At 71.8% G+C, this 44,928-nt stretch carries 44 protein-coding genes; 17 read left to right on the top strand and 27 right to left on the bottom strand.

Annotated features, from left to right (window positions below; genetic code table 11):
- Positions 1-38: 38 nt before the first annotated feature.
- On the bottom strand, positions 39-272 hold the full coding sequence (locus Q0R63_RS11500; protein ID WP_295697336.1) for a ribbon-helix-helix domain-containing protein: 234 nt from the start codon (positions 270-272) through the stop codon (positions 39-41).
- 448 nt (positions 273-720) lie between these two features.
- Here Q0R63_RS11500 and Q0R63_RS11495 point away from each other — a divergent pair, with 448 nt between their 5' ends.
- A complete protein-coding gene (locus tag Q0R63_RS11495) occupies positions 721-906 on the top strand; it encodes a hypothetical protein (RefSeq protein ID WP_295697335.1) in 186 nt (61 codons plus the stop codon).
- Between the two features lie 102 nt (positions 907-1,008).
- Here Q0R63_RS11495 and Q0R63_RS11490 read toward each other — a convergent pair whose 3' ends face one another.
- Genes Q0R63_RS11490 through Q0R63_RS11480 form a run of 3 tightly spaced genes read right to left on the bottom strand, consistent with a single transcriptional unit; the run spans position 1,009 to position 2,748 of the window.
- Positions 1,009-1,266, bottom strand: coding sequence for a Txe/YoeB family addiction module toxin (locus Q0R63_RS11490; RefSeq protein ID WP_295697332.1), 258 nt, complete (start codon positions 1,264-1,266; stop codon positions 1,009-1,011).
- Position 1,267: 1 nt separating this feature from the next.
- Complete coding sequence (locus Q0R63_RS11485) at positions 1,268-1,525, bottom strand: type II toxin-antitoxin system prevent-host-death family antitoxin (protein ID WP_295697330.1); 258 nt, start codon at positions 1,523-1,525, stop codon at positions 1,268-1,270.
- Positions 1,526-1,572: 47 nt separating this feature from the next.
- Positions 1,573-2,748 carry an MFS transporter gene (locus tag Q0R63_RS11480; protein ID WP_295697328.1) on the bottom strand — a complete coding sequence of 392 codons (1,176 nt, stop codon included), beginning with the start codon at positions 2,746-2,748 and terminating at the stop codon, positions 1,573-1,575.
- 341 nt (positions 2,749-3,089) lie between these two features.
- Between Q0R63_RS11480 and Q0R63_RS11475 the strand changes: the two genes are divergently transcribed.
- Together Q0R63_RS11475 and Q0R63_RS11470 are read left to right on the top strand one after the other, a co-directional pair.
- Entirely contained in the window at positions 3,090-4,817 is a 1,728-nt protein-coding gene (locus Q0R63_RS11475) for an ABC transporter ATP-binding protein (protein WP_295697326.1), read from the top strand.
- Between the two features lies 1 nt (position 4,818).
- Complete coding sequence (locus tag Q0R63_RS11470) at positions 4,819-6,603, top strand: ABC transporter ATP-binding protein (RefSeq protein WP_295697324.1); 1,785 nt, start codon at positions 4,819-4,821, stop codon at positions 6,601-6,603.
- Between the two features lie 423 nt (positions 6,604-7,026).
- Here Q0R63_RS11470 and Q0R63_RS11465 read toward each other — a convergent pair whose 3' ends face one another.
- From Q0R63_RS11465 to Q0R63_RS11435, 7 genes are all read right to left on the bottom strand, one after another.
- The gene (locus Q0R63_RS11465; protein ID WP_295697322.1) at positions 7,027-8,787 is read right to left on the bottom strand and encodes a GMC family oxidoreductase; all 1,761 of its coding nucleotides are present in this window, start codon (positions 8,785-8,787) and stop codon (positions 7,027-7,029) included.
- Positions 8,784-10,376 (bottom strand): succinic semialdehyde dehydrogenase, encoded by a 1,593-nt coding sequence (locus tag Q0R63_RS11460; RefSeq protein WP_295697321.1) that lies wholly within the window; start codon positions 10,374-10,376, stop codon positions 8,784-8,786. The genes Q0R63_RS11465 and Q0R63_RS11460 overlap by 4 nt, the downstream gene beginning before the upstream one ends.
- 101 nt (positions 10,377-10,477) lie before the next feature.
- Complete coding sequence (locus tag Q0R63_RS11455) at positions 10,478-11,599, bottom strand: GuaB3 family IMP dehydrogenase-related protein (protein WP_295697319.1); 1,122 nt, start codon at positions 11,597-11,599, stop codon at positions 10,478-10,480.
- A 93-nt stretch (positions 11,600-11,692) separates the two neighbouring features.
- Positions 11,693-12,166, bottom strand: a complete 474-nt coding sequence (locus tag Q0R63_RS11450; RefSeq protein ID WP_295697317.1) for a hypothetical protein — start codon at positions 12,164-12,166, stop codon at positions 11,693-11,695.
- A 154-nt stretch (positions 12,167-12,320) separates the two neighbouring features.
- Complete coding sequence (locus Q0R63_RS11445; RefSeq protein ID WP_295697342.1) at positions 12,321-13,265, bottom strand: acyltransferase domain-containing protein; 945 nt, start codon at positions 13,263-13,265, stop codon at positions 12,321-12,323.
- Positions 13,262-14,779: an IMP dehydrogenase gene (gene guaB, locus Q0R63_RS11440; protein WP_295697315.1), complete on the bottom strand. Its 1,518-nt coding sequence runs from the start codon at positions 14,777-14,779 to the stop codon at positions 13,262-13,264. The genes Q0R63_RS11445 and guaB overlap by 4 nt, the downstream gene beginning before the upstream one ends.
- 49 nt (positions 14,780-14,828) lie before the next feature.
- Positions 14,829-15,452, bottom strand: a complete 624-nt coding sequence (locus tag Q0R63_RS11435; protein ID WP_295697313.1) for a sigma-70 family RNA polymerase sigma factor — start codon at positions 15,450-15,452, stop codon at positions 14,829-14,831.
- Between the two features lie 451 nt (positions 15,453-15,903).
- Between Q0R63_RS11435 and Q0R63_RS11430 the strand changes: the two genes are divergently transcribed.
- Positions 15,904-16,200 carry a WhiB family transcriptional regulator gene (locus Q0R63_RS11430; protein WP_295697311.1) on the top strand — a complete coding sequence of 99 codons (297 nt, stop codon included), beginning with the start codon at positions 15,904-15,906 and terminating at the stop codon, positions 16,198-16,200.
- Between the two features lie 243 nt (positions 16,201-16,443).
- On the opposite strand, the gene groL is transcribed toward Q0R63_RS11430, so the two are convergent.
- Both groL and groES read right to left on the bottom strand, forming a co-directional pair.
- Positions 16,444-18,060 (bottom strand): chaperonin GroEL, encoded by a 1,617-nt coding sequence (gene groL, locus Q0R63_RS11425; protein WP_295697309.1) that lies wholly within the window; start codon positions 18,058-18,060, stop codon positions 16,444-16,446.
- A gap of 128 nt (positions 18,061-18,188) precedes the next feature.
- Positions 18,189-18,482 carry a co-chaperone GroES gene (gene groES / locus Q0R63_RS11420; RefSeq protein ID WP_295697307.1) on the bottom strand — a complete coding sequence of 98 codons (294 nt, stop codon included), beginning with the start codon at positions 18,480-18,482 and terminating at the stop codon, positions 18,189-18,191.
- Between the two features lie 262 nt (positions 18,483-18,744).
- On the opposite strand from groES, the gene Q0R63_RS11415 reads away from it, so the two are divergent.
- The 6 genes from Q0R63_RS11415 (at position 18,745) to yidC (ending at position 24,894) form a co-directional block, all read left to right on the top strand.
- Positions 18,745-19,602, top strand: a complete 858-nt coding sequence (locus Q0R63_RS11415) for an aldo/keto reductase (RefSeq protein WP_295697305.1) — start codon at positions 18,745-18,747, stop codon at positions 19,600-19,602.
- Positions 19,602-20,573, top strand: coding sequence for an aldo/keto reductase (locus Q0R63_RS11410; protein WP_295697303.1), 972 nt, complete (start codon positions 19,602-19,604; stop codon positions 20,571-20,573). The genes Q0R63_RS11415 and Q0R63_RS11410 overlap by 1 nt, the downstream gene beginning before the upstream one ends.
- A 128-nt stretch (positions 20,574-20,701) precedes the next feature.
- Complete coding sequence (locus Q0R63_RS11405; protein WP_295697301.1) at positions 20,702-21,928, top strand: class I SAM-dependent methyltransferase; 1,227 nt, start codon at positions 20,702-20,704, stop codon at positions 21,926-21,928.
- 201 nt (positions 21,929-22,129) lie between these two features.
- The gene (locus tag Q0R63_RS11400) at positions 22,130-23,566 is read left to right on the top strand and encodes a DUF1906 domain-containing protein (protein WP_295697300.1); all 1,437 of its coding nucleotides are present in this window, start codon (positions 22,130-22,132) and stop codon (positions 23,564-23,566) included.
- A gap of 103 nt (positions 23,567-23,669) precedes the next feature.
- Entirely contained in the window at positions 23,670-23,975 is a 306-nt protein-coding gene (locus Q0R63_RS11395) for a hypothetical protein (protein ID WP_295697298.1), read from the top strand.
- A 91-nt stretch (positions 23,976-24,066) separates the two neighbouring features.
- Positions 24,067-24,894: a membrane protein insertase YidC gene (gene yidC, locus Q0R63_RS11390; protein ID WP_295697296.1), complete on the top strand. Its 828-nt coding sequence runs from the start codon at positions 24,067-24,069 to the stop codon at positions 24,892-24,894.
- Positions 24,895-24,897: 3 nt separating this feature from the next.
- Here yidC and Q0R63_RS11385 read toward each other — a convergent pair whose 3' ends face one another.
- Both Q0R63_RS11385 and Q0R63_RS11380 read right to left on the bottom strand, forming a co-directional pair.
- Complete coding sequence (locus tag Q0R63_RS11385) at positions 24,898-25,722, bottom strand: PfkB family carbohydrate kinase (RefSeq protein WP_295697295.1); 825 nt, start codon at positions 25,720-25,722, stop codon at positions 24,898-24,900.
- Positions 25,722-26,831 carry a nucleoside hydrolase gene (locus Q0R63_RS11380; RefSeq protein ID WP_295697294.1) on the bottom strand — a complete coding sequence of 370 codons (1,110 nt, stop codon included), beginning with the start codon at positions 26,829-26,831 and terminating at the stop codon, positions 25,722-25,724. Before Q0R63_RS11380 ends, Q0R63_RS11385 begins: the two co-directional genes overlap by 1 nt.
- A gap of 260 nt (positions 26,832-27,091) precedes the next feature.
- Here Q0R63_RS11380 and Q0R63_RS11375 point away from each other — a divergent pair, with 260 nt between their 5' ends.
- A complete protein-coding gene (locus Q0R63_RS11375) occupies positions 27,092-28,387 on the top strand; it encodes a glycoside hydrolase family 3 N-terminal domain-containing protein (RefSeq protein WP_295697292.1) in 1,296 nt (431 codons plus the stop codon).
- Between the two features lie 272 nt (positions 28,388-28,659).
- Complete coding sequence (locus tag Q0R63_RS11370; RefSeq protein ID WP_366521113.1) at positions 28,660-29,541, top strand: MOSC domain-containing protein; 882 nt, start codon at positions 28,660-28,662, stop codon at positions 29,539-29,541.
- 105 nt (positions 29,542-29,646) lie between these two features.
- Here the strand turns inward: Q0R63_RS11370 and tsaD are convergent, their stop codons facing one another.
- The 9 genes from tsaD to glmS are packed head-to-tail and all read right to left on the bottom strand — an operon-like array spanning position 29,647 to position 38,566.
- Complete coding sequence (tsaD, locus tag Q0R63_RS11365; protein ID WP_295697290.1) at positions 29,647-30,693, bottom strand: tRNA (adenosine(37)-N6)-threonylcarbamoyltransferase complex transferase subunit TsaD; 1,047 nt, start codon at positions 30,691-30,693, stop codon at positions 29,647-29,649.
- The gene (gene rimI, locus Q0R63_RS11360; RefSeq protein WP_295697288.1) at positions 30,690-31,136 is read right to left on the bottom strand and encodes a ribosomal protein S18-alanine N-acetyltransferase; all 447 of its coding nucleotides are present in this window, start codon (positions 31,134-31,136) and stop codon (positions 30,690-30,692) included. The genes tsaD and rimI overlap by 4 nt, the downstream gene beginning before the upstream one ends.
- 11 nt (positions 31,137-31,147) lie before the next feature.
- Positions 31,148-31,906, bottom strand: coding sequence for a tRNA (adenosine(37)-N6)-threonylcarbamoyltransferase complex dimerization subunit type 1 TsaB (tsaB, locus tag Q0R63_RS11355; RefSeq protein WP_366521112.1), 759 nt, complete (start codon positions 31,904-31,906; stop codon positions 31,148-31,150).
- 1 nt (position 31,907) lies between these two features.
- Positions 31,908-32,465 (bottom strand): tRNA (adenosine(37)-N6)-threonylcarbamoyltransferase complex ATPase subunit type 1 TsaE, encoded by a 558-nt coding sequence (tsaE, locus tag Q0R63_RS11350; protein ID WP_295697338.1) that lies wholly within the window; start codon positions 32,463-32,465, stop codon positions 31,908-31,910.
- The gene (locus Q0R63_RS11345; RefSeq protein WP_295697287.1) at positions 32,458-33,672 is read right to left on the bottom strand and encodes an alpha/beta hydrolase; all 1,215 of its coding nucleotides are present in this window, start codon (positions 33,670-33,672) and stop codon (positions 32,458-32,460) included. The genes tsaE and Q0R63_RS11345 overlap by 8 nt, the downstream gene beginning before the upstream one ends.
- On the bottom strand, positions 33,669-34,832 hold the full coding sequence (alr, locus tag Q0R63_RS11340) for an alanine racemase (RefSeq protein WP_295697286.1): 1,164 nt from the start codon (positions 34,830-34,832) through the stop codon (positions 33,669-33,671). Before alr ends, Q0R63_RS11345 begins: the two co-directional genes overlap by 4 nt.
- A gap of 25 nt (positions 34,833-34,857) precedes the next feature.
- Positions 34,858-36,360 carry a bifunctional ADP-dependent NAD(P)H-hydrate dehydratase/NAD(P)H-hydrate epimerase gene (locus Q0R63_RS11335; protein ID WP_295697284.1) on the bottom strand — a complete coding sequence of 501 codons (1,503 nt, stop codon included), beginning with the start codon at positions 36,358-36,360 and terminating at the stop codon, positions 34,858-34,860.
- Positions 36,357-36,710, bottom strand: coding sequence for a holo-ACP synthase (locus Q0R63_RS11330; RefSeq protein ID WP_295697282.1), 354 nt, complete (start codon positions 36,708-36,710; stop codon positions 36,357-36,359). The genes Q0R63_RS11335 and Q0R63_RS11330 overlap by 4 nt, the downstream gene beginning before the upstream one ends.
- The gene (glmS, locus tag Q0R63_RS11325) at positions 36,707-38,566 is read right to left on the bottom strand and encodes a glutamine--fructose-6-phosphate transaminase (isomerizing) (protein WP_295697281.1); all 1,860 of its coding nucleotides are present in this window, start codon (positions 38,564-38,566) and stop codon (positions 36,707-36,709) included. Before glmS ends, Q0R63_RS11330 begins: the two co-directional genes overlap by 4 nt.
- Positions 38,567-38,597: 31 nt before the next feature.
- Here glmS and coaA point away from each other — a divergent pair, with 31 nt between their 5' ends.
- Complete coding sequence (coaA, locus tag Q0R63_RS11320; protein ID WP_295697280.1) at positions 38,598-39,563, top strand: type I pantothenate kinase; 966 nt, start codon at positions 38,598-38,600, stop codon at positions 39,561-39,563.
- Positions 39,564-39,613: 50 nt separating this feature from the next.
- On the opposite strand, the gene Q0R63_RS11315 is transcribed toward coaA, so the two are convergent.
- Complete coding sequence (locus tag Q0R63_RS11315; RefSeq protein WP_295697279.1) at positions 39,614-39,958, bottom strand: hypothetical protein; 345 nt, start codon at positions 39,956-39,958, stop codon at positions 39,614-39,616.
- On the opposite strand from Q0R63_RS11315, the gene Q0R63_RS24585 reads away from it, so the two are divergent.
- Complete coding sequence (locus tag Q0R63_RS24585) at positions 39,918-40,457, top strand: class I SAM-dependent methyltransferase (protein WP_366521110.1); 540 nt, start codon at positions 39,918-39,920, stop codon at positions 40,455-40,457. The two genes, Q0R63_RS11315 and Q0R63_RS24585, sit on opposite strands and share 41 nt — an antisense overlap.
- 384 nt (positions 40,458-40,841) lie before the next feature.
- A complete protein-coding gene (locus Q0R63_RS11310) occupies positions 40,842-41,255 on the top strand; it encodes a type II toxin-antitoxin system VapC family toxin (protein ID WP_295697278.1) in 414 nt (137 codons plus the stop codon).
- A gap of 44 nt (positions 41,256-41,299) precedes the next feature.
- On the opposite strand, the gene Q0R63_RS11305 is transcribed toward Q0R63_RS11310, so the two are convergent.
- Positions 41,300-41,872 carry an XRE family transcriptional regulator gene (locus tag Q0R63_RS11305; protein WP_295697277.1) on the bottom strand — a complete coding sequence of 191 codons (573 nt, stop codon included), beginning with the start codon at positions 41,870-41,872 and terminating at the stop codon, positions 41,300-41,302.
- A gap of 48 nt (positions 41,873-41,920) precedes the next feature.
- On the opposite strand from Q0R63_RS11305, the gene Q0R63_RS11300 reads away from it, so the two are divergent.
- Positions 41,921-42,898: a class I SAM-dependent methyltransferase gene (locus tag Q0R63_RS11300; protein ID WP_295697275.1), complete on the top strand. Its 978-nt coding sequence runs from the start codon at positions 41,921-41,923 to the stop codon at positions 42,896-42,898.
- Positions 42,895-43,845 carry an NAD(P)/FAD-dependent oxidoreductase gene (locus tag Q0R63_RS11295; RefSeq protein WP_295697274.1) on the top strand — a complete coding sequence of 317 codons (951 nt, stop codon included), beginning with the start codon at positions 42,895-42,897 and terminating at the stop codon, positions 43,843-43,845. Before Q0R63_RS11300 ends, Q0R63_RS11295 begins: the two co-directional genes overlap by 4 nt.
- 26 nt (positions 43,846-43,871) lie before the next feature.
- Here Q0R63_RS11295 and Q0R63_RS11290 read toward each other — a convergent pair whose 3' ends face one another.
- On the bottom strand, positions 43,872-44,648 hold the full coding sequence (locus Q0R63_RS11290) for a transglycosylase SLT domain-containing protein (RefSeq protein ID WP_295697273.1): 777 nt from the start codon (positions 44,646-44,648) through the stop codon (positions 43,872-43,874).
- Positions 44,649-44,928: the final 280 nt, after the last annotated feature.

The following is a 44,928-nucleotide window of genomic DNA, read 5'->3' as shown; positions in this document are numbered from 1 at the left end:
TCTTGTCGAGACGGACCAGGCAGATCTCACGCACGAGATCAGTCCTCGACCTGAACGTGGGTGCTGGTCCACTCGACGAGTGCGTCGAGGTCGTCCGCCGTGCCGTGATCGCGAAGGATCTGAGCGTCCTGCTCGCCGAGCAGACGACGCATCTCCCGCTCCAGCGCGGACGCCACGACGGCAGCTCGACTCGTCGCCTTTCCCGTCGCGACGGCGTGGTCGAGGAAGGCGACCATCTCGTCGGGCAGACGGACGGCGATCTGGGTACTCATGTGCCAAGGGTAACGCAGTGAATCCCATAATGGGATGCCTCCCAGGAGCGCAGGCCCTCTCTTGCCGGGCGAGTCAGCTCGGGCGGCGACGCTCGGTGCGATGGCCATCCGGATCAATGCAGAGTCGTCGTCCACCATGCCGACGGCCAGGATCTCGTCGCCCGACGCCACACCCGAACGGACCCGGCCAGCTCTGGCGCGCCCAGGCTCCAGTTCCAGCCGAGGTCACCCGGATGCAGCTGGACCGGCATACGGTCCTGCTGACAGGCCACCACCGCCTCGACGACCTTGTCCAACGAGTCCGTCGTCCCCTGCTCCAGCGTGATCAACTCCCACCGATCCAACCCCAGACCACAGCGGCGTGGCACTGCGAGCCACGGCCCAGGGACAGATGAGGTTCTCGTTTGCTGAGCTGGAGTCCCCACGCTCGTAAGGTTGGAGTCCTCACATGGCGCCGGAGGAGTTCGGAGCTCAGCTCGACGAACGGACAACCGTTTTTACCCTGGGGCGCATCATCTGGCACTTCGCGACACGGCTGACCGAGCAGCGAGCGATGTTCTGCGGCCCGATGGCGCGGCTGAGGCGGTCGAACGAGCATGTCAGCCACTACCGGCCGACCGACCTGCCAGCGTGACCGATTTCGCCAGCGCGTGGTTCGCCGCGAGGCCCGCGTAACTCCGGTACGTCAACCCGGCCACGACGAGTCAGGTGCAAGACTTCCGGCTCTGGTGCCTCACTAGCCGTAGTGGTAGCGGCAGGCGGCGACGCGGACCTCGTCGCCGACCACCTTGTAGACGAGGCGGTGCTCATCGGTAACGCGCCTCGACCAGTAGCCGGCGAAGTCGTGCTTGAGGGCCTCCGGCTTGCCGATACCTTCGTTGCCGTGCCGCTGGATATCGGCCAGCAGCAGGTTGATCCGCTTGAGGACCCTGCGGTCCTGCGCCTGCCACCAGAGGTAGTCCTGCCAGGCGTTCTCGTCCCAGACGAGCAGCACCTCAGACGGGGTCGATGACGTCGTGCGGGGCGCCGCGACCGGCCTCGAGGCGTTCCATGGCGTCGAGGAGGCGGCGCGCGTTGGCGGGCGAGCGCATCAGGTAGGCCGTCTCGCGCAGCGACTGGTAGTCCTCGAGGGAGACGATGACCACCGGTTCGTGCCCTGCGCGGGTGATCACGATTTCCTCGCGATCGTTGGCGACGCTGTCGAGCACCTCGGCGTAGCGAGCCCGGGACTCCGTATAGCTCATCGTCTTCATGGTGGCCTCCTGTACGGAAAAGTGTACGTCATACGAGCAGCGGGCGGTCACCTCCGGACCGAAGGCACCCACCGACTGACGCCGACGAGCACGCCGGACAGCACCAGCGGCAGGACCATCGCGTGCTGTACACCGACGGTGTGGACGAGCCAGCCGACGATCGCCGGACCGGCCAGGAACGCGGCATACCCGAAGGTCACGACGACCGCGAGCATCCGGCCCCCGCCGAGGTGACCGGCGGCGGCATAGATCTGGGGGGCGATCAACGCCACCCCGGCGCCGACGAGGGCCCAACCGGTGAGGATGACCGGCAGCGCGGTCGCGACGACCGTCACGGCGAAACCGACTGCGGCAACGACCGATCCGCCGCCGACGACCGCCTCGTGGCCGAAGCGGGTGACCGCCGCGTCACCCACCAGCCGCATTCCGACCATGAAGACGGTCACGGTCACCAGGCCGGAGGCTCCCAGACCGGGATCGACCCCGGCGACGTCGGTGACGTGGATCGACGACCAGTCGAAGGCCGTTCCCTCCATCAGGCCGAAGCAGATCGCCATCCCCCCGAGCAGCCAGGCGATCCGCGGGATCGTCCGCTTCTCGCCCGACACGGCCTCCGGCACCGGCTCGGTCACAGGGACCCACCGGGTCGTGACGGCCAGGGTCACCGCCGCGAGGACCGCGACGGTGGCGAGTGCCGGCGCGACGATGGCGCCCTTCTCGTGGGTGACGACACGTGAGGTGAGCAGGACGACGCCCGCGCCGAGGAACGACCCGATGCTCCAGAAGGCATGGAACCGGCTCATCACCGGTGCGCGTCGGGCCTGCTCGACGACGACCCCGATCGCGTTCATCGATACGTCGTTGGCGCCGTTGCCCAGCCCGACCACGGCTGCGCCGAGGACGGCGAGCGGGAAGGTCGGCGCCCAGGCCATCGCGAGCGCGCCGACGATCATGAGCGGGAGCGCGGCCAACGTGACCCGGCGGGCGCCGATGCGGTCGGCGAGCCGGCCGCCGACCTGCATCGAGACGACCGCGACGGCGCCGGATGTCACGAGGAGTACGGCCACGGCGCCCGCCTCGACGTCGTAGCGGTCGCGCAGGGCGGGGAGCACCGCGGCATACGCGCCGACGACGAGGCCGTTGGTCGCGAAGAGCGACCCGACCGCGACCGCCGCCGCGCGGGAGGCGAGGTCGACTGCCGGCTGGACGCGCAGCAGCGTCACCCACGGACCTCCGCGCGGCTCGGGGCCTTCCGCTCGTCCGTCATGCCCGCAGCCTATTCGGGGCCCACCGACAGCTCGACAGCCTGTATGCCGCGGGTTCGGGGTCGCCGGGGAGTGGTAGACCCCTCCGGAGGGGTTCATCGCTCCCAGCCGACACCGAGCACCGGCCGGTCGCACCCTAGGTCGATCTGGCGTGCAATCCGTTGCGCACCACATGAATTCGGACGAGACGACCGCCCGGCGCTCGCGGCATCCCGACGACCGGGCAGACCTCCCGCTCGCACCAGGCCGGTGCGAAAACGGTTTGGGCCTGTCGGTGCGGCGGCGTACCGTCAGTCATCGTGCGCTCCCTCCCCTACGACGACCCAGGGACCCCGGACCTGCGAAGCCCGATGCACTTCCTGGGCTGGATCGGGCGGGGACAGTGGCGCACCCTCTGCGTCGCGATCTTCTTCGGGGTCGTCTGGATGGTCGGCCAGGCGCTGCTGCCCGCTGCGATGAGCCGGGCCATCGACGAGGGCATCGTCGGCAAGGACTCCGCCGCCCTCGTCCGCTGGTGCCTCGTCCTGCTCGGCCTCGGAGTCGTCAGCGCCCTCTCCGGCGTCATGCGCCACCGGATGGCCGTCACCAACTGGCTGCGCGCCGCCTTCCGCTCGGTGCAGCTCATCGGCTGGCACAGCGCCGACGCCGGCGAGGCGCTCCCCCGGCACAGCCCCACCGGTGACGTCGTGGCGGTCGTGGCCTCCGACGCGATGCGCATCGGCGGGCTCTACGACATCTTCGCGCGCTTCATCGGCGCCATCGTCAGCTACGTCGTGGTCGCCGTCATCCTGATCAATGCCTCGCTCCCCCTCGGCCTCGTCGTGCTGATCGGCGTCCCCGTGCTCCTCGGCCTGCTCTCCTTCGTCGTCCGACCGCTGCAGAGGCGGCAGGCCGCCCAGCGCGAGGAGTCGGGTCGGCTCATCGGGCTCGGCGCCGACACGGTCGCCGGGCTGCGGGTGCTGCGGGGCATCGGCGGCGAGAGCACCTACCTCGAGCGGTATGCCGCGCAGTCGCAGCAGGTCCGCGCCAGCGGCTACCGCGTGGCCGGGGTGCAGTCCGTCCTCGACGCCTCCCAGGTCTTCCTGCCCGGCCTCTTCGTCCTCGTCGTGACCTGGCTCGGGGCGCGGTTCGCACTGCAGGGTCAGATCAGCGTGGGGCAGCTCGTCGCGTTCTACGGCTACTCCGCCTTCCTCGTCATGCCGTTGCGGACGGCCACCGAGTTCGTCGACCGCTTCACCCGGGCCCACATCGGGGCGCGCAAGGCCATCACGATCCTGCGCGTGCGGGCCGACCACGTCGACCACCCCGAGCACGAGCCGACGGGCGAGCCACCCCGCGACGTCGACCTCGTCGACGAGCGCAGCGGGGTGACGGTCACGCCCGGCAGGCTGACGGTCGTCGTCTCGGCGCGGCCGGAGGACACCGTCTCGCTCGCCGACCGGCTCGGCCGCTTCGGCACCGAGGCCGCGGGGGTGCGGCTCGGCGGCACGCTGCTGACCGACCTCCCGGTGGAGGTCGTGCGCCGCCGCGTCGTCGTCAGCGAGACCGACCCCCGCCTGTTCACCGGCACCCTGCGCTCCGAGCTCGACCCGTGGGGACGCCACGACGACGAGCGGATCCTCGCGGCCCTGTCGGTCGCGAGCGGCGAGGACGTGCTCGAGGCCCTGCCCGACGGGCTCGACAGCGACGTCGAGGAGCGCGGGCGGTCGTTCTCCGGCGGCCAGCGGCAGCGGCTCGCGCTCACCCGCGCCCTGCTCACCGACGCCGACACCCTCGTGCTCGTCGAGCCCACGAGCGCGGTCGACGCGCACACCGAGGCCCGGGTGGCGGGACGTCTCGCTGCGGCCCGCTCGGGGCGCACCACGGTCATCATGAGCGCGAGCCCGCTCGTGCTCGACCACGCCGACCACGTCGCGTTCCTGCGCGGTGGGGTGCTCGAGGCCAGCGGCACGCACCGGGCGCTGATGCGGGACCACCCGGCATACCGCGCGGTCGTCGTGCGCGGGGAGTACGAGGAGGGCGACTGAGATGCCCCTGACCGTCGAACCCACCACCCGGTCGCTGCCGGTCGCCGAGATGTCCTCGGTGCGGGCGCACGCGGCCGGCATCCTGCGCCGCCACCGGCGCGACCTCGGCCTCGTCGTCGGCCTGCACGCCCTCGCGGCCGTCGCCGCGCTCGCCGCACCGCGCATCGTCGGCCTGCTCGTCGACGACCTCACCGGCGGCGGCATCACCACCACGATCATCGACCGGCTGGCCGTGGTCCTCGCCGCCGCGATGGTGCTCCAGACCGGGCTGACCTTCTTCGCCCGACGGGCCGCCTTCCGGATGGGCGAGGACATCTTCGCGGAGCTGCGCGAGCAGTTCATGGACCGCGTCGTCTCGCTGCCGCTGTCGACGGTCGAGCGCGCGGGCACCGGCGACCTCGTCTCGCGGACGACGAACGACGTGGAGGCGCTCAGCCAGGTGGTGCGCTACGGCATCCCCTCGATCTTCGTCGCGGTCGTCACCCTCGTCATCACCGTCGTCGCCGCGCTGCTCACCGGCTGGCTCGTCGCGCTGCCCGTCTTCATCGGGGTGCCGATCATCTGGCTGTCGACCCGGTGGTACCTCCGCTACGCCCCCGCCGGCTACCTGCGCGAGCGCGCGACGTATGCCGTGATGAACGGCGTCGTCACCGAGACCGTCGACGGCGCGCGCACCGTCGACGCGCTCGGGCTGTCCTCCCGGCGCAAGCGCCGCATCGACGCCTCGCTGCGCGACTGCTACGACGCCGAGATGTATACCCTGCGGCTGCGGACCATCTGGTTCCCGCAGGTCGAGATCGCCTACCTCCTGCCGGTGGCCGCGACCCTGGCCTGGGGCGGCTTCCTCGTCGCGCGCGGGGACACCACGGTCGGCACCGTGACGGCGGTCGCGCTCTACGTCCAGGCCCTGACCGAGCCGCTCGACAACCTGCTCATGTGGCTCGACGAGATCCAGGTCGGCGCGACCTCGCTGGCGCGCGTCATCGGCATCGCCGACGTGCCTCCGGATCGGTCCGCCACGGGCGAGCAACCGCGCGACGCGCAGCTCGACGTCACGGACGTGCGCTACTCCTACCGCGAGGGACGCGACGTCCTCAAGGGCGTCAGCCTCGACCTCGCACCGGGCGAGCGGCTGGCCATCGTCGGGCCGTCGGGGGCGGGCAAGTCGACGCTCGGGCGGCTGATGGCCGGCATCGACGGGCCGCGCGCGGGTCGGATCGACGTCGGCGGCGTGCGGCTGGTCGACCTCGACCTGCCGACCCTGCGGGGCGAGGTCGCCCTCGTCACCCAGGAGCACCACGTCTTCGTCGGCAGCCTCGAGGACAACCTTCAGCTGGCCCGGCCGGGCTCGACGCACGAGACCCTGCTCGAGGCGCTGGCCGCCGTCGACGCCCGGGGCTGGGCCGAGGGGCTGCCGGACGGCCTCGCCACCCGGGTCGGCAGCGGCGGCCACGCGCTCACCGAAGCGCAGTCGCAGCAGCTCGCGCTCGCTCGGCTGGTCCTCGCCGACCCGCACACGCTCGTCCTCGACGAGGCGACGTCGCTGCTCGACCCCCGGGCCGCACGCCACCTCGAGCGGTCGCTGGCCGCGGTCGTCGAGGGACGCACCGTCGTGGCGATCGCGCACCGGCTGCACACGGCGCACGACGCCGACCGGGTGGCGGTCGTCGACGGCGGGCTGATCACCGAGATCGGCACCCACGACGAGCTGATTGCCGCCGATGGCGCGTATGCCGCGCTGTGGCGGTCGTGGCGCGACGAGCCGAGCGACGCCCCGGCTCGGTAGGAGCTGGTCGGACGGTCGGGCGGTCGGACCCCGTTCAGAACCGGTCAGCTGACCACGTCTGAACGCGCCGCCATGCCCGCACCGCGTTCAGAACCGGTCAGCTGACCACGTCTGAACGTGGCGCCCACACGGCATACCGGGCACCGCCGATCGACCGGAGAACGCGACCTCGTCGGAATTCGGACAAAGAATCCACAGAGCCCGTAACCCGCCGCCGACCCCGTCGTTGAACCGATCGACAGCAACCTTCCGCCCGGTCCATCTCGGCTCCATCCGGATCACCGGCGGAAACGAACACGTGGTGTCGGCCGCGACCTTGGAGGGGGTGGCCTGCACCTCGACGTCCGCCCAGCACAGGGGCCTGGGGGGACGCGACGAGGCGCCGGGCGGTATCCGCCCGGCGCCTCGCTCGTCGCAAGCCTCTCAGCCGGCGACCGCGACCACCGTCGGCGCAGCCGCGGGGTCGAGCCGCACGTAGGCCTCCCCCTGCTCGGGCCGCCGGTCGGGCTCACCCTTGGCCGGCCAGAGGGACATCGCCCGCTCGGCCTGGGCCGTGATCGTCAGCGCCGGGTTGACGCCGAGATTCGCCGAGACGGCCGACCCGTCGACGATGTGCAGACCGGGATATCCCCAGACCCGGTGGTAGGGGTCGACGACGCCGCCCTCCGGGGTGTCGGAGATGACTGCCCCACCGAGGAAGTGCGCGGTCAGCGGGATGTCGGCGATCTCCCCGAGCGACGAGCCGGGGAAGGCCCGCAGTCCGGTCGTCTTCGCGAGCTGGATCGCGATCGCCCGGATCGCCCTGGCCCCCTCCGGGATCCAGGTCGGGTTGGGCTCGCCGTGCCCCTGCCTCGAGGTCAGCGACGGGCCACCGAAGAGACCGCGGCGGCCGGAGACGGTGATCGAGTTGTCGCGCGTCTGCATGATCAGCGCGATAACCGTGCGCTCCGACCAGTGCCGGTTCGACGCGGAGCGGGCCGCGACGACCGGGTGCCGGACGACCTCGCCGACCCAGCGCAGCGGGCGGGGCACCCGGCCCCCACCGTCGACCATCATCGTCGCCAGCAGGCCCATCGCGTTGCTGCCCTTGCCGTAGCGGCAGTTCTCCACGTGCGTCGTGTCGTCGATGTTGAACGACGTCGTGATCGCGACGCCCTTCGTCAGGTCGACGTCCTTCGGGACCCGCTCGACCAGCGTCCCGCCGAGCGCCTCCGAGTTGGTCCGGGTCAGCTCCCCGAGCCGCGTCGAGATCCCCGGTAGCCCGGCCGGCCGACCGCGGGCACCGGTGCGCATCGCGTGGAGCAGCTTCTGCGTCCCCCACGCCCCGGCCGCGAGCACAACCTGCCCGCTCGTCACGGTCCGGCGGTCCTTGCGGACCCAGGCGCCGGTGCGCTCGGTCGTCACGGCATACCCGGCGGTGGGGTCCTGCTCGTCGCGTGGGCGCACGTCGACGACGGTGCGCATCGCCTCGATGCCGACCCCGAGCCGCTCGGCGAACCACAGGTAGTTCTTGCGCAGCGTGTTCTTCGCGCCGTCGCGGCAGCCGACCATGCAGTTGCCACAGAGGGTGCAGCCGGTGCGCTCGGGGCCGTCGCCCCCGAAGTAGGGGTCCGCGACGCGCTCGCCGGGCGGTCCGAAGAAGACGCCGACCGGCGTCTTGCGGAAGGTGTGCCCGACCCCGAGGTCGTCGGCGGTCCGCCGCATCAGCTGCTCGACGGGTCCGTCGACCGGGTTGACCACCACCCCGAGCATCCGGCTCGCCTCGACGTAGTGCGGCGCGAGCTCGGCCTGCCAGTCGGTGATGTGGCCCCACTGCGGGTCGCGGAAGAAGGGCTCCGGGGGCACGTAGAGCGTGTTGGCGTAGTTGAGCGACCCGCCGCCGACGCCCGCCCCCGCGAGGATCATCACGTCGGGCAGCTTGTGGACGCGCTGCACGCCGAAGCACCCGAGGCGCGGGGCCCAGAGGTAGCGGCGCAGGTCCCACGAGGTCGCTGCGAAGTCGGCGTCCTCGAACCGGCGACCCGACTCGATCATGTGCACGCGGTAGCCCTTCTCGGCCAGCCGCAGGGCGCTCACCGACCCGCCGAAGCCGGTCCCGATCACGATGACGTCGTGGTCGAGTCGCTCCGGGGACCCGGTATGCCGCGTGCCCCCCACCGTGGTCGCCGTGGTCGCCGTGGTCATCGCCGCCCCAGCGACTTCATCGCCCCCATCGCCAGGGTGAGCCCCTTGGCCCACCGTTCGTCGTCCATGCCGAAGGGTGGCGCGAAGCCGAGGAGATGCTGCGCCGTGACGTTCTGCGACTCGGTGTACTTCCGGATCCCCTCGGCGCCGTGTCGCCGGCCGAGGCCCGAGCTCTTCATGCCGCCCATCGGCGCGGCGACCGAGCCCCAGGCCGCGGCATACCCCTCGTTGATGTTGACCGTGCCGCAGGCGATCCGGCGGGCGAGGGCGCGGCCGGCCCGCACGTCGCGGGTGAAGATGCTCGCGTTGAGGCCGTAGTCGGTGTCGTTGGCGAGCCGGACGGCGTCGTCGTCGCTGGCCACGCGGTAGACCGAGACGACCGGTCCGAAGGTCTCCTCGTCGCGGCACACCATCTCGGCGCTGACACCCTCGAGGACGGTCGGCTCGTAGAAGAACGGACCGACGTCGGGGCGCCACCGTCCGCCGGTGAGGACGACCGCGCCCTTGCCGCGGGCGTCCTCGACGTGCGCGACCGTGCGGTCGAGCTGCTGCTGCGAGAGCAGGCTGCCCATGTCGGCGCCGTAGGCGAGGTCGGCTCCGAGCTTCATGGCGCGGACGGCCGGCACGAACCGGCGGAGGAACTCGGCGTAGACCTTCTCGTGCACGACGAGGCGCTCGGTGTGCATGCAGAGCTGGCCGGCCGAGGCGAAGGCCGAGCGGACGGCGCCGGCGACCGCGCGGTCGAGGTCTGCGTCGGCGCGCACGTAGAGGGTGTTCTTGCCGCCGAGCTCGAGCGAGGCGCCGACGAGCCGGGCGGCCGCGGACTGCGCGACGCGGCGGCCGGTCGCGGTGGAGCCGGTGTAGCAGACGTAGTCGACCTGGTCGACGACCGCCTGCCCGACCGTGGGTCCCTCGCCGACGACGACCTGCAGGACCCCCTCCGGCAGCCCGGCGCGGGCGAGCAGCTCGACGCCCTTCAGCGCCGTGAGCGTCGTCTGCAGGTCGGGGCGCAGCACGACGGCGTTGCCGGCCATCAGGGCCGGGATGAGGTCGGTGATCGCGAGGGTGAAGGGGAAGTTCCACGGGGACACGACACCGACGACGCCCTTCGGGATCGCGCTCTCGACGCTCTGGCTGAGCAGAGGGAACGCCCCGGCGTGCCGCCGCGCCCGCAGGTAGCCGCCGGCCGATCGCGCGTAGTGGCGGGCGACGGCCGCGACGTCGATGATCTCCTCGAACGCGTGGGCGCGCGTCTTGCCGGACTCGAGCTGGATGTAGTCGAGAATCTCGACCTGGCGCTCGAGGACGAGGTCGTGGAAGCGCAGCATGATGCCCGAGCGCACCTCCATCGGCGTGCGCGCCCATCCGCGCTGGGCCGCCCGCGCAGCGGCGACGGCCATCGTCACGTCCGCCGGGGTGGACAGCGGCAGCGCCGCGATCGGGCCGCCCGTCAGGGGCGTCCGCGTCGTCGCCCACTCGGGGCGGGGGGCGCAGACGACGCGGGCGGTGAGGGCACGAACGGAGGACGGGGACACGGCATACGTCGCCGTGGCGTCCGTCTCCGGATCGACGATGATCTCGGGAGTCATGCGGCACAGCGTATGCCGCGTGGCCCGGCTTTGCTACCGCGAGTAACTTTTGTCTCCCGGGTCCCCCCGCGGGCGGTCGGGGGGTCTGGCGGGTGGTCGGGTCAGGCGCGCTCGTAGGGCGCCACGACGACCTCGACCCTCTGGAACTCCTTGACGTCGGAGTAGCCCGTCGTCGCCATCGCGCGCCGGAGCGCCCCGACGATGTTGGTCGTGCCGTCGGCGAAGCGGCCCGGGCCGAAGAGGATCTCCTGGAGGCTGCCGACACCGCCGACCTCGACGCGCTCGCCGCGCGGCAGCTCGCCGTGGTGCGCCTCAGGCCCCCAGTGGAACCCGGCGCCCGGCGCCTCGGTGGAGCGGGCGAGCGCGGCGCCGAGCATGACGGCATCCGCGCCGCACGCGATGGCCTTGACGATGTCGCCGGACGTGCCGACCCCGCCGTCCGCGATGACGTGGACGTAGCGGCCGCCGGACTCGTCGAGGTAGTCGCGCCGCGCCGCTGCGACGTCGGCGATCGCCGAGGCCATCGGGGCGTGGATGCCGAGGGTGCGCCGCGTCGTGTGCGCCGCTCCTCCGCCGAAGCCGACGAGGACGCCGGCCGCGCCGGTGCGCATCAGGTGGAGCGCCGCGGTGTAGCCCGCTGCGCCGCCGACGATGACCGGGACGTCCAGCTCGTAGATGAACCGCTTGAGGTTGAGCGGCTCGGACCGCCCCGAGACGTGCTCGGCGCTGACCGTGGTGCCGCGGATGACGAAGAGGTCGCAGCCGGCGTCGACGACCGTCTTCCAGTGCTGCTGGGTGCGCTGCGGGCTGAGCGCGCCGGCGACGGTGATACCCGCCTGGCGCAGCTCGCGCAGGCGCTCGGTGATGAGGTCGGGCTGGATCTCCTGGGCGTAGATCTGCTGCATCCGCGCCGTCGCCTTGGCCGGGTCGAGCGCGGCGATCTCCTCGAGCAGCGGCTCCGGGTCCTCGTAGCGCGTCCAGAGCCCTTCGAGGTCGAGGACCGCGAGACCGCCGAGGCGACCGAGCGCGATCGCGGTGGTCGGCGACATCACCGAGTCCATCGGCGCGGCGATGACCGGGATGTCGAAGTGGTAGGCGTCGATCTGCCAGGAGACCGACACCTCCTCGGGGTCGCGGGTGCGCCGGCTCGGGACGACCGCGATGTCGTCGAAGGAGTAGGCCCGGCGACCGCGTTTGCCACGGCCGATCTCGATCTCGTTCACCGCAACAGGCTATCGGTGCGCAGCGCAACGTCCGCGGGAACGGCATACCGGTGTCGCGTCGGCGCGGACGCAAGGGTGATGCGGTGGCCGCGCTCAGGTGCGCGGCGTCGGGAGCGGAGTCGGCAGGGGCTGACCGACCTTCAGGCCGAGCTCGACGACGAACTGGTTGTTGCCGCCGACCGCGACGTCCACGAGGTCGGCGGGGAAGCGGGCGTTCACGTCGGCCAGGTATGCCGCGTCGCTCGGCATCCACAGCCGGTCGCCGTCGACCCGGACCGGGCCGGCGAAGGCTTCCCCCACGGTCGACGCCGTGACCTCGCAGATCGTCCAGGCCCAGGAGGTCGTCCCCTCCTGGCGCAGCAGGCGCACGCGGCACCCGGACGGCAGGATCTGCGCGCTGGGGTCGCCCGCCGCCAGCAGCGCCTCGATGCGGGTCTCTTCCGTCCGGACCGCGGGCAGTGACCGGTCCGCCAGCGGCCGGCCGGATGAGCAGTCGGCGAGAGCGCCCAGGAAGGGGAGGAGGAGGGCGGCGACGATGAGGCGGGCCCGTGCGGCGGAGGTGCTCATGACGAGAGGACGCGCGGGTCGGCCAGCGGTTGCGTCCGCGGGAACGGCATACCGGTGTCGCGTCGGTGCGGACGCAAGGGTGAGCCCACGGGCAACGTCCGCGGCAACGGCATACCGGTGTCGCGTCGATACGGACGCAAGGCTTGAGGCGGGCTCAGCGCCAGGCGAGCCAGCCGCTGTGGTCCTGCCAGTGACCACCGCGCCGGAGCAGGCCGACGACGGCGCGGCGCAGGCTGGTGTCCTGCGGGAGGTCGGTGAGCGGGGTGTCGACGTCGCCGAAGACGAACTTGCGCACCGACGTGTCGCCGTCGTGGTCGCTGACCCCGCCCACCGTGAACCGCCGCTGGAAGGCCGCGAGGTTGGCTCCCGCCGGCAGCACCTCGGGCAGCTGCGGGTCGAGCAGCCAGGAGTGGCAGGTCAGCACGGCATACCGCTCGTCGGGGAAGCGCTTGCGGAAGAACGCCCTCGCACCGGCGAGCGACGCGTCCACGACCTCCGGGGTGAGCGAGCCACCCTCCCCCGGGATGTGCAGGTTGAGCGTGAGATCGCCCGGCCCACAAGGAAACCCAGCCATCTGGAGCTCGAGTCCCGCGCCCTCGCCGAGGCGGACCCGCTCGTACTGCAGCCGCCCGATCTCGAAGAGGGCCCCGTGCAGGTGCCGCGTCAGCCACCCGGCGAGCTCGTCGCCGAGGCCGGCCTCGCCGAACCACTCGCGATTGCGGGCGAGCATCCGCCCGACGTCGGCGAGCGTCGCCGCGGTCACGTCGCGCGGGACCTCACGCAGCGCGTGGTCCGCCAGCAGGTCGGGCAGCACGTCGACACAGGCGAGGACCGGCAGGTATGCAGCGACGTCCGGTTCGCCGTCCGGCCGCGGCGGGAGCACCGGCCCGGGCGAGGGCGTGTCCATCGCCGCGCGCAGCAGGCCACCCGTGGCGGTGACCCAGGACGCGAGACCGGGGTCGTCGAGGACCGCCCGTCGGGCCGCCCGCACCGGCTGCACGTCGGCAGCCGGGACGGCGAAGAGCCGGAGCGCCTCGTCGAGGCGGTCGAGATCATCGGGGCCCGCGTGATCGCCCGCGGGAGGGAGCGGCGAGCTCAGCGCGAACCGTAGTTGGGGGCCGGGGCGGTCATCTGGATGTCGTGCGGGTGGCTCTCCTTGAGCCCGGCCGAGGTGATCCGGATGAACTGTCCGCGCTCCTGCAGCTCGGGGATGGTCCGGGCGCCGACGTAGAACATCGACTGGTGCAGGCCGCCGATGAGCTGGTGCGAGACGGCCGAGACCGGTCCGCGGAAGGCGACCTGACCCTCGATGCCCTCGGGCACGATCTTGTCGTCACTCTCGACGTCGGCCTGGAAGTAGCGGTCTTTCGAGAACGACTTCTTGCCGCGCGAGGCCATGGCGCCCAGCGAGCCCATCCCGCGGTAGGTCTTGAACTGCTTGCCGCCGACGAAGACGAGGTCGCCGGGGCTCTCCTCGCAGCCGGCGAGCAACGAGCCGAGCATCACCGTGTCGGCGCCGGCGACCAGCGCCTTGGCGATGTCGCCGGAGAACTGCAGGCCGCCGTCGCCGACCAGCGGCACCCCGGCCGGCTTGCAGGCCTGCGCCGCCTCCCAGATCGCGGTGATCTGCGGGACCCCGACCCCGGCGACGATCCGCGTCGTGCAGATCGACCCTGGTCCGACGCCGACCTTGACGCCGTCGGCGCCGGCGTCGACGAGCGCCTGGGCGCCGGCACGCGTCGCGACGTTGCCGCCGAGCACCTGGACGTGCCGCGTCGCCGGGTCGGACTTCAGTCGCCGGATCATGTCGAGCATGAGCCGCGCGTGGCCGTTGGCGACGTCGGGGACGAGGACGTCGACGCCGGCCTCGACGAGGGTCGTCGCCCGCTCCCAGGCGTCACCGAAGTAGCCGATCGCGGCAGCCACGAGGAGTCGGCCGTGGTCGTCCTTGCTGGCCAGCGGGAACTGCTCGCTCCTGACGAAGTCCTTGACCGTGATCAGCCCGGCGAGCCGGCCGTCGCCGTCGACGATGGGCAGCCGCTCGCGCTTGTGCTGGCGCAGCAGCGTGGTGGCGTCCTCCCGGCTGATCCCGACCGGAGCCGTGATCAGCGGCATGGGCGTCATCACCTCGTCGACCTTCGTCGTCGCCCACTCGGCGAGCGGCGTGAAGCGCAGGTCGCGGTTGGTGATGATGCCGAGGAGCCGGTTGTCGGTGTCGACGACCGGGAGGCCGGACACGCGGTACTGCCCGCACCGGGCGTCGAGGTCCTCCAGCGTCGCGTCGGCGCCGATCGTCACGGGGTTGGTGATCATCCCCGTCTGGGTGCGCTTGACGAGGTCGACCTGGTAAGCCTGGTCGTCGATGGAGAGGTTGCGGTGCAGCACCCCGATGCCGCCCTGGCGGGCCATCGCGATGGCCATCCGCGACTCGGTCACGGTGTCCATGGCCGAGGACACCAGCGGCACGCGGAGCGAGATCTCGCGGGTGAGCCGGGTGGTGGTGTCGACCTCGCTCGGGATGACGTCGGTCTCGCCGGGCAGCAGCAGCACGTCGTCGAAGGTCAGGCCGAGAGCGGCGAACGGAGCGGGGACCTCGGGCGAACCGGTGCTCATCCCCTGATTCTAGTTGACCCCGGCCACACCTTCAGGCCACGGCCACGCGTCAGGACGCCCGCTCGCTCTCGCACCCCGCCGGTATGCCGCGGCTGCCCGCAGGTATGCCGTCTCGGCCACGCGGCATACGGGCCTCGAGGTCGATCAGGTGCCGCAACCGCCGGAGGGCGCGGTGCTGGGTGACCCGGACCGAGCCGGCGCTCATGCCCAGCGCGGCTCCGGTCTCCTCGGGCGTGAGACCGACGGCGACCCTCAGGGTGAGGATCTCCTGCTGCCGCGGGGGCAGGGTGCGGATCAGGGCGAGCGCGCGGTCGGCCTCGTCGCGCACGACGGCCTGCCCCTCGGGGCCGGGGCCGGCGTCGGGGCCGTCCGGGACCTCCGCGACGCTGCGTGGCCCACGGATGAGCGTCCGCTGGGTGTCGGCGACCTTGCGGGAGGCGATGGCGTAGACGAACGCCTCGAAGGGTGCGCCGCGCTCGTCGTAGCCCGGCAGCGCGGTGTGGACCGCCATGCAGACCTCCTGCGCCACGTCCTGGGCGAGGTCCTCGGCCCCGAACCGCCCCAGTCGCACGCGGACATACCGCAGAGCGACCTGGTGCACCCGCCCCATCAGTGCCCCGGCCGCGTGACCACCGCACCTCCGAGCCTCACCGGCCAGCTCGCGGAGGGCCACCTGCGCGTCCTCGACCGGGACCAGCGCATCCCCGAGAGAGACCTGGGCACCCAGGCCCGTTGTGGCTCATTGCTGAATCCCCTTGTCGTCCAACGCAGTCGGAAGTCTCCACACCCACGCCGAGGGGGAGTTCGGCGGATCAGCACCCCTGCCTCCCCGAGTGGGCACCCTATCCGCTCCGGCCCCTGAGCGTCGTCCGGGGGCGACGGCAGCCTCGTCCGGTTCCCCTGGTTCTGGACGGGTTCTGGCCCGGGAAACGGCGAGCCACCGGATGACCACCTCGCACGCTTCTTTAAAGACTATTGACCAAGCACGGGCACGCGCTGGAGGGAGCCGTGGCTACCGTCAGGACACGAGGTCGTCCCGCGTGGGGCTGGTGACGTCCTCGGACCGACCCGACCCGGGCGGTCCACAGCAATCAGACCCACCGATTCACCTCTTGAGGGGACACATGGCAGAGATCTCACGTTTGCCGGGGCCCGTGGCCGACCTGTGGGACTGGCAGCTCGACGGTTCCTGTCGCCGGGAGAACCCCGACGTCTTCTTCCATCCCGAAGGGGAGCGGGGTCCGGCCCGCCGCGACCGTGACTGCGCGGCCAAGGCCGTCTGCGCCGCCTGCCCCGTCCTGGCCATGTGCCGCAAGCACGCCCTGCGGGTCCGCGAGCCCTACGGCGTATGGGGCGGGATGACCGAGGACGAGCGCGAGTCGGTCTACCTCGGCGTGGCCGCGGTCCCCGCCGCCTCCTGACACCACCGACTCCCCCACGCTCCCACCGACTCCCACCCCGCCGGACCCCCTGATCCGGCGCTGGTGGGGCCCCCCGCCCTTCGTACGAGCAACCGCGACCCCTTGGACCCGGGACGCGGACCGCCGGGATCACGCCGAGCTGCACGGCTCCCGACGGGTTCGACGGGGCGGAGTGAGGAGAGGGCCGCACCCCTTCGCCGAGGCGAAGAGGTGCGGCCCTGTCACGTCAGGAGCGGTCGGAGATCAGTGACCGTGCCCGTGGCCGTGGCCGCCGGCGGGCTCCGGGTCCAGCTCCTTCTTCTCGACGACCAGGGTGTCCGTCGTGAGGATCATCGAGGCGATGGACGCCGCGTTGCGCAGCGCGGAGCGGGTGACCTTGACCGGGTCGATGACGCCGGCCGCGATCAGGTCGCCGTACTCGCCGGTGGCGGCGTTGAAGCCGCTGCCCGGCTGCATCTCCGCGACCTTCGAGGTCACGACATAGCCCTGGACGCCGGCGTTCTCGGCGATCCAGCGCAGCGGCTCGGCGGCCGCCTTGCGGACGATCGAGGCACCGGTGGCCTCGTCACCCTCGAGGTGGAGGTCGTCGATCGCGCTGACCGCGTGGATGAGCGCGGAACCGCCGCCACCCACGATGCCCTCCTCGATCGCCGCGCGGGTCGCCGAGATGGCGTCCTCGATGCGGTGCTTCTTCTCCTTGAGCTCGACCTCGGTGTGGGCGCCGACCTTGATGACGCAGACGCCGCCGGCCAGCTTGGCCAGCCGCTCCTGCAGCTTCTCGCGGTCCCAGTCGGAGTCGGTGCGCTCGATCTCGGCCTTGATCTGGCCGACGCGGGCGTTCACCTCGTCCTTCTCGCCGGAGCCCTCGATGATCGTCGTGTCGTCCTTGGTGACGACGATCCGGCGGGCCTGGCCGAGCAGCTCGAGGCCGGCCTGGTCGAGCTTGAGCCCGACCTCCTCGGCGATGACCTGGCCACCGGTGAGGATGGCGAGGTCCTGCAGCATCGCCTTGCGGCGGTCGCCGAAGCCGGGCGCCTTGACCGCGGCGACGTTGAAGGTGCCGCGGATCTTGTTGACGACGAGCGTCGACAGCGCCTCTCCGTCGATGTCCTCGGCGACGATGACCCGCGGCTTGCCGGAGCCGACGACCTTCTCCAGCACCGGCAGGAGGTCGGAGATGGCCGAGATCTTGCCCTGGTTGATCAGGATGTAGGCGTCCTCGAGGACGGCCTCCATGCGCTCCTGGTCGGAGACGAAGTAGGCCGAGATGTAGCCCTTGTCGAACTGCATGCCCTCGGTGAACTCGAGCTCGGTGGCGGTCGTCGAGGACTCCTCGACGGAGATCACGCCGTCCTTGCCGACCTTGTCGAACGCCTCGGCGATGAGCGCACCGATCGTCTCGTCCTGGGCGGAGAGGGCGGCGACGGCGGCGACCTCGGCGGTCCCGTCGACCTCGCGGGCGTTCTCGAGCAGCCGGTCGTTGACGGCCTGGACGGCCTTGTCGATGCCGCGCTTGAGCGCCGAGGGAGCCGCGCCGGCCGCGACGTTGCGCAGGCCTTCCTTGACCATCGCCTGGGCGAGGACCGTGGCGGTCGTCGTGCCGTCGCCGGCCACGTCGTTGGTCTTGGTCGCGACCTCCTTGGCGAGCTGGGCACCGAGGTTCTCGTAGGGGTCCTCGAGCTCGATCTCACGGGCGATCGTCACGCCGTCGTTGGTGATCGTGGGGGCGCCCCACTTCTTGTCGATGACAACGTTGCGGCCCTTGGGGCCGAGCGTCACCTTGACCGCGTTGGCGAGCGCGTCAACGCCACGCTCCAACGCCTTGCGGGCGGAGTCGTCGAACTCCAGCGTCTTGGCCATGGAATTCCTTCTTCGTCGGTAGTGCTGCGGGTGAAAAGGGGTATGCCGGGTGCGCGCCGAGGAGGCGGGCACCCGGCATACGAGGTGGTGCGGTGGTGCGGTGTCGCTGTGGAGCGGAGGTGCTGCGCTCAGCCGACGACGGCGAGCACGTCACGAGCGCTGAGGATGAGGTACTCCTCGCCGCCGTGCTTGATCTCGGTGCCGCCGTACTTGCTGTAGATGACGCGGTCGCCGACGGTGACGTCGAGCGGGACGCGGTTGCCCTTGTCGTCGATGCGGCCCGGGCCCACGGCCAGGACCTCGCCCTCCTGGGGCTTCTCCTTGGCGGTGTCCGGGATGACCAGACCGGATGCTGTGGTCTGCTCGGCCTCGAGGGACTTGACCACGATGCGGTCTTCGAGCGGCTTGAGTGAAACCGACACGATGTTGACCTCCCCTTCGGGAATGTCGAAACGGATGGGTGGAGTCGAGAACTGCGCGGTGGTGCCTGCTCGGGAGATCGCCGTCGCGGGGGTCGATCCTTCCGAGCGGCTGGCACTTCCAGATGGAGAGTGCCAACGGGGCAAATCTAGGTTCGCCGTTAGCACTCGGTCAAGTCGAGTGCCAGATCTACGCTCAGGGGGAACAACCCACCGGACGAGGGACTTGGCTGGAGGAGTGTCCTTTCCACGAAGGAGAAGCCCCATGACCAACCTCGCAGCACCGTCCGGGACGTTCCGGATCGGGGGTGAGTTGCCCGTCGTGCGGCTGGGCTACGGCACGATGCAGCTGCCGGGCGAGGGGGTCTGGGGACCGCCGAAGGACCACGACGCGGCGATCGCCGTGCTCCGTCGCGCGGTCGAGATCGGGATCACGTTCTTCGACACCGCCGACTCCTACGGTCCCGACGTGGCCGAGGACCTGTTGCGCGAGGCCCTGCACCCGTATGCCGATGACGTGGTCATCGCGACGAAGGCCGGGCTCACCCGCCAGGGCCCCGGCGTCTGGACGCCGCTCGGCCAGCCGGCCTACCTGCGCCAGGAGGTCGAGATCAGCCTGCGCCGCCTGGGCCTCGAGCGGATCGACCTCTTCCAGCTGCACCGGATCGACGCGGCATACCCGCTCGCCGACCAGGTGGGTGAGCTGAAGGCGCTGCAGGACGAGGGCAAGATCCGGCACATCGGGCTGTCCGAGGTCTCCGTCGCGCAGCTCAAGGAGGCGCAGCAGACCGCGGACATCGTCTCGGTCCAGAACCTCTACAACCTCGCCCACCGCGACTCCGAGGAGCTGCTCGACCACTGCTCGGGCGAGGGCATCGCCTTCATCCCGTGGTTCCCTCTCGCGACCGGTCAGCTGTCGAAGCAGGACGGCCCGCTGGCGGCGGCGGCGAAGCAGCACGACGCGACCCCGTCGCAGCTCGCCCTGGCGTGGCTGCTCCAGCGCTCCCCCGTGATGCTGCCGATCCCCGGCACCTCGAGCCTCGACCACCTCGACTCCAACACGGCGGCCGCGTCGATCCAGCTGACCGACGACGAGTTCTCGGCGCTCGAGCAGGCCGCCTGATGCGCTACACGACGCTCGGCGCGACCGGGCTGCAGGTCTCGGCGATCACCCTCGGGTGCATGAGCTGGGGCGACCCCGCGCGCGGCGGTCACCCCTGGGCCCGCGACGAGGCGTTCGCCCACGAGACGATCAAGGCGGCGCTCGAGGCGGGCGTCACCGTCTTCGACACCGCCAACGTCTACTCCGGCGGCACGAGCGAGGAGTTCACCGGGCGCGCGTTGGCGGCCTTCGCACGGCGTGAGGACGTCGTCATCGCGACCAAGGTCCACGGCCGGATGCGGCCCGGCCCCTACGGAGCAGGCCTGTCCCGCAAGGCGATCCTGCACGAGATCGACGCGAGCCTGACCCGGCTGGGGACCGACTACGTCGACCTCTACCAGATCCACCGGTGGGACCCCGAGACGCCGATCGAGGAGACGATGGAGGCGCTGCACGACGTGGTCCGGGCCGGCAAGGCGCGCTACATCGGTGCCTCGTCGATGTATGCGTGGCAGTTCGCCAAGGCGCAGCAGGTCGCCGACCTCGAGGGCTGGACCCGGTTCGTGTCGATGCAGGACCACTACAACCTGATCTACCGCGAGGAGGAGCGCGAGATGCTGCCGCTCTGCCTCGAACAGGGCGTCGGCGTCATCCCGTGGAGCCCCCTCGCCCGGGGCCGGCTCACCCGTCCGTGGGACACCGAGACGACCCGCACCGAGACCGACGAGTTCGGCGGGTCGCTCTACCGCGACGAGGACGCGGCCATCGTGCAGACCGTGCTCGACGTCGCCGGTGAGCGCGGGGTCGCGCCAGCCCAGGTCGCGCTCGCGTGGCTGCTGGCCCAGGAGGCGGTGACCTCGCCGATCGTCGGGGTGACCAAGCCCGGGCATCTCGTCGACGCCGTCGCGGCTGTCGACCTGGAGCTGACCGACGACGAGCTCGCCCGGCTGAGTGCGGGTTACGTGCCGCACGCGATCGCCGGGCACCGGTAGGGGGCTGTTCCTGTATCGGGTCACCCGATAGAGGAGCGCTCTCCGGGAGAACCGTTCACGAGCGAACCGTCCCTTTGTCGGGTCACCCGATAAAGGGACGGGGGGCGTCCGTGCGAGAGGATGGCCGGATGGACCTCGCCTCGATCTCGTTGCTCGTCGGCGGCGAGGGCTGGGGGCTGCTGCAGTCCCTGCCGGCCTATGACCCGGCGACCGAGCTGGCGCTCCAGACGCGGCTGCGGGACGCGGGGTTCACCGCCGAGCTCGTCTCTGCGGCGCTGACCCAGTCGCGCCTGCGGGCCCGTGGGAGAGACAAGTTCGGCGAGTTCGCCGAGGAGATGCTGTTCACCCCCGACGGTCTCGAGCAGGCGACCCGGCTGGAGGTGGCCGCCCGGCACGCCTCGCGCTACCTGCGCGCCGAGGTCCGCGTCGTCCACGACCTCGGCTGCGGGATCGGCGCGGACGCGATGGCCTTCGCGGGCCTCGACCTCGGCGTGCGGGCCGTCGAGATGCATGACGTGACCGCGGTGGTCGCGGGCGTCAACCTGCGGCACTGGCCCGACGCGGTCGTCACCCACGGGCGCGCCGAGGACGTGCCGATGCCGGCGGGCGAGGCCACGCGGCATACGGGGCTCTGGCTCGACCCCGCCCGGCGCACCCGCGGCCCGGCCGACATCAACGGCCGATCCCGGCGGGTGTTCTCGCTCGAGGCCATCTCCCCGACCTGGCGGCAGGTGCAGGACTTCGCGCAGACGGTGCCCGCCACCGGCGCCAAGCTCAGCCCCGCCTTCCCCCACCATGCCGTGCCCCCCGGCACCGAGGCGGCCTGGACGTCGTGGGCCGGCGACGTGGTGGAGTGCGCGGTCTGGTGGGGCCCGCTCGTCCAGACGGTGGGCCGCACCGCGACCGTATGCCGCGCCGGCGCACCGCCCGTCGTCCTCGTCGAGGCCGACGCGGAGGGCGCACCCGGCCCCCTGGTCCGGCTCGATGAGATGGGCAGCCTGGTCTACGAACCGGATCGGGCGATCATCCGGGCGGGGCTGACCGGGGCGCTGGCGCGACTCGTCGACGGCCGCGAGCTCGACAGCGGGGTCGGGTACGTGACGAGCGACCGGGCGGTGGACGTCTCGTGGGCGCACCGATACCGGGTGCTCGAGGCGATGCCGTGGAACCTCAAGGCCCTGCGCGCGTGGCTGCGCGACCACGACGTCGGCCGCGTGACGATCAAGAAGCGGGGGGTCGCCCTCGACCCCGAGACGGTGCGAAAACAGCTGCGCAGCAAGGGTGCTGACGAGGTGACCCTCATCCTCACGCGCGTCGCGTCCCAGCCGCAGGTCATCATCGTGCAGCCCGCCTGACCGGACCGCCCCCTCGGTGGGCCGGGGACTCTTGACGCACGCCATCCGCAAGATTCCTCCGATAATTGAAGAAGCCTTGACAAGAAATAACACCGACACTGGGGTGGCGGTGCCCAGGTTCGAGACGAAACCACGCTGTCCCGTCGACCCCAGGGGTTGAAGACGATGTCTCGTTCGACCGAGGTCACCATCGTGGCGCTCATGACGCTCGCACTGAGCCTCCTGGGAACGGCCGTCAGACCGGCCGACGCGCTCGGCACGGTCCGGCTCACCGGCTACAGCTGCACGGCGCCCAGCGTCTCGCAGATGCAGGCGTTCTACAGCAACACCCGCTTCTCCTGCTGGGGCATCTACCTCGGTGGGTCCAACCGGGGATGCGCCCAGCCCAACCTCACCGCCTGGTGGGTGACCAGCGTGATGAACATGGGCTGGGACCTGCTCCCGATCTGGGTCGGCCCGCAGAACCCGTGCAACAGCTCGCAGGGCTCGACCTTCAGCAGCGACCCGGGGACGGCAGCGAGCCAGGGTCGGAACGAGGCGCTGGCGGCCTACCAGGCGTGGAAGGCGATCTCGCCGGTCAGCGACGTGCCGATCGACTACGACCTCGAGGGGCCGTCGTCGAACACGACGGCCTGCCGGACGGCAGCGAAGGCCTTCATCGACGGATGGGTGTCGCAGCTGCACGTCGCGCCGGCCCAGCCGGCCGGGGTCTACTCCTCCGCCTGCGGAGGCGCGATGGACGACTTCAGCACCAATACCAACCCGCCCGATTTCATCGACGCGGCCGACTGGGACGGCGACCCCAACACCGCCAGCATCTCCTGCATCGACGCCAGCCACTGGGCGGGCACCCAACGGCACAAGCAGTACCAGGGCGACCACAACGAGACGATGAACGGCGTCACCCTCAACATCGACAGCCGCTGCGCCAACGGGCAGGTCTTCGGGGCGGGCAACCACACGAGCACCACCCACCCGTGCGTCGGCGGGGCGGGCGCAAAGCCCGACACCGCAACGGCGCTCGCCGCCTCGCAGGCAACGACAGCGTGGCAGGGGGGCCGGTGGCGTGCGGGCGGGCCGCTCGACTCGCAGCTGCAGCGCGCCACCCGTCTGGGGACCACCGACTCCTGGCGGGCGGTGACGGTGGCTGACCTGCCGGTGCGGTCGCACGACGTGCCGGCCACCGCCGCGACGATCGGCACGCCCGCCGTCCTCGCCGACGGCTCGCTGCTCGTGCCGGTCACCACGCACGACGGCACACGCTCGCGCCAGCTGCTCTACACGAGCAGGGACGGCGTCACCTTCACCCGGCGTTCCGACCGAGTGCTCGGCTCGCTCCTCGCCCCCGGGGTCGGCGTCACGACCGCCGTGGCCGGGACGAGCGTCCTGTCCATCGACCCCGACAGCCGCGACGTGTCGACGTGGTCGCCGTCGGCCGCCCCGACGATCGGTGCGACCGCGTCGACGCCTGTCACCACGTCCGGCCTGATCGTGGCCCCGGAGTGGATGTCGTTCTCCGACAACGCGACCGGGCAGGCACTCATCGAGATTGCTGGCTGCGCAACGGCAACGAAGGTCAGCTGCGACAGCCAGGCGAAGGTCGTCCGCACGAGCGACGGCGGCCGCACCTGGCGCTGAGCTCGGCCCGGAGCCTCACGCTGAGCCGGCGCCGGATCGGGACACCGGAGGCCGTCGGGCTACTGTGGTCGGCAACGGTCGGTCGAGGAGAGGGGTACGAGTCATGACGAGTCCCTCGGCCGTCGCGGCTCACCTGTCGCGGGTCCTTCCTGCGATCGCCGTGACCGTCGCCCTCTTCCTCTTCGGGGCCGGGTCCTTCGGAACCCCCTCTGGCACGGCGTTCCTCGCCGCAGCCGTGGCCGCCCTTGCCGTCGTCCTCTCGTCGGCCGGTCACGTAGCCCGGCCCTTCCCCGCCCTCCCGTCGCGCACCGGTGGCGCGAGCGGACACGTCGACGCGCCGACGGCATACTGGTGCGCCGTCCAGGTCCCCCGCCGCCCTGCTCAACCTCGGGCTCCGGGTCAGCGCTGACCCCACACGTCGCCGACCGCGACCCGTGTGGGGCTCCCGCCCTGACCACACCCTCACCGGCCCGGACCGGGCCGAGACACGGAGCCTTCCCATGCCCGACCTGCTGTCCCCTGTCACCACCGTCATCGCCGCGATACTCGCGCGCACCCACTCGCTCGCCGGCCTCGCGGGCCTCGCCCCGGGGTCAGGAGGCGCGTGGCTGCTCGCCATCCTCCTGCTCGTGATCATCGTCCGGACGGCCATGCTGCCACTGACCATCCACGGTGTCCGCTCGGCCCACGCCCGGGCCAGAGCCACCCCACAGCTCCAGACCCTCCAACGCCGGTATGCCGGTGCCCGCGACCGGGCGAGCCTCCGACAGCTGCGCGACGAGCGGCGGCGCATCAACGCCGAGCACGGCGTCTCGACCTGGAGCCTCGCCCCGATGGTCCTGCAGCTGCCGCTCGTCTACGCGCTCTACCGGGTCGTCTCCGACCTCACCACCGGTCACTCGGTCGGCGCAATGGGTGCCGCACTCGTCGCGTCGGCGTCCGCCGCGTCGCTCCTCGGGCTCACGCTGACGAGCAGGATCGGGCCGCTGCTGCTCCAGCACTCCGCCGCCGCAGTCGTGCTCGTCATGTTGGCCCTCGTCGCGGCAGCGTTGACCTTCGCCACCCAGCAGTGGTTCAACCTGCCGATGACCAGCACGACCGACCTGTCCGGGCAGCCGGCCGGCATCGCGGCGATCCAGCGCCTGATGCCGTGGCTGGCGGGCGGCGGCGTCCTCGTCGCGGCCTGGTTCGTGCCCGCCGGCCTGCTCGTCTACTGGGTCATCAACAACGCGTGGACCTTCGCGCAGCAGGGACTGGTCTGGCGCTTTGCCCCGACACCCGGGTCGCCGGCCGCTCGCCAGCGGGCGGAGAGAGCCGCAGTCGGGTGAACGTCAGAGCCGGCCGCCGACCCAGGGCCCCAGCCGCTGGACGCAGGCGGCCCCGGCGCGGTTGGCGCGCAGGAGGGCCGTCTGCCGGTCGGCGCCGTCGGCCAGCGCCGCGGCCAACGTGCCGCAGAAGGCGTCGCCCGCCCCGGTGCTGTCGACCACGGCAGACTCGGGCAGGACTGCGGCGTATGCTCGCTCGCCGTCCCAGGTCGACCCGGCCGGGCCGAAGGTGACGACCAGCGACCGGGGCAGCATCTGCCCGTCCGCCAGCGCTGCAGCCCCCTGCTCGTTGACGACAAGGGGGTCGGCAAGGTCCACGACCTCGGTCGGCAGGTCGGCGTAGGGCGCACAGCTGACGACGATCCGAGCGCCACGAGCGTCGGCGCCCACGACCGCAGCCACGACCAGGGGGAGGGGGAGCTCGGACGAGACGATGACGACGTCCGACTCCGTGACCCAGTCGAGGGCCTCGAGGGCCTGGAAGGAGCCGTTGGCCCCCGGCAGGATCACCTTCACCAGACCTTCGTTGCTGCCGTCGAGGACCCAGGTCTGCCCGGTGGCCTCACCCTGCACCACCGTCAGGCGGGTCCGGACCCCGCGCGTGTCGAGGTGATCAGTGCAGGCGCGGCCCAGGTCGTCGTCACCGACGGAGCCGACCATCACGACGTCGGCCCCGGCGACGCGGGCGGCCAGCGCCTGGTTGACCCCACGGCCGCCGACGGAGCGCTGCGGGCCGTAGAGCGCAGCGACGGTCTCGCCCGGTGCGGGGAGTCGGTCCATAATCGTGAGCAGCTCGACGCTGAGGGCGCCGACGACGACGACCCGACCCATCACCGGGCGCCCGCACGGACGGTGTCGAGCCAGATCCGTTGGTAGCGAACGGCATCGACGCCCAGGGCGACCTCCACGACGGTGGGAGCCGGTCCGTGCGGGTCGTGCGGGTCGTGCGACATGTCACCGCTCCAGAGTCGGCGGTCGACGATGGTGCGGCCCCGGGACCACGTGCCGGCGAGCTCCACGCGGACGGGAAGGCGCTCGGTCGTCAGGGCGTCGCGGTCGATGACGGCGCAGACCGCACCGGCGTCGCCGATCGTCGCTGCGGACCTCCCGAAGCGGTCGCACTGGAAGGCGATCAGCCGGCCGGCGAGCTCGGCGCTGCCCCGCCCACCCACGGCGATGAGCGCCTCGGCCTCGGCACGGGTGATGACCGGCGCGTAGAAGACGTCGAGCCCGTACATCGTCACCGCGATGTCGAGGTCGGCGCAGGCGTCGACCACGATGGCCGCGGCCTCCGGGTCGTGGAAGACGTTGAACTCAGCGGATGCAGTCGCATTGCCTACTGCCGCTGCGCCGCCCATGAACACGATCTCCCGCAGTCCGGCCGCGACCTCGGGGTAGGTGCGCAGCAGAAGGCTGATATTGGTGAGCGGCGCCGTCGGCACGAGGGTGATCCGGCGGTCGGCGTCGTCGGGGCGGTCTCGCGGGGGTGAGCTTGGCCGGGGTGACGCGGCGTCGAGGAGCACGTCCCGGAGCAGCTCGACCGCATGCCGCGGGTCGATGGTGCGTGTCGAGCGCGGCCACCCGAGGTCGGCCATGCCGTCGTCCCCGTGCACGTGCCGGGCATCGACCGGCGCCTCGAGCAGCGGCCGGGCGGCGCCCCGGGCGACGGGCACGTCGGGGCGCCCGGCCGCATCGAGCACGACCAGGGTGTTCGCCACGACGTCGTCGACCGACGCGTTGCCCCCGACACAGGTCACCGCGACGAGCTCGAGACCCGGGTGCGCGGCCGCGAGGAGGATGCCGCACGCATCGTCGACTCCCGTGTCGACGTCGAGCACGACCCGTCGACGCGCCGGCACGGCGGTCGGCACGGTGGTCGGCGCCGCGGTCGGCGCCGCGGTCGGCGCCGCGGTCGGCGCCGCGGTCGGCGATGGGGTCACCCGCGCAGGCTAGCCGTCCGGGTCACGGTGCACTCCCTCTTGGGTCCCGGTTCGGTCGGAGGGTCAGCCGTTCGCGCCGGGACGGTCCACCTTCGTGTCGACCGGGATGACCGCAGCGACGGGGGGTCATGGGCGACGTGTCTACGTCGCTCGTCGACCGGCGCCCGGGACTCGCCCGGAGCGAGCTCACCCGAGGACGACGTGCCATGAGGCGGAAGGCGCGACACCGCTCGCGCGCCCGACGGGTAGCGTCGACCACCATGACGGGAACCCGACCGGCCCGCGGTCGCGCCAGGACCTTCGCCGGGGTGGGTGCCCTCCTGCTCGTCGGCATCGGGGCGTGCAGCGGGTCGGTGACACTGCCGACCGGATCGACGACCACTCCCCGCGGACCCAGCACGTCCCCGGCAACCACCTCGAGCACCGCCTCCGACACGTCGACGACGGCCCCGCTCACCCCGGCGGCGACGCGCCCGGGCACCTCCACGGGGGGACCGACGGTGGCGAGCTGCGTGGAGCGCACGGCTTCAGCCCTCACGACAGCGCAGCGGGTGGGGCAGCTGCTCATGGTCGGCATCCAGCCCGGTCAGGCGCCGGGCGGCCTCGACGGGGCGATCGCGGCACAGCACCTGGGCGGTGCGATCTACCTCGGCGGGTGGAGCGGCAGTGCGGCTGTCCGGCAGACCTCGACGCACCTGCAGGGGCAGGTGACGGCGGTGTCGACCGGTGGCGTGCGCCTGCTCGTCGCGGCCGACCAGGAGGGTGGGCAGGTCCAGCAGCTCAAGGGTCCGGGCTTCACCTCCCTGCCCTCCGCGCTCGCCCAGGGACAGTCGTCGGCCACCGCCATCTCGGCGAACGGCGCGACCGCCGGTCGCGAGCTGCGTTCCGCCGGCGTCAACGTCGACCTCGCGCCGGTTGCCGACACGGTCTCGAGCGCCCTGGGTCGCGGCAACGGCCCGATCGGGCGCTACGACCGCGAGTTCGGCCACGACCCCGCCACGGTGTCCCGCGGAGTCACGGCCTTTGTGCGCGGACTGCGGTCGTCCGGGGTGGCTCCGACGCTCAAGCACTTCCCGGGCATCGGCCGGCTCACGGGCAACACCGACACGACGGCGACCGGCATCACCGACACCATCGCCTCGGCCTCGGACCCCGACCTCGACCCGTTCCGGCAGGGCATCGCCGCGGGCGCCCAGCTCGTGATGATCTCGACCGCGCGCTATCCGCAGCTCGACGCCGCGAACCAGGCCGCCTTCTCCCCCGCCATCATCTCGGGACTGCTGCGCGGGTCGCTCGGCTGGCAGGGCGTCGTGGTCACCGACGACGTGGGCGCCGCGGTGTCCGTCTCCGGCATTCCCTACGCCGACCGCGCGACCCGGTTCGTGGACGCCGGTGGCGACATCGTCCTCACCGCGACCCTCTCATCGGTGGCGCCGATGGCGCAGGGTCTCCTCGCCCGGTATGCCGCCGACCCCGCCTTCGCGGCCAAGGTCGAGGCCTCCGTGAGCAGGGTCCTCGCCCAGAAGCAGGCTCTGGGCCTTCTCAGCTGCGGCTGAGGCTCGGCGGCATACGGGAGCGACAGCCTTGCTTCGTTCCGGACTCGCGATCCTCGCAATCCGTCGGGCTCAGAGGCCCCATTCCTGCGAGGATCGCGAGTCCGGAAGATGCGCATGTGTCGGCCGCGGTCGCCGCCCGGACCAGCACAGGTCACCTGACACCGCGGCCACGCTCGGACCCCGACATCCGATGGGCTTGTGCATGTCGGGGCGGGCGGCGCGGTCCGGTCGAGCAGCGGGCCGGGCGTCTCCGGTGCGAGGATGGCCGTGTGATGCAGACGACTGATGCCGGTGCAGGTCCGGCCCTCGTCGTGCGCTCGTTCCGAGCCTGCCTGGCCTCGGTGACCCAGACCCCGGAGGCCGATCTCCCGGCCGACGCCGGAGACTTCGCCACGTTGGTCGGCCGATGGCGGTCCTGGCTGGCCGGGCACGGCGCCGGCCTGGTACCCATCGCCGGTGCCGAGCGCTTCAGCTGGCCCGGTTACTGGATCGCCGTCCTCGACACCGCCGACCCGGCCGCCGCGCGGGCTGCGGTGGTGATGTTCGGGACTCCCGCCGGGGTGGTTTTCAGCCCCGACGATCCCCGCCTGCTCGGCTCGGCCGCAGCGACGCTCCCGGTGGTCGCGGGTTACGTGGTGGCCTCCCTCGATGCCGAACTGCGCGCCGCCCCACCCGCGACGCCTCAGCGCGGAGTCGTCGAAGCTGTCGCCATCGCCCAGCACGCTACGGGGCCAGTGGAACTGGTTCCTTCTGCTCGCGCCCACGCCGGACGAGGCCTCGAGGGCGACCGCTATGCCGCCGGCGCCGGGACGTTCACCCCGCGGACGGCGGGCGGACGCGGCTACGACCTGACCCTGATCGACGCAGGGGTCCTCGACGTGCTGAGTCTTCCCGGCGGCACCGGCCTCGCCTACGCACTGGCCCGCCGCAACATCGTCACCCGCGGCATCGACGTGGCATCCCTCGTCGGTCGCCGGTTTCGCATCGGCGACGTCGAGTGCCTCGGACAGCGGCCGTGCGAACCCTGTGCCCATCTGGAGAAGCTCGCTTCACCCGGGGTGCTGCGGGCGCTGATCCACCGTGGCGGCCTGCGTGCCGACATCCTGACCGACGGGCTGATCGCCCGTGGCGACAGCATCGAGACCATCGACTGAAACTGATCAGCTTCCTACGGCTTGGTTCCGGACTCGCGATCCTCGCAATCCGGAGGGGTCGGACGGCCCATCCTTGCGAGGATCGCGAGTCCGGAACAGAGGGGGTTACGCCTGGACCTGCTGCACCGGCATCGACGAGTCGGTCGGGAGGTCGAGCCGGGACGGGGTCCGACCGCGGTCCACCAGCTGCGCCCCCAGCGCCGCGACCATGGCCCCGTTGTCGGTGCAGAGGCCGGGCCTCGGCACGCGGAGCCGGATACCCGCCACGTCACAGCGCTCCTGGGCCAGAGCGCGCAGCCTCGAGTTGGCCGCGACCCCGCCCCCGAGGAGGAGGTCGTCGACGCCGTTCGCCGCGCAGGCCCGGACGGCCTTGCGCGTCAGCACGTCGACGACGGCCTCCTGGAAGCTGGCGGCCACGTCGTTGACGGGAACGGCTTCACCCGCTTGCTCGCGCAGCTGCACCCAGCGCGCGACCGCGGTCTTCAGCCCCGAGAAGGAGAAGTCGAACTCGTGATGCTGCCGGTCCTTGCCCGAGGTCAGTCCGCGAGGGAAGTCGATCGCGATCCGGTTGCCGTCCCGAGCGGCCCGGTCGATGAAGGGTCCACCCGGAAAGGGCAGGCCGAGCACCCGGGCCACCTTGTCGAAGGCCTCCCCCGCGGCGTCGTCCAACGTCGACCCCAGGGAGCGGATGTCGCGGGTGACGTCGGGGACCAGCAGCAGGCTCGAGTGGCCACCCGACACGAGCAGGGCCATCGTCGGCTCGGGCAGCGGTCCGTGCTCGACGACGTCGACGGCCACGTGAGAGGCGAGGTGGTTGACCCCGTAGAGCGGTGTGCCGAGCGCGAGGGCGAGCGATTTGGCCGACGCGACGCCGACGAGCAGGGCTCCGGCGAGGCCCGGTCCAGCGGTCACCGCGATCGCGTCGAGGTCCTGCAACCGCACCCCGGCCTCGCGACAGGCGCGTTCGATCGTCGGCACCATGGCCTCGAGGTGCGCCCGGCTCGCCACCTCGGGCACCACACCGCCGAAGCGGGCGTGCTCGTCGACGCTGCTCGCGACCGCGTCGACGAGCAAGGTCTGGCCGCGCACGATGCCGACTCCGGTCTCGTCGCAGGAGGTCTCGATGCCGAGCACCAGGGGTCCGTCGGTCATGACGCCGCCGCCCGGTCCCACTGCTTGCGCAGCACGAGCGCGTCGACGTCGCCCGGCTGGTAGTAGCGCCGACGCACGCTGAGCTGCTCGAAGCCGTGTCGGGCGTAGAGCCGCCGCGCCGGGGCGTTGTCGGCGCGCACCTCGAGCATCAGCCCGGACGCGCCGGACATGGTCGCCCGCTCTTCGAGAACTGCGAGAAGCCTGTCCCCCCAACCTGATCCACGGTATGCCGCGGTGACGGCGATGGTCATCACGTCGGCGACGTCGCCGCCGAGGTCGAGACCGGCATACGCGCCGATCAAGCCGTCATCGGCGACCGCGACGAGATAGTCGCGCCGGGGCCGGCCCGCCAGCTCCGCCCACCAGGTCGGCTCGGTCCACGCGTCGTGGGCGAACAGCTCGGCGTCCAGCCGGGCGAGGACGGGGATGTCCGTCCAGGTCATCTCACGCAGCCTCATCCGAGGGCCGACCTCGCGATCGCTGACGACGCAGACGGCACGGCGTCGGGTCGACGGAGGTAGAACGGCTCGTGCTCGTCCACGGGGTCACCGGCCGCGAGCCGTTGGATCACCAGCTCCGCCAGCGCTGCCGCTGAGACGTCGATCAGCCCGAACCCTTCGCTGGACCCGGGCAGGACTGGGGCAGAGCGCAGCTCACCTGGGCTGAGTATGCCGGCAGTCCACACATCGGGGTAGAGCTGCGGCCCACGGCCGACCGTCGGCAGGGCGACGACGTCGGCGTCGAGGTCGGCGGGACGGCTGACCGTCGGGTCGCCGATCCTGCGGATGCCTCCCGGCTGAGCCGGCTCCACGGCATACCGCGACCAGTAGACCTCCTTGCGGCGGGCGTCCGTCGCGACGAGGAGCTCACCGCCGGAGACCGCGCCGGAAACCACCCCCTGGTGGGCGAGGACGTCGAGGCTGCAGAGGCCGTGCACCCGCGCGCCGACCGCGAGCGCGAAGGTGCGCGCCGTGACGATCCCGACGCGGAGCCCCGTGAACGGTCCGGGGCCGAGTCCGACGGCGACATGGGTCACGTCCGTCGGTGTCACCCCGGCCCGGTCCAAAACGGTGCGGATGCCCGGCGCGAGGTGCTCGGCGTGGCCACGGGCGCCGAGGGTCGTCGCCTCGGCGAGCACCGACGACCCGTCGTGCAGGGCCACGGTGATCGCCGACGTCGAGGTGTCGATGGCCAGCAGGAGCACGTCGCTCACGCTATCCCTCGGGCGGTGAGGTCGGTGAGGTCGGTGAGGTCGGTGAGAGTGAGGCAAGAGCCTCTACCGCCTCGGGCCGTTGCCACCGCGCACCGGTCAGCGTCAGGGCCGCTCGGCGCGCTCCCGCCGACACGACCTCGAGGGCGAGCTCGAGCCGGTCGTCCGACAACAGCTCGGCCACCCCGTGGCCCCACTCCACGACGGTGACGCTGTCCTCGAGGGAGGCGTCGAGGTCGAGGTCGTCGAGCTCGAGCCCCCCGCCGAGGCGGTAGGCGTCGGCGTGGACGAGGGCCGGACCGCCGACCAGCGACGGATGGACGCGGGCGATGACGAAGGTCGGGGACGTGATCGGCCCTCGCACCCCGAGCCCCTCGCCGAGCCCCTGGGTCAGCGTCGTCTTGCCGGCGCCGAGGTCGCCGGTGAGGACGAGCAGGTCTCCCGCACAGAGGAATTGGCCAAGAGCGACCCCCAGCGCGCGGGTCGTGGCGGCCGTCGGCAGGCTCCACCGGAGGGGCTCGACGAGCGAGCCACCCGGCGCGCCGACGAGAGCGTCAGGCATCATCGCGCCTGCGCCGCAGGCCGGAGCCGCGCTCCTCCCTGCGCTCCTCCCGACCACGCTCGATCCGGCGGCGCTTGTCGAGGTCGGTCACGACCCGGACGGTGCGCGGCTGGCGTTCGGTCTCGACGTCACGAAGCCGTCCGCGCACAGCCCGCTCGGCCAGCGAGACGAGCTGGGTGCTGAGCAGGTCGGGGTGCTCGAGCATGATGACGTGGCCGCCGTCGCGCACGATGACGTGCTCCGCGCCGGGAATGGCTCGCACGATGGCCTCGCTGTGGTCCGGCGGCGTGAGCACGTCCTGGTCGCCGTTGAAGACGAGGGTCTCGACGTCGCGGAAGACCGAGAGGACCGCGGTCTTGTCGTAGTCGGTGAAGGCCGGGGTGAAGGACGACATCACGCTGAGGTCGGTGCCGAGCAGCATCTTGGCGGTGAGCCGCACGATGCGCCGGGGCACCGGTGAGGCGAAGGAGTACCGCTCGACGAGGAACTCCGAGAGGTCGCGGTTGGCCCGCAGGATTGTCTGGAGCAGCTCGGGACGCGCGGTGAACAGGCCCGCGGTGCGTGGGCCGAGGCGCTCGAGCAGGATCCGTCCGACGCTCACGGCGAGGTCGTCGCCGGCGAGCGGCATACCTCCCGGCGAGGTGGAGATCGCACCGAAGCCGATGACCCGGTCGCGGACCAGCTTGGGGTGAGACTGGCCGAGGGCCATCGTCGTCATCCCGCCCATCGAGTGGCCGGCCAGCAGCAGCGGACCCTCCGGGGCCACCTCGGCGATGACACGGGCGAGGTCCTCACCGAGGTGGTCGATGGTGTAGCTCTGCGGGGAGCCCTTCGCCGACCGACCGTGACCACGCTGGTCCCAGACGACGACGCGGTGCCCGGCCTGGGTGAGGGCACGTCGCTGGAAGACCCAGCACTCCGACGTGAGGCAATAGCCATGTGACAGAACGACGGTCGGACGAGGGTGGCCCTCGATCTCGGTCTCGCTGCCCGGCTGGGGATCGTCGACCTCGACGTGCAGCGGTACCCCGTCGTCGGCGAGCACGACGAGCTCCCGGCTGGCTGCGGCGACCAGGCTGTCGCCGGTGTCGAGGGCCTCTCCGCGCTGCCGGTGGATGCGATCGGCGACGATGCCCACGGCAGTCGCCGCCCCGGCGACGCCGATCCCCAGCCCGAAGCCGATCAGGCTGCGGTTGCTCGGGCTCACGTCAGGGCCTCCTCTCCGACGAGGACCCGCGGCACCCGGGGTCCGATGCGGGTGACGATCTCGTAGCTGATCGTGTCGGTGGCGTCGGCCCAGTCCTGCGCCGTCGGACCGGCCGGGTCGGCGCCGAAGAGGACGACCTCGTCACCGGCTGAGACCGTGCTGCCCGGTCCGAGGTCGACGACGACCTGGTCCATGCAGACGCGGCCGGCGATGGTGCGGCGCACACCGGCGACGGCGAGCGGCCCGACGTCGGAGGCGTTGCGGGGTATGCCGTCTGCGTAGCCCATCGGCACGAGGCCGAGGACCGTCTCGGTGGTCGTCCGGTAAGCGTGGCCGTAGCTGACGCCCTGGCCGGCGGGCACCTGCTTCACACTGGCCAGCCGGGCGGTCAGGGTCATCGCCGGGACGAGGCCGAGCTCGTCCGAGGAGGCGACCGAGGGGAGCGGGGTGAGGCCGTAGGCCGCGATACCCGGACGGACGAGGTCGTAGTGGGTGCGCGGGGCCGTCAGGGTCGCCGCCGAGTTGGCGAGATGACGCACCTCGAGCCGGCAGCCGGCCGCCTCGGCCGTGCGCACGGCCTCGTCGAAGACGACGATCTGGGCCGCGGTGATGGGGGCGTCCGGGACGTCGGACGAGACGAGGTGCGACCACACGCCGACGACGGTGACGACTCCCTCCCGCTCGTAGCGGCGAGCGTCCGCGACGAGGCGGTCGAAGTCGGCGCCGAAGGCCCCACCCCGGGCCAGGCCGGTGTCGATCTTGAGGTGCACCCGTGCTGGTCGCTCGAGCAGCCTTGCGGCAGAGGCGATCTCGTCAAGGGCCCAGGTCGTCGAGACCCCCAGATCGATGTCCCGGGACAGGGCCGCCTCGAAGTCGGTCCCCGGCACGTGCAGCCAGGTGAAGAGCCGCGCCGTGATCCCCGCGTCCCGCAGCGCGACCGCCTCCCCCTGCTGCGCGGTGCCGAGCCAGGTGGCCCCCCCGGCGAGGGCGGCCCGGGCGCTCGGGACCAGCCCGTGGCCGTATCCGTCGGCCTTGACGACCGCCATCAGCTGCGCCCCCGGTGCCGCGGCGCGCAGGGTCTCGACGTTGTGCCGGATCGCGGCGAGGTCGACGACCACGGTGGCGGGGGCGGTCGTCGGTCGTAGGAGCTGGTCGGTCATGAGGACACCAGTCTCTCAGGCGGGGTCAGGCGCGGGTGAGCAGGCTCGCGACCACGGCCGGTATGCCGTGGGCCACCTCGGTCACCCGCAGCGGGCCGCCACCCGAGGCGCGGTCGGCCGCGACGCCGTGGACGAGGGCACCGAGCGACCCGGCGTCGAGCGGGCTGAGCCCGGCTGCCAGCAGGGTGCCGATGAGGCCGCCCAGGACGTCTCCGGCTCCTGCCGTGGCGAGCCACGCCGGGGCGTCGGCCTGCGAGCGGATCGCTGCGGCGGGGTCCGGCCCGACGACGAGGGTATGAGCGCCCTTGAGCAGCACCGTCGCTCCCGTGCGCTCGGCCGCGGCCCGGGCGTGGGCCAGGGGGGCCCGGGTCACGTCCTGCCGGGACACCTCTCCCCCACCGGGTCCGGCACCAAGGCGGGTGAGGAGCGTCGCGAGCTCGCCGGCATGGGGCGTGAGGAGGGTGGGGGCATCCCGGCGGTCGACGAGGGCCAGCGCTCCGGCGTCGACGAGGACAGGCAGGTCGCTCGCGAGGGCCCGCTCGGCGCTCTCGCGCTGCTCACGGGACTCGCCCGAGGTGCCGTCGATGTCGAAGCCCGAGCCGATGACCCAGGCCTGGACCCGCCCCCCTGCCGTGACGACCTCGGGGGCGGCCTGGTGGACGAGCCACCGGACGTCGCGGGGGCCGAGGTAGCGGACCATTCCCGGTCCCGCGCCGAGGGCGCCGAGCACGCTGAGGACGGCGGCCCCGGGGTAGCGCACCGAGCCGGCCACGATCCCCACGACTCCGCGAGAGTACTTGTCGCTGCTCGCTCCTGGCGTCGGCCAGAGGGCGGCGACGTCGTCGAAGGTCACCCGCTCCACCGCCGGCGTGACGCCCCGCGCGTCGACCCCGATGTCGACGACGGTGAGCCGCCCGACGGCGGCCTCCGTGGCCGGCATGAGGTGGACGGGCTTGGCCAGGGAGAAGGTCACCGTCTCGTCGGCGGGCACGAGGTGGGCGGGACCGGTGCTTCCCTGGGCTACGTCCTCATCGGGGACCGCCTCGCCTGCCGGGTCGGCGCCGCTGGGCAGGTCGACGGCGATCACCCAGGCGTCCTCCGGGATGGCCTCGACCCACGGCCACACGTCAGGCCGCAGCCCCGGGCGACCGCCGATGCCGGTCAGCCCGTCCAGCACGACGTCGGCCTCCGCGAGGACCTCCGCCCACGCGTCGTCGTGGTGGAGCAGCACGACGCCGTCGGCGATGGCGGTCTCCGTCGCCGCGTCCTCGCCCCCGCGGTCGACGCTGACCACAGCGACCGCGTAGCCGGCCTCCGCGAGGAGGCCTGCGGCATACAGGGTGTCGGCGCCGTTGTCCCCACCACCGACGAGAGCGACGACCCTTCGTCCGTGGCGCTCCTCGAGACGCACGCCGGCGACCCCGGCGAGGCCGCGGGACGCGCGGGCCATCAGCTCACCGTCGGGAAGTCCCGCCCGCGCCCGGTCCTCCAGGGTGCGGACGTCCGCGACGCGGTAGGCCTCGATCATCGGCCCTCCGCGACGACGACGGCGGAGGCGATGCCCGCGTCGTGCGACAGGGAGAGGTGGAAGGAGTCGACCCCGAGGGCGTCGGCGCGGGCGGCGACGGTCCCCGCCACCTGCAGGTGCGGCCGACCGGAGTCGTCCTTGACGACGGTCGCGTCCGTCCAGGACAGCCCTGCCGGGGCACCGAGGGACTTGGCCAGCGCCTCTTTGGCTGCGAATCGGGCTGCGAGAGAGGCGAGTCCGAGCCCTCGCTCGGTCTCGGTGAAGAGCCGCTCACGCAGCGCAGGGGTGCGCTCCAGCGTCAGCCCGAAGCGCTCGATGTCGACCACGTCGATCCCCACGCCGATGATCACTCGACCGTGACCGACTTGGCGAGGTTGCGCGGCTGGTCGACGTCGAGACCCTTGGCGTTGGCCAGCTCGCAGGCGAAGACCTGGAGGGGCACGACCGTGACCAGGGGCGCCAGCAGCGGTGGCGTCGCCGGCACCCGCACGATCTCGTCAGCGAAGGGCACGACGTCCTCGTCGCCCTCCTCGGCGATGACGATGGTCCGCGCGCCCCGGGCCCGGATCTCCTGGATGTTGGAGACGACCTTGGCGTGCAGCCCGTGCTCGCTGGAGGGGGACGGCACGATGACGAAGACCGGCTGGCCCGGCTCGATGAGGGCGATCGGACCGTGCTTGAGCTCACCCGCCGCGAACCCCTCGGCGTGGATGTAGGCGAGCTCCTTGAGCTTGAGCGCCCCCTCGAGCGCGACGGGGTAGCCCACGTGCCGACCGAGGAAGAGGACCGCGCGGGTGTCGGCCATGAAGCGCGCGATCTCGCGGACACGGTCCATCGAGTCGAGCACCGCCTGGATCTTGGCCGGCACCTCGTGCATGTCCTTCATCACCGCCTGCGCCTCGTCGGCGTAGGTGCCGCCGCGCAGCTGGGCGAGATACAGGCCCAGGATGTAGGTCGCCGTGATCTGGGCGAGGAAGGCCTTGGTCGAGGCGACGGCGATCTCGGGGCCGGCGTGGGTGTAGAGCACGGCGTCGGACTCGCGCGGGATCGTCGACCCGTGGGTGTTGCAGATCGAGATCGTCAGTGCCCCGAGGTCGCTCGCGTGCTTGACGGCCATCAGCGTGTCCATCGTCTCGCCCGACTGGGAGATCGAGACCACGAGCGTCTTCGCGTCGATCACCGGGTCGCGGTAACGGAACTCGTGCGCCAGCTCGACCTCGCAGGGGATCCGCGTCCAGTGCTCGATGGCGTACTTCGCGATCATGCCGGCGTATGCCGCGGTGCCGCAGGCGATGAAGACGATCTTGTCGACCGCCCGCAGGGCGTCCTCGGAGATGCGCAGCTCGTCGAGGACGAGGGCGCCGAACGCATCGGTGCGCCCGAGCAGCGTGTCGGCGACCGCCCGGGGCTGGTCGTGGATCTCCTTGGTCATGTAGTTGGGGTAACCGCCCTTCTCGGCTGCGGCGGCGTCCCAGTCGACGTGGAACCGGCGGCCCTCGGCGGGTTCTCCGTCGAAGCCGATGACGGTCACCGAGTCGGGGGTGATCGTGACGATCTGGTCCTGGCCGAGCTCCATCGCCTCGCGGGTGTGCCCGATGAAGGCGGCGACGTCGGAGCCGAGGAAGTTCTCACCCGTGCCGAGCCCGACGACGAGCGGGCTGTTGCGGCGGGCGCCGACGACGACGCCGGGCGCGTCGGCGTGGACGGCGAGGAGGGTGAACGCGCCCTCGAGCTGGGCCACCGCGGCCAGCATCGCCCCCGTGAGGTCACCCGAGGCGGCATACTCACGGGCCACGAGATGGGCCGCGACCTCGGTGTCGGTCTCGGAGGTGAACACGACCCCGTCGTCGACGAGCCGGGACTTCAGCGCGTGGAAGTTCTCGATGATCCCGTTGTGGATGAGGGCCAGTCGCAAGTCGGGGCCCCCGAGGTGCGGGTGGGCGTTGTGGTCGGTCGGGCCGCCGTGGGTCGCCCACCGGGTGTGGCCGATCGCGGTGCCAGACGGCGGCATCGGGTTCGCGGCGATCGCCTCACGGAGGTTGACGAGCTTGCCGGCCTTCTTCTGGAGCGCGATCTCACCGTTGCTGACGAGGGCCACACCGGCCGAGTCGTAGCCGCGGTACTCGAGGCGCGCCAGGCCCTCCATGATGACGTCCAGCGCCGTGCCGTCCCCTCCGGCTCCGACGTAGCCCACGATGCCGCACATGAGGAGCAGCCTAGTGCGACACAATGGCGAGGTGACGCAGCAGACGGCCACCGACAGGGCGTCTCTGCCGTCCCCCTATGTCGAGCTCGACCGGGCGGCCTGGTCGCGGTTGCGGGAGAACCACCCGCTCAGCCTCACCGCCGCGGACGTGTCGAGGCTGTCCGGTCTCGGCGACCCGCTCGACCTGCAGGAGGTCGAGGAGGTCTACCTCCCGTTGTCGCGCCTGCTCAACTACTACGTGGCGGCGACGAGCCAGCTGCACCGGATCACCAGCAACTTCCTCGGCGAGCGCCCGCCGCGCACACCGTTCGTCATCGGCGTCGCGGGATCGGTCGCGGTCGGCAAGTCCACGACCTCACGCCTCCTGCGCGAGCTGCTGTCGCGATGGCCGGGGACGCCTCGGGTCGAGCTCGTCACGACCGACGGTTTCCTCTTCCCGAACTCCGTCCTCGAGGGCCGAGGGTTGTTGTCTCGCAAGGGTTTTCCTGAGTCCTACGACCGGCGGGCCCTGTTGCGCTTCGTCGCGGAAGTCAAGGCGGGCAGGTCGGAGGTGCGGGCGCCGGTCTACTCCCACCTCAGCTACGACATCATCCCGGGCGAGCAGGTGATCGTGCGCCAGCCCGACGTGCTGATCGTCGAGGGCCTCAACGTCCTGCAGGGTCCCGTCGTGCGCGACGACCGCGGCACGGGGATGGCGGTCAGCGACTTCTTCGACTTCTCGGTCTACGTCGACGCCCGCGTCGAGGACATCCAGACCTGGTACGTCGAGCGCTTCCTCTCCCTGCAGGAGACCGCCTTCGCCAACCCCGACTCGTACTTCCACCGGTATGCCGGCCTGTCCGAGGACGAGGCCCGCACCACGGCCGCCCGGATCTGGCGGGAGATCAACGGCCCCAACCTCGTCGAGAACATCCTTCCGACCCGCTCCCGGGCCTCGCTCGTGCTCACCAAGGGGCCCAACCACGCCGTCCGGCGGGTCCGGCTCCGCAAGCTCTGAGCCCGGACGGGCCCGGACGCGCCTGATGGCCTTCTCGACGGCACCAATGCTCAAGACCAGCTGCGGGTGTCCCCAACCACCTTGTCCTCGGCGCGCATTTCAGTCATTCCCTCACTCTCCACGCGGGCAATGCCTAGGTGTCGCGTTGTGACGGCGGTGGCTTTCGACGGAAACGCCGCCTCGGCTCCCGGCCGGGGTCGATCAGCCAGCGGATGCTGGCCCGGTTCCCCACCGCGCAGGCGATCGCGGTCGACATGGATCCGGTGATGCTTGCACTCGGCCAGGGCGCACTCGGTACAGCGGGCGGCCGGCTGCGATGGGTCGATGCCGACCTGACATCTGCCGATTGGACGCATGCGACCGGCGTCGCAGTTCGATGCCGTGTTGAGCAGCACCGCACTGCACTGGCTGCCGGCTGAAGCCTTGAGCGGGCTTTACCGCGACCTCGCACAACTTCTTCGACCGGGAGGCGTGTTCCTCAACGCCGATCACCTGCCTTACGGTCCCGCGACACCCATCCTGGCACAGCTGAGCGAGCACCCCTCGACGAGTTCTGGAGCGATGAGTCCTTCGCCACTCGCGGCGCCGAGACAGCAGAGCAATGGTGGGAAGGCCTCACCCACGAACCCGGGCTGGGCCCGCTCCGGGCAGAACGGGCTCGACGCTTCGACCGTAAACAGCGCCCCCACCCCGCCACCGTCGACGACCACGTCACGGCGTTGCGAACCGCCGGCTTCCGCGAGGTTGGCCCGATTTGGCAGGCCCTCTCGAACCGAGTACTCCTGGCCATCCTGTAAGACCCGCGTCTCCCACCCGAGCAGGCCGAGCCACGACATCCGCCGAAACAGACGAGTTCTCGTGAACCCGACGTGTAGGCACTCCGCGAGGCGATGAGGGATCCGCATCCGGGGATCGGCTGGGAGCCTAGGGCAAGTGCTGCCGCCAATCCGGGCCGCGGACAGGCAGTTGCGCCAATGCTGTCGTAGGACCACGTCAACCCCTGGCAGTGACATCGTGGAGTTGATATCGGAGGTGGTCGCTATGGAACAGATCCTGATCCGCAATCTTCCTGCTGGGACTAAGGCGGCGCTTCGCGCGCGTGCCAAGCCAGCGTCACCGGTCGGTCGAGGCAGAGGCACGCGACGTGCTCACCAGGGCCCTGGCGGGCGAGCCCGTCACTATCGTTGACCTCCTGGGCACCGACGAGGGTGCCGACATCGAGTTCGAGCCCGAGCGGCTTGGCCTGACGGTTCGCTCAGCGCAACTGTGAAGTACCTCTTGGACACCAACGTGGTGTCCGCACTGCGGGTCCGAGGGCGCAACCGACCCGTCGAGGTGTGGGCAGCGTCGGTCCCCGTCGGTGACCAGTTCGTCTCAGCATTCACCGTCGCGGAGATCGAGCGAGGAGTGATGGCCAAGGAGCGATCCGACGCTGAGGAAGGAATGGTCCTGCGTCGCTGGTTCGACGAGAACGTCCTGCCGACGTTCGCCGACCGGGTCCTGCCGTTCGATCTGTCGGCGGCCCGGATCCTCGCGGCATATCGGGTTCCCGAGCACGCACCGTTCGACGACGCCCTCATTGCCCCCGTCGCAGAGGCCGCAGGGATGGCCCTCGTGACGCGGAACACGAAACACTTCGAACCCTTGGGCGTCCCTTGCCTCGACCCGTGGGACACCACCGCGTCAGACTGACCCATCCACGGCAATCGTTCGACGCCGCCTGTTCCAGAAGGGCGTCATGGGTGCCGGTGGCCGGGCAGGTGGGCGCGCTCACCGTCGTGGTCGAAGATCGTCAGGATGTCGACGGGCCCCTCATGCGCCTGGATGGCGTGCGGGGTCATCGTGGAGAACTCGGCCGCCTGTCCCTCGCGCACGAGGATCGAGCGCTCCCCCAGCCGTAGCAGGACGGTCCCGCTCAGCACCGTGAACCACTCGTAGCCCGGGTGCACCTGCGGCCCGCTGGTCGCGTGGTCGGGCGTGATGCGCATCCTGGCGATCGTCACCCCGCGGCGGTCACGCTCGCGCGACAGGAGCCACACGGTCGAGCCGGCGCTCGTCTCCGGCTCGGGGCGGATGACGACGTCGTCATCGCCCTCGGGCTCGACGAGCCGGTCGAGCGTCGTCCCCAGGGCTTGGGCTATGGGCACGAGCTGGTCGAGGGCGATGCGTCGATGGCCCGTCTCGATGCGGCTCAGGGTCGAGGCCGAGAGGAAGCAGCGGGCCGCGAGGGCGTCGAGCGTCCACCCCCTGGCCACACGCAGGCTGCGGATGCGTTGACGGACGACCGTCTCGACGATTTCTTGCGTCATACGCAAGAGAGTATGCCATTGACGAATGCAGCGCCTACCGTGCTCTTCATGACGCACCCCCACACCCACGAGCACCATCCTCACTCCGGACAGCACGACCGGCCCGGCCACGGCCCCGCTCCGGAGGGCGACACCGGCCTCGCCGAGATCCTCGACCTCGACGCCGCGCTCGGTGCCCCGGTGATGGCGGCGGCGCTCGATGCCGCATCTCGTGCCCTGGACGCAGCGCCCCACAGTGTCGTCGATCTCGGCGCCGGCACGGGGACCGGCACCCTGGCGCTCGCGACCCGCTTCCCGGACGCGCAGATCCACAGCCTCGACGCCTCGGCCACCATGCTCGACCGACTCGGGGCCGTCGCGGCCAGCGCGGGCGTCGCCGACCGCGTCAGGACGCACCTCGTCGACCTCGACGCCGACTGGCCCGACGTCGTCCCAGGCGCTGCCGACCTCGCCTGGGCCGCCCTCTCGCTGCACCACGTGAGCGATCCCGCGCGGGTGCTGCGTCAGGCGTGGGGCGCCCTACGCCCGGGCGGCGTGCTCGTCGTCACCGAGTTCACCGGCGCGACCACCTATGACCCCGCCGACCTCGGCACCGGCCGCGACGGCCTCGGCCCGCGCCTGGTCGCCGTCCTGGCCGCGCACGGCTACCCCGTCACCGCGGAATGGACGGCAGACCTCGGTGCCGTCGGGTTCGCCCCGGTCGAGCGCCACGAGACCGCGCTGACCGCAACGGGTCGCACCACCGACGGCGCTCGCTACCTGGCGTTGCAGCTGTCCATGAACCGGGCCCGGCTCACGCAGGACCTGTCCGCAGCGGACCTTGCCGCTCTCGACGCTGCGATCGCCTCGCTCGAGGCCAGGACGTCGGAGGTCGTGCTCAGCTCCGGTCGCGCCTTCTGGGTCGCCGTCCGGCCGGCGGGTGACGAGGCGGTCACTGCCCACGACCACAGTGACCGCGAGCACGCTGACCACGAGCCCACTGACCACGCTGACCACGCTGACCACCAGCACGGGACCAGGCGATGACCGCCCTGATGCAGGCCGACGTCGTCGTCGTCGGGGGCGGCCCCGCTGGCCTGGCGGCCGCCGTCGCGCTCGGTCGCTCGCGCCGCAGCGTCGTCGTCGTGGACGCCGGGCAGCCGCGCAACGCCCCGGCCGCCGGGGCGCACAACCTGCTCGGGCAGGAGGGTGTCCCGCCACTGGAGCTGCTCGCCCGCGGTCGTGCCGAGGCCGCGGCATACGGCGTCCGGATCGTGACCGGACAGACGACGGGTGCCTCAGGCGCCCTCGGCGAGTTCACGATCGACGTGGACCACGGAGCGACTCACGTCCTGGCCCGCCGCGTCGTCCTCGCGACCGGCCTCGTCGACGACCTCCCCATTGTCCCCGGCGTCGAGCAGGCCTGGGGCCGTGGCGTGCTGCACTGCCCCTTCTGCCACGGCTGGGAGGTGCGCGACCAGCGGATCGCGGTCCTCGGGCGCAACGAGAACGCGCTCCACCAGGTGCTGCCGTTCCGCCAGCTCAGCGACGACGTCACCCTCTTCCTGCACGACGCGCCCGAGCCCACCGACGAGCAGTGGGAGCAGCTCGCGGCGCTGAGGGTGCGCGTCGTGACGCCGCGGGTGGAGCGCCTGGTCGTGGACGGCGCTCAGGTCCGGGCGGTCGAGATCGAGGGCGGGCAGGCGTTCGAGACGGACGCCGTCGTCGTGGCGCCGCGCTTCGTCGCGCGGACTGCGGTCTTCGAAGCGCTGGGGGGCGAGCCGACGTCGACCCCGTTCGGCGTGCAGATCGCGGCCGATCCACGCGGGACCACGGCAGTGCCCGGGGTCTGGGTGGCCGGTAACGCGGGGGACCTCATGGCGATGGTCGTCGCCTCGGCCGCCTCCGGGGTGATGGTGGGCGCTGCGGTGCACGGCGATTTGGCCCTCGCCGACCTTGCGCAGGCCGTGCGGGTGCGGCGCGAGCCTTGCTGAGGTCGCGCGGGTGGCTGCGCGAGGGCTCAGTACCAGTGCGGCGAGCGGGCGTTCCAGGTCGCCAGGGCGTTGCAGGGCGCGCCGTAGCTGTTCTTGATGTAGTTCATGCCCCAGGTGATCTGGGTGATCGGGTTGGTCCGGTAGTCGGCGCCGACCGAGGCCATCTTCGAGGCGGGCAGGGACTGCGGGATGCCGTAGGCGCCGGAGGGGTTCGCTGCGCGGTAGTTCCAGTTGCTCTCGCCGACCCAGAGCTGCTCGAGGCAGCTCCACTGGCCATCGCTCCACCCATGGTCCCCGAGCATCGACCGCGCGACGGACTTCGGGTCGCTCTGGGCGTTGGCCACGAGCGCGACGCGCTGCGCGTCGCGCGAGACCCGGTCGGCCTCCGCCTGACGCTGAGCCGCGATGACGGCCGCCTGCGCCGCCGCGGCGGCCTCGGCCCGGGCGACGAGGGCTGCGGCGGCCGCCTTGGCCTGGTCGGCGGCATACGACGCCCGCATCGCCGTCGCCCGAGTGGCCGTCTCGCGATAGGCCTGCTGCTCCCGCGACTCGCTGGTGCCCGCAGTGGCCTGCGAGATCGCAGCGGCCGGCACGGTGAAGGCGGCCGCCAGAATAGACGTGTCGCCCATCAGCTGCCCGGCCTTGGCGAACCCCGCCGCCGAGGTCCCGACCAGGGCCACCGCAGCTCCGGCGGCGATCAGTGGTCGGCGGACGACCTTGGCTGGTGGCCGGTGGCGGGCCGTCGGACGGGTCGTGGAGGTCGTGGAGGCGTCGCGATGCCGCCCGGCGTAGCGATGACCCATCGTGGTTGAAGCTCCTTGTCCACACAGAAAGGGTCGCCCCCGAAGGAACGACCACGACGGCACCGGGCGCACGCCAAAGTGGGGCCGTGCACCGCCACGGAGTCGGGGGCCCGTGGTCTGCGTTACCAAACCGAGATATTGCGACTCGACCTTCCCATGACTCACCGGGAAGGCCAAATCGGCAAGGGGAATTTGGGGACGGACCCGACGTAAGGGATGGACAAAGCGGGATAGATCACACCCGAGGATGCCGTTCGTGGTCGACCCCTCGCCGGTCGAC

Source organism: Lapillicoccus sp. (genome assembly GCF_025353065.1).
Taxonomy (GTDB): Bacteria; Actinomycetota; Actinomycetes; order Actinomycetales; family Dermatophilaceae; genus Lapillicoccus.
Note: the sequence above shows the minus strand (reverse complement) of the source record. Positions and strands in the feature narration are given on the sequence as shown.

Coding starts and splice junctions, on each gene's coding strand:
- Q0R63_RS11335 (WP_295697284.1), bottom strand. CDS start 36,360: ATGATCGAGGCCTACCGCGTCGCGGACGTCCGCACCCTGGAGGACCGG.
- Q0R63_RS11410 (WP_295697303.1), top strand. CDS start 19,602: ATGCGCTACACGACGCTCGGCGCGACCGGGCTGCAGGTCTCGGCGATC.
- glmS (WP_295697281.1), bottom strand. CDS start 38,566: ATGTGCGGCATCGTGGGCTACGTCGGAGCCGGAGGGGACGGCACGGCG.
- Q0R63_RS11415 (WP_295697305.1), top strand. CDS start 18,745: ATGACCAACCTCGCAGCACCGTCCGGGACGTTCCGGATCGGGGGTGAG.
- Q0R63_RS11460 (WP_295697321.1), bottom strand. CDS start 10,376: ATGACTCCCGAGATCATCGTCGATCCGGAGACGGACGCCACGGCGACG.
- Q0R63_RS11470 (WP_295697324.1), top strand. CDS start 4,819: ATGCCCCTGACCGTCGAACCCACCACCCGGTCGCTGCCGGTCGCCGAG.
- Q0R63_RS11400 (WP_295697300.1), top strand. CDS start 22,130: ATGACGCTCGCACTGAGCCTCCTGGGAACGGCCGTCAGACCGGCCGAC.
- Q0R63_RS11295 (WP_295697274.1), top strand. CDS start 42,895: ATGACCGCCCTGATGCAGGCCGACGTCGTCGTCGTCGGGGGCGGCCCC.
- guaB (WP_295697315.1), bottom strand. CDS start 14,779: ATGAGCACCGGTTCGCCCGAGGTCCCCGCTCCGTTCGCCGCTCTCGGC.
- alr (WP_295697286.1), bottom strand. CDS start 34,832: ATGACCGACCAGCTCCTACGACCGACGACCGCCCCCGCCACCGTGGTC.
- Q0R63_RS11500 (WP_295697336.1), bottom strand. CDS start 272: ATGAGTACCCAGATCGCCGTCCGTCTGCCCGACGAGATGGTCGCCTTC.
- Q0R63_RS11465 (WP_295697322.1), bottom strand. CDS start 8,787: ATGACCACGGCGACCACGGCGACCACGGTGGGGGGCACGCGGCATACC.
- groL (WP_295697309.1), bottom strand. CDS start 18,060: ATGGCCAAGACGCTGGAGTTCGACGACTCCGCCCGCAAGGCGTTGGAG.
- Q0R63_RS11305 (WP_295697277.1), bottom strand. CDS start 41,872: ATGACGCAAGAAATCGTCGAGACGGTCGTCCGTCAACGCATCCGCAGC.
- Q0R63_RS11375 (WP_295697292.1), top strand. CDS start 27,092: ATGACGGGAACCCGACCGGCCCGCGGTCGCGCCAGGACCTTCGCCGGG.
- rimI (WP_295697288.1), bottom strand. CDS start 31,136: ATGACCTGGACGGACATCCCCGTCCTCGCCCGGCTGGACGCCGAGCTG.
- tsaE (WP_295697338.1), bottom strand. CDS start 32,465: ATGCCTGACGCTCTCGTCGGCGCGCCGGGTGGCTCGCTCGTCGAGCCC.
- yidC (WP_295697296.1), top strand. CDS start 24,067: ATGCCCGACCTGCTGTCCCCTGTCACCACCGTCATCGCCGCGATACTC.
- Q0R63_RS11405 (WP_295697301.1), top strand. CDS start 20,702: ATGGACCTCGCCTCGATCTCGTTGCTCGTCGGCGGCGAGGGCTGGGGG.
- Q0R63_RS11495 (WP_295697335.1), top strand. CDS start 721: ATGGCGCCGGAGGAGTTCGGAGCTCAGCTCGACGAACGGACAACCGTT.
- Q0R63_RS11370 (WP_366521113.1), top strand. CDS start 28,660: ATGCAGACGACTGATGCCGGTGCAGGTCCGGCCCTCGTCGTGCGCTCG.
- Q0R63_RS11395 (WP_295697298.1), top strand. CDS start 23,670: ATGACGAGTCCCTCGGCCGTCGCGGCTCACCTGTCGCGGGTCCTTCCT.
- tsaD (WP_295697290.1), bottom strand. CDS start 30,693: ATGACCGACGGACCCCTGGTGCTCGGCATCGAGACCTCCTGCGACGAG.
- Q0R63_RS11385 (WP_295697295.1), bottom strand. CDS start 25,722: ATGGGTCGGGTCGTCGTCGTCGGCGCCCTCAGCGTCGAGCTGCTCACG.
- Q0R63_RS11485 (WP_295697330.1), bottom strand. CDS start 1,525: ATGAAGACGATGAGCTATACGGAGTCCCGGGCTCGCTACGCCGAGGTG.
- Q0R63_RS11290 (WP_295697273.1), bottom strand. CDS start 44,648: ATGGGTCATCGCTACGCCGGGCGGCATCGCGACGCCTCCACGACCTCC.
- Q0R63_RS11450 (WP_295697317.1), bottom strand. CDS start 12,166: ATGAGCACCTCCGCCGCACGGGCCCGCCTCATCGTCGCCGCCCTCCTC.
- Q0R63_RS11300 (WP_295697275.1), top strand. CDS start 41,921: ATGACGCACCCCCACACCCACGAGCACCATCCTCACTCCGGACAGCAC.
- Q0R63_RS11430 (WP_295697311.1), top strand. CDS start 15,904: ATGGCAGAGATCTCACGTTTGCCGGGGCCCGTGGCCGACCTGTGGGAC.
- Q0R63_RS24585 (WP_366521110.1), top strand. CDS start 39,918: ATGCGACCGGCGTCGCAGTTCGATGCCGTGTTGAGCAGCACCGCACTG.